Genomic DNA, 56,191 nt, shown 5'->3' with positions numbered 1-56,191 from the left:
ACTGACACCGTCAGCACGCTGGCCACTGTGGAAATCAGGATCGAGGCGGACACGCGATGCGGCGCGACCCCATAGTGCTGCGCCAGGATGTAGACATTGCCCGCCACTGGCAAGGCGGCAGCGGCGATCATTACCCCAGCCGCGTAGCCATCGACGGGAAACATGACAAGCGCGGCAAAGGCCACAGCGGCGGGGTGCAATACCAGTTTGGCGAACGACAGCCAGCCCGCGACAAACACCCGTTCCGCAGATTTCGTCGCCAATGACGCACCGATTGCAAACAGCGCACCGGGTGTCGCTGCGGCCCCAAGGATCGACAAGAACTGGTTGACAGGTGCAGGGATCGGCAGGGACAGGCCGGACACGATCAGCCCCAGCGTGATCGCGACGATCATCGGGTTTTTCAGCAACCCCAGCCCGACCGTGCGCAAGACGCCCCAGGACATGCGCCCATCGCGTGAACCGGTGATCAGGATCACGATCAGGCTGCCAAAGACGATCAGATCAACGGCCAGCACCATCATCACGGGACCGATGGCATTTTCGCCCAGCAAAAGCACCAGCATCGGGATGCCCAGAAAGCCCACGTTGCCGATCACGGCGCATTGTGCTTCGACGGCGGCCTCTTCGACGCCACGACTGCGCAACAGGGCCACGCCGGTCGCGACAAGATATATCGTCAGCGTTCCCCAGAGGTAGGCAAAGATGAATGGCCAGTCGATGATCGCGGCCAGTGACAGGTTCGCCGAGAAGCGGAACAACATCGCCGAGAGCGCAAAGTAGAAGACGAACTTGGTCAAATAAGCGGTCGCCTCGGGCGTGAAAAAGCCCGTGAGGCCCGCGCCATAGCCAAGGCCAATCAATGCGAAAAACGGCACTGTCTGAAGAAAGATGTCCCACATGCCAGTTGGTTAGCACGGCACTTGGGGCGCGACTATCCCGAACCGATCAAAACGCCCGCGGCGAATACCAGCGCCCCACCCAGCACCACCTGAAACGCCGCACGAAAGAACGGCGTTTGCATATAACGGTTCTGAATCCAGGCGATGGCCCACAATTCGACGAACACAACGATGATCGCGATAATGGTCGCGGTCCAGAAATCCGCGATCAGATAGGGCAGCGCGTGGCCCAGCCCGCCAACTGTCGTCATGATGCCCGACGCAAACCCGCGTTTCAGGGGCGACCCGCGCCCCGAGATTTGACCGTCATCAGACGCCGCTTCGGTAAAGCCCATGCTGATGCCAGCCCCAACCGATGCGGCAAGCCCCACAAGAAAGGTTGTCCATGTATCTTGCGTGGCAAACGCCACGGCAAAAATCGGTGCGAGGGTCGACACCGACCCGTCCATCAACCCCGCCAGACCGGGCTGCACCCACGTCAGGACGAACTGGCGATGGGCGGCGCTGGCTTCTTCGTCGCGGGCATCGCCATCGACATGCTGTTCCTCAAGCGCGCTGGCGGTTTGGGTATGGCCTGCCTCGGCTGCCGCCAAATCGCCCAACAGTTTGCGGGTATCGGCATCGCTCGTGGCGGCGGCAGCGGCGCGGTAAAAGCGTTCCGCGTCACGCTCCATCTGCGCGGCTTCTTCCCGGATACGGTCAATCCCAAGGTTTTCGATCAGCCAGACGGGGCGGCGGGCGTAGAAGCCCGACACATGCTCGCGCCGGATCAGCGGGATGACTTCGCCAAAGCGTTTGCTGTGCAGGTCGATCAAACGACGGCGATGCTCGTCTTCCTCGGACGCCATCCCGTCAAATACGGCTGCCGAAGCCGGAAACTCGGGCCGCAGCATCTCGGCGTAGCTGCGATAGATGCGCGCATCGTCCTCTTCGGATGAAATCGCAAGCGCAAGGATGTCTTGCTCGGACAGATCGCGAAAACGGCGGCGGGTTGAAATTCCGGGGATCATGGCTGCCTCATTTTTAGATTCATTCTAAAGTAACCCGGCAATATCAACCTGCAAGTTAAAAAAATGAACTGACCGGTTCACTTTTTCCTTGCGAAATGAACTGAATGGTTTAGCAATAACTGAACCGAATAGTTCACTTATGGAGAATCACATGAAAAGCGCCCTCTTTGCGGCTATTGCTGCCCTTACACTGTCCGCTGTCGCCCTTCCGGTTGCCGCTGACCCGTATTCCTTTCAGTTTCCCACGATGACCTTTGCTGATGAAATGACCACACCCCCCGCCTGCGATCCGGCCACTGCAACGCAGACCACCCCTTGCCCTTCGACGGGTCGCTAAGCCAAACGTCGTTACGGCATCACGCGCCATTCCGCTTGCCGAAACTGAACTCAACAGTTTATCCTTAGGCAATTCGGGAGGACGCGGATGCCGGACCGCAGCAATACCATCAAGAAGGGGCGCAAGTTCGATCAGGTGCTTACGGGCGCGACCGAGGTGTTTCTTGCCAGCGGGTTTGAAGGTGCAAGCGTCGATGACATCGCGCGTGCCGCTGGCGTATCCAAGGCCACGCTTTACAGCTACTTCCCTGACAAACGTCTGTTGTTCATGGAAGTCGCAAAGTGTGAATGCTGTCGCCAAGCCGACCTTGCGGTTGAGACAATCGACATGTCGGCGCCCGTAGCAAACGTGTTGCGCGCCGCCGCCGATCACATGATCGACTTTATCACTTCTGAATTCGGCCAGCGCATTTTCCGCATTTGCGTGGCTGAAAGTGATCGTTTCCCCGAACTGGGCCGCGAATTTTACAACAGCGGTCCGGCCCTGATCCGTGAAAGGCTGGTGGGCTATTTCGAACAGGCTGTCGCGCGGGGCGATTTGGTGATTGACGATTTGACCCTCGCCGCCGACCAGTTTCACGAGCTGTGCAAGGCCGATCTGTTCACGCGGTTGGTCTTTAACGTGTCCAGCAGTTTCACGGACGCCGAAAAGGACCGTATCGCACAGGGTGCCGTGACCACCTTTCTGGCCCGCTTTGGCGCCTAGGCAAGCGCGCCGATCTGCGACACGAAATTGCAGTTAGCCACGCAGTATGTTGGCAGGATTTCGAGATTCGAAGGCCCGCAAGACCTGCGGGCCAGCGCACCAGGATCATTCAGTAGAGAACGACAGATCGGATGCTTTCTCCTGCGTGCATCAGATCAAAACCCTTGTTGATATCCTCCAGCGGCATGGTGTGGGTGATCATCGGATCAATCTCGATCTTGCCCTCCATATACCAATCAACGATTTGCGGCACATCCGTGCGGCCGCGCGCGCCACCAAAGGCCGTGCCACGCCAGCTGCGCCCCGTGACCAGTTGGAACGGGCGTGTGCTGATCTCGGCACCGGCGGGGGCGACGCCGATGATGATGCTTTCGCCCCAGCCCTTGTGTGCGGATTCAAGTGCCGTGCGCATGACACCGACGTTGCCCGTCGCATCAAAGGTGTAATCCGCGCCGCCCTTTGTCAGGTTCACCAGATAGGCAACCAGATCGCCGTCCACGTCTGTGGGGTTCACGAAATCGGTCATGCCAAAACGGGTCGCCATTTCGACCTTGTCGGGGTTCAGGTCAACGCCGACGATCTGATCGGCACCGGCAAGACGCAGACCCTGCACCACGTTCAGGCCGATTCCGCCCAGTCCAAAGACAATCGCGCGGCTGCCAATTTCGACCTTGGCGGTGTTGATGACCGCGCCGATACCCGTCGTGACGCCGCAACCGATATAGCAAATCTTGTCAAACGGCGCATCCTCGCGCACCTTGGCCAGCGCGATTTCGGGCAGAACGGTGTAGTTCGAAAACGTCGAGCAACCCATGTAGTGCAAGATCGGATCACCATCGAGCGTGCTGAAACGGCTGGTGCCATCGGGCATCACCCCCTGCCCCTGGGTGCTGCGGATCGACTGGCACAGGTTCGTTTTCGGGTTCAGGCAGTATTCGCATTCACGGCATTCCGGCGTGTAAAGCGGAATCACATGATCGCCCTTTTTCAGGCTTTTCACGTCTGGACCCACGTCAACGACCACACCTGCGCCCTCATGGCCCAGAATCGCGGGAAACAGCCCTTCGGGATCAGCACCCGAAAGGGTAAATTCGTCCGTGTGGCAAATGCCTGTTGCCTTGATTTCAACCAGAACCTCGCCGGCGCGGGGGCCATCAAGGTTTACGTCCATGATTTCCAGCGGCTTGCCCGCTTGCGTGGCAACGGCAGCACGTGTGCGCATGTTTCTTTCCTCCCGTTTGATTGGCAGCAGGTTCCTTGAAACCACGGCCAAGTTCAACGCAGATTCTTGCCAATCGCGCTGGATAGGTCCAGAATACTGGTATGAAACGGTTTTTTCCATTTTTGCTGATGGCACTCGCGGCCTGCGAAGCGGCAGTGCTGGATGGTCGCGATCAGCGGATCATTCAGCCACAGATGCCGATTATCGGCGATGATACCTGTGGCGCGGCTCCGCATGCCGCACTGATCGGGCAGGACGCGACCGCACTCGAGCGGGTGTTGATTATGCGTGCTGTGCGCGTGATCCGCCCGGGCATGGCCGTGACAATGGATTACAGCGCCGCGCGGATCAATTTCGACATCTCGGAAAGTCAGCGCATTGAACGGATTTGGTGCGGTTAAAAGAAAACCCCCACGCATATGCGCAGGGGTTCCTTAGGCATTGCGAGGTCCTGACACCACGTACTGGGTGGGGGCTGTTGCCGCAGCATCAGGACCATTTCGCTTATTCCCAGCTAGAGTTTGAATCCGGCAAATTCTGGGCAAATGCGCGGCCATTTCGCGATCAACGCAGCCGCATGACAGCAATTACTTGATTTGCGCGCCATTGCGCGCAACTCTCTCGCTATGACAGTGCAAAACATCACGCCGTTCGGGGCCGCTATGCCCGAACAAATCGCGTTTCACCGCACCGAATTGGGGCCGATACTGGGGCTTTATGGCCGGATGGTCGCCGCTGGCGAATGGCGCGATTACGGGATTTCCTGCTTGCGCGATGTAGCCGTGTTTTCCGTCTTTCGCCGCACTGCCGAAAACCCGATCTACCGGATCGAAAAGCGCCCCCGCCTGCGTCTGAAACAGGGGCAATATGCGGTTGTGGGGATGGACGGGCAAATCCTGAAGCGCGGCAACGACCTGAAACAGGTGTTGCGGGTGCTGGAACGCAAGCTGATCCGCGCCGTGCAATGATTACAGGCGTTTGCGCGCCGTCACATCGCCGTCACCCTGCGCCCTGATCCGCAAGATGGCCGCCGCGACCGGTTCATAGGCCACTGCCATATGATGCGCGTTCGCGTGCAGCAGCGTATCACCATCCACCATCATCCCCACGTGCCCTTTCCAGAACAACAGGTCGCCCCGCTGCAATGGGGCATCTGGCGCGATATCGCGGCCAAGCGCGGCACACTGCATGTCGCTATCGCCCGGGCAGGGGATGTCGCAGGCGCGCAGGGCGGCCTGCACAAGACCGGAACAGTCGATCCCAAGCGTGCTGTTGCCACCCCAAAGATAGGGCGCGCCAAAGTGCATCTGCGCGACAGTCGCCGGATCGGTAAACGGTTGCGCCATTGGCCGCAGGTGCTTTTTCGGGATGAACCCTAGGGACGTTTCGAAAAACTTTGGCCGCTCGTCCAAAACCCGGACCTGCGCCCCGAACGGCAGATGCATCAGGTTCAGTGATTTAAAGCTGTCGACCTCGTATATGTGGGTCGCCGGGGTGGCGATGCGGTGGCTGACGTTAACCGGATCACCCAGCGCATAGCCCGGCACATAACCGACATAGCCATCACGCCCCGATTGCACAAAGCACCAGCCCTCGCGGTCCTCGAACACCGTGACGGGGGTGCCAAGCAGCAGTTGCCGGTCGCGCGCGCCCTGCGGGGCTGCGTGCAAATCCACCACCGGAAGCACCACGCTTTGCGGCCAGCCATCGACAAAGCAGGCGGCATCGACCTGGCCCTTGAGCGCGGTTGCAGCTACGCGATCATTTGCTGGGGTCAGACGCCGATCCATCACAGGCCCATGATATCCGGCAAGGCCTGCAACAGTGTCCGCGTCCCCTGCCCGACCCCGCCTTTGGGGCGGGCGGGCGCAGCGGTGGGTTGCCAGCCATAGATATCGAAATGGGTGTAGGGGGCGGCGCTGACGAACCGGCGCAGGAACAGGGCTGCAGTGGTCGCCCCGGCGAAACCGCCCTTGGGTGCGTTGTCCAGATCGGCCACGCCCGGTTCGATCATCGCTTCGTAGGGATCGTGAAAGGGCATCCGCCAGACCGGATCGGCAACCGCACGCGCTGCGGTTGTCAAGGCGTCGGCCAGGTCATCATCATCCGTAAAGAACGGCGCGATATCGGGGCCAACGGCCACCCGAGCGGCCCCTGTCAACGTCGCCATAGAGATGATCTGATCAGGGCTGTCTTCATCCGCATAGGCCAGCGCATCGGCCAGCACCAACCGCCCCTCGGCATCGGTGTTGTTGATTTCAACGGTTAACCCCTTACGGCTGGTCAGGATGTCCTGCGGGCGAAAGGCATTGCCGCCAATGCTATTTTCAACGGCCGGGATCAGCACGCGCAACTGCACTTTCAGGCCCAGCGCCATGATCATATGCGCAAGGCCCAGTACGGCTGCCGCCCCGCCCATGTCCTTTTTCATCAGGCCCATCGACGCGCCCGGCTTGATGTTCAGCCCGCCAGTATCAAAACACACGCCCTTGCCGACCAGCGTCAGTTTCGGCCCTGCCTTGCCGCAGCGCAGATCAATCAGGCGCGGGGCGCGGTCAGCGGCGCGTCCAACCGCATGGATCATCGGAAAATTGGCTGCAAGCAGGTCATCGCCCGTGGTGACGGCAACGGTCGCCCCGTGGGTTTGCGCCAGATCACGCGCGGCACCTTCAAGGTCGTCGGGCCCCATGTCACAGGCCGGCGTATTAATCAGATCACGGGTCAGACATTCGCCGGCAGCGATGATTTCAAGGCGTGCCGCGTCAACACCTTCGGGGGCGACAAGCAGCGCCGCCATCGGTTTTTGCGTGGCATATCGGTCAAAGCGATAGCTTTCGAGCAAATAGCCCAGCGCGGCCTCCTCAAGGGCGGCGGGCTTCAACCCCCGGGACAGGCGATAGGTGCCTTTTGGTAGCTTGCGCAAACCTGTGGCCGCAAGAAAACGCCCGCGTTTTTGTGCATCTGCGGTGCCCAACCCGATCACCGCCGCAGCCACGCCGCCATCGGCATTTGGCAAGACCAGACATTCGCCCGCACCGCCCTGAAACCCGTTGGCGCGCGCCCAGTTTGTCTGCGCGTTGGGCAATGTATCCAACGCATCATCGATGCCGTCAGGGTCGCAGGCGATCAACGGGATCGCGTCAGATCGAGGGGCGGCAAATTTCGGGGTGAACATGATCAAGGCTCCGGCACTGGTGCCGCGACTTTATCGGGTTGTGCCCCGCCCGCAAGGGGGCGCTGCGACAGGGATCATGCCCCCTGATCCTGCATATTTCCTACCTCGAACAAGGCAACGTCTGCGATACGGGTCAGGCGGGCTACGGTTGCGGCAACAGCCATATCATCGCTGTTGCGCACGGAAATCACAACATCGCGCGCCACTTTGGCAAGCAGCGGAAGGCCGATGCAATCGCCAAGGTCCACGACCGATCTGGCGCGTGTCGCCAGCCCCTCAAAGTCGCAGGCGTTGTGGAAGTCGCAAATCCGACGCATGTGCCGCGTCAGATCTTCGAGCTTGAGGCAAATCGCTTCCTCGGCGCCGATTTCGCCCAAGGCGTCAACCATCTGCGCAATCGGCACAGGATCGACCCGCAGCGTATCGCGCGGACGCAGCACATAGACCTGTGCACCGTTGGGCGCGTTGAGGGGCGGATCATGTATCATGCGGCGGTTCTAGCGGGTCATGGTTCCCAACCGGTTTATACGCGGCGCAAAAATTGCTCGAAATTCTGGAAAATCCAGCCTATTCATGCAGACAAATCAGGAAGACACATATGAAATTCGCCAAACCCCTGCCCGATTACCTTGTGAAACGCTATCACGGATGGAAGGCCACATCATTTAGCGACAACCGCAGCTGGTATCGCCATCTTGCCGAGATGGGCCAGCATCCGCGCGCAATGGTCGTTTCGTGTTGCGACAGCCGCGTGCACGTCACATCAATCTTTGGCGCGGATCAGGGTGAATTTTTCATCCACCGCAACATCGCCAACCTGATCCCGGAATATACGCCGGACGGGGATCATCACGGCACATCTGCAGCGATTGAATATGCCGTTGGCACACTCAAGGTGGCGCATCTGATCGTGCTGGGCCATTCCAACTGTGGTGGCGTGCAAGGCTGTTACGACATGTGCTCGGGTCACGCGCCGGAGCTGGAGAAATCGACCAGTTTCGTCGGGCGTTGGATGGATATTCTGCGCCCCGGGTTTGATCGCCTGGACAAGGGCGATGACGTCGCGCGGATTCGTCAGCTTGAAAAGGAATCCGTGCTGGTGTCGTTGGAAAACCTGATGACCTTTCCCTTTGTTCAGGCGGCGATAGATGACGGCATGTTGTCGCTGCATGGCATGTGGACGGATATCGGCGAAGGCGGTCTGGAAGCCTATGATCCCGTTTCTGACGGTTTTGTTCAGGTATAGCATTTACTTTCCTGTGAGGGATGCTAACTCACCCCAAGTCAACTTGGAGTGAGACATTGGCCGAAATTTTCGACCTTGCCGCAACAAACCTGCTGTCCCCCGTCATCCTGTTTTTCATACTTGGTCTGGCCGCCGCCTTGGCCCGATCTGATCTGTCGATCCCCGAAGCCGTAGCCAAGGGCCTGTCGCTCTATCTGCTGTTTGCAATCGGGTTCAAGGGCGGCGCAAGCGTTGCGGCGCACGGTGTCGATGCGCGCCTGCTGGCCAGCCTTGGCGCGGGGCTGCTCCTGTCGTTCGCATTACCCTTCGTCGCGTTCGGATTGCTGCGGGTGATGACGAACCTCAACCGGCTTGATGCGGCGGCGGTCGCGGCCCACTACGGGTCGATTTCGATTGTGACCTTTGTTGCCGCCTCATCGGTTCTTGAGGGGCGTATGATTGACGCCGAAGGCTATATGGTGGCCGTGGCCGCCGCGATGGAAGCGCCCGCGATCCTGTCGGCCCTTTGGCTGGTCGCACGGGGTGCCCCGGATGACGAGCGGATGGACGCAACCTTGCTGCGTGAAATCCTGCTGAACGGGTCCATCGTGTTGCTGGTCGGATCGTTCGCGATCGGTGCGATCACGGGGCAGGACGGGCTGGACGACATTTCCAGCTTTATCGTCGCACCCTTTCTCGGCGTGCTTTGCCTGTTCCTACTGGACATGGGTCTTGTGGCGGGGCGGGGCCTGCGCGCAGTGCGCGGCCAGCTGAGCTTTGGGACGGTGGCTTTCGCGATGCTGATGCCGCTGGTCGGATCAACGCTGGGTCTTGGCTTTGGGCTGCTGATCGGGCTGTCCGCGGGTGGCGTTGCGCTGCTGATGGTCCTATCGGCCTCCGCAAGTTATATCGCCGTGCCCGCCGCGATGCGCGTCGCCCTGCCCGAGGCGAACCCGTCGATCTATCTGACGCTTTCGCTGGGTGTTACATTCCCGTTCAACCTTACCATTGGCATTCCGCTTTATGTGGCGGTGGCCAGCGCAATCGTGGGGGTCAAATGATGGAAACGCACAAGGCAAAACGTGTCGCGATCATTATCGAAGCACCGATGGAGCGCCGATTGACCGATGCGCTGAATGACGTAGGCGTGCAGGGTTATTCCATCCTGCCCGTGCTGGGCGGATCGGGCCGATCGGGGCAGTGGTCGCGCGAGGGGCAAGTCGGCCGATCCGGCATGATGCAGGTTGTCTGCATTATCAGGCCGGAACGTCTGGATGATTTGCTTGAAGCGGCGTTCAAGGTGGTCGAGCGGCATATGGGTGTCGTGACGGTCAGCGATTGCGAAGTGCTGCGGGCCGAGCGGTTTTAACGCACGCCCCGCAGCGGGTCGCAACTATTGCAACACATATCCCGTGGGCCACGTCAGGCTGCTTTCCAGCGTGATTTCCTGTTCGCCGCCCGCGCCCAGATCAAACTGCCATTCCAGCACGCCGCGCCGCCCTTCGGGGTCTTCCACGGTGACGGGCAGGCTTGCGGTGTAATCGACCTCAAGATCGTCCTGATCGGAATAATAGGTGCGGTCGCGCAGGCGGATCGGCCAGCTTTCACCGGTCAGGTTTTCAACCGTGATCACGGCAGTTTCCGTTTGCTGGTTGCTGCGAGAAATGACGCCGATATCACCCTCGGTCCGGTTGGGCACGATGCGGGTCAGGCGGATCCCGTCGATCACACCAAAGCCGATTTTCGTGTCGTCACCAGCGGCGACCAGCGGCAGATCGGTAAAGCCAACAAGGCTGCCATCAGCGATTAGCAACGCCTCACCGGGAAGCAAAACCTCGCCCGTGGTGTTGGTGATCTCCGCGACCATATAGGCGCTGTCGTCGCGCAGCGGCGTGGCGGCGGCCCAGATTTCGGGCGTGACGGATTGGGTGTCCAGCGTCAGGCGCAGATCGTCCACACCGTCACGGATCGTGACTTCGCCGCCGTAGGTATAGGTGACGTTTGCACCCTGCATGTCGGTGGTCATGCCTATTTCTTCCATGATGACCATCGGTGCCATTTCCATAACCGGTTCGGACATACCACCAAACGCGCTGACGCTTTGATCCCGCTCGCGTTCCAACTCATCCTCGCTGATGATCCGGCGCGGGATCCCGTAAACTTCGCCCGCTTGGCTTTGTTCGCCCGGGCGGGCGGTCGAGAGGGTCAGCGCCACACCGTCCCAGTCTTCGCCGCTGTATTGCGTAACCAAAACGTTGCGATCAATTTCCAGCGTCGGTGTCTCTCCACGGGTCAGGCGCAGATCATAGGTCGGTCGCCAGTAAGCCTCGCCAACGATCGTGGAAATATCCAGCATGACAGGCCCGTCCGCATCGGTCTGCACCGTCACGGTCAGCACGGCACCTTGATCAACGGGCGCAGTCAGCGCGGCCAGGGCCTGACGTGCCTTTTCCAGCAGTTCGGCATCATCAGCGCGGGCGCGCAGGGCAGCCTGGGCCTCCACCTCGGCCTCAAGCGCGGCTTGGCGTGCCGCGAGGACCTCGGTGCCAACCAGTTGCGCCAGCGCGCGGATATCGTCGGGGGATGCGGCGGCAAGACCATCTTGATTGCCAAGCCCACGCAGGAACGCGACCTGTTCTTCGGCAGCGGCAACCGCCAAGCGAATCATTGAGATATTCGTGTCATGGTCACGCAAGACCTGCTCAAGGCGTTCAACTTCGGCCTCGGCGGCTTCGACTTCGGCGCTGGAGGTGTCATCGGTCACAGGCTGGCGACCAGTGGCGAGGGATACGGCCCCGATCCGCACATCGTCTGATGGGGTCACGCGCAGGTTCTCCGCCCGCGTGCGAACAGGCAGGTCGGGAACCAGAATTTCATGGGTGCCCGCGAGCAGATCAACGGTGACTTGGCGCACCACTGTCGCCCCTTCGGGGTAGATCGTTACGGCGGTGATATCTGCGGGGGCCTCAACACGGTCGGCCAACGCAGGGGTGGCAGCGATCAAGGCAACAAGGCTGGTAGCAAGAATGGGGCGCAACATGAGATACTCCTTAAGGTGCGTGTGCATGAAAGTATGACGCGCGCCAGAGTGCAATCCTTGGCAGTTGAGAAAAAATCAGCCTGCGGAAAGCCCCGTCTACTCAGGCACTGTCTGGTGCTTGGTATGGTCGCAAGTTTGGCACCCACCGCGGGACTGCAACTTTGTAGTGCAGGTATACGCTGCCAAAGCGCCGTTCAAGTGCGGGCTCTTCCGAGAAGATAAAATAGACGGTATTGAGACCAAAAAAGACAACCGCCCAACCCAGCAGGGCGAGGCTGTTCAATACAGTAGCCTCGGCGATGATGAAAACCATGACGGACGTCAGCATCGGGTTCCGGACATAGCGGTATGGGCCGCTGACCACGAGTTTTGTTGGCGGGTCCCAGGGCGCTGGCGTTCCTTTGCCCTGATCAACGAAAAGCCGCATGGTCGTGGCCGCCAGCGCAAGCGCTGGAACGGCCAGAATTACGGCAACGCTCCACGCTACGACGCCGCCGACAGGACCGCCGAACGGCCAGCCACCTGTGAGGTAGTGAATCAACAGCGGCACATAGACCAAAACAGTGCCCGGCAGGATCAAGACGGTTTTTGTGACTCTCCAAAACATTAAGTCAGTCTATCACATCGGGTCAGCGGCGACATCTTCGTTTCCGGCCATGCTTATGCGCGTGGTCGGAAACGATGAGGGTTGAGCTAGCCCTTTTTCAGCACTTTCACGCCCAGAAGTTCTGCAATCTGCACCGCGTTCAGGGCAGCACCCTTGCGCAGGTTGTCACTGACACACCAGAGGTTCAGGCCGTTGTCGATCGTGCTGTCCTGACGGATGCGGCTGACAAACGTGGCAAAGTCGCCGACGCATTCGATCGGGGTGACGTAGCCACCGTCCTCGCGCTTATCGATCACCATGATGCCGGGGGCTTCGCGCAGGATGTCGCGGGCTTCATCTTCGTCAAGAAATTCCTCGAATTCGATGTTGATGGATTCTGAATGGCCGACAAAGACCGGCACCCGCACACAGGTGGCCGTGACCTTGATCGCCGGATCGACGATCTTTTTGGTCTCGGCGACCATCTTCCATTCTTCCTTGGTATCGCCGCTGTCCATGAACACGTCGATATGCGGAATTACGTTAAAGGCGATCTGCTTGGGGTAGACGCTGGGCGCGACTTCCTGACCAGGGACATAAACGCCCTTGGTCTGGTTCCACAACTCGTCAATCGCTTCTTTGCCACTGCCCGACACGGACTGATAGGTCGACACCACGACGCGCTTGATCTTGGCGCGATCATGCAGGGGTTTGAGGGCCACAACCATCTGCGCGGTGGAGCAGTTGGGGTTGGCGATAATATTCTTTTTGGCATAGCCATGAATCGCATCGGCGTTCACTTCGGGCACGATCAGCGGCACATCCGGGTCATAGCGGTAAAGCGACGAGTTATCGATCACGACACAGCCCGCCTTGGCGGCCTTGGGGGCATAGACCTTGGTTGCGTCGGATCCGACAGCGAACAGGGCCATATCCCAACCTGTGAAATCAAAGGTATCAAGGTCTTGGGTTTTCAGGGTTTTGTCGCCATACGAAACTTCGGTGCCCAGCGATTTGCGGCTGGCCAGCACGGCAACCTCATCGGCGGGAAACTGGCGCTCGGCCAGAATGTTCAGCATTTCGCGGCCCACGTTACCTGTGGCACCGACAACGACGACTCTATAGCCCATCTTTATGGCTCCTTGGTTTAACCGCGTGCTGCATAGCGGCATTGGCGACCAAGGGGAAGGGGCGACTAGTCGGTGCGATCGGCGCTAAAGATATAGATCACCAGGCCCGCACAAATCAGCAGCCCATAGAACAGGAAAATCGTCTGATAGGCCGTGCCGGCCCCCGCGTCTGACGACACATCGTAAATGCGCCCGGTGACGAACTGCATCAAGCCGACACCGCCGATGCCAAAAAGGTTCATCAAGGTCACGCCCCGCCCCGTCAGATGTGTGGGAAAGAACGCGCGCCCATGCGCGATCAGCACCGGAAAGGACGCGCCAAAAAGGCCGATCACGCCCAGCAAAACGGCGGAATACCAAATAGACGTGCCGGGAATGGCAAACAGGGCGAAACAACCCAGCGCGCCAATGGCATTGCCGCCAAAAACCACCCATTTGCGGGTTTTCAGCAGGCGGTCCATCGGCCCGTAAAGGAAATTCCCCGCGACCATCGCCAGCCCCATGATCAGTGTGACCTGCCCGATACGGATCGCATCCGCGCCGAATACATCCGCCGCATATGGCCCCGCCCAAAGCCCGCGCAGACCAGCCGAAGGGGCATAATTGACGAACATCATCGGAAAAATCAGCCACAACGCCGGAATTTTCAGCAGATCAAGGACCGAGCCTTTTTGATCGTGCTGCACCTTTTCGGGGTCGCTGACCGTGACGTAGATCAGCGCTGCAACAACCAACGTCACGGCGGCCAATCCAAACAGGGTTTCGCGCCAGCCAAAAACCTCGGCCGCCCAAGCCATTGGTGCGGAACTTGCGATATTCCCAAGCGAGCCAAACCCGATCACGGCACCGGCCAGTGTCGCGAAAACAGCAACCGGATAGACCCGCGCAAAGATATAATAGGATGCCATCAGAACGGGCGAACAGCCGATGCCGATCAGCACCATCGCGATGGAAATATGCGCGGGCGTGGTTGCCAAGGCAAAGACCAGCGCGCCACCTGCACCGCCCAGCGCGAACAGACCCGCCGCGGTGCGCCGTGGCCCAATGCTATCGAGCGCGGCGCCGACCGGAATCTGCATCGCCGCAAACACCAGGAACCACAGGCCGGACGCCTGCGCGAGGTCTTCGGGGGTGGCCCCGATGTCTGCCTTCAACGCAGGCGCAAGAACCGCCAAGAAGGCGCGATAAAACTGGCTGAGCACATAGGCCAGCACAAGAACGACGATACCCAGACGCATTGTATTCCCCCTTGTGGCCAGCTTTGTCACTGGCGACGAAGGGGTGCAAGCTACATCGCGCGGCTGTGGCGGCCCTCGGGCATGACATAGCCGTCAAGTTCCTGCGCTGCGATCCGCGCGATCAGGCGCGCGCTTTCGGTGATGCGGATGACGTCACCGCGCGTTTCGACAAATTCGCCAAGTCGGTCGCGCAGGGCCTGGGTGCGTTCGCGCAGGGCGGTAATGGGTTCGTTGAATCTGTCGGACAGTTCAGCAAGGTCAAGTTCGAACCGGCACATGATCATCTCGATCATTGCGGCGCGCAATTGGTCTTCGTCGGTCATTGTATGGCCACGCTCGGTCGCAAGGTGGCCGTCCTCAATCGCCTTGGCGTATTTCGACGAGGCCGACAGGTTTTGCGCATAGCCTTGCGGATAACGCGATATGGCAGATGCCCCCATGCCGATCAGCACATCAGAGTTGTCATCTGTATACCCCTGAAAATTACGCCGCATGGTTTTGGTGCGGTCGGCATCGGCAAGGCTGTCGCCCTCGCGGGCGTAATGATCAATACCGATCTCGCGGTAGCCGTCCCATTTGAACAGACGGCGTGCGGTATCGAACAACTCCAAACGTTCTTCGGCGTCAGGCAGCGCATCAGCGGGAATCATGACCTGCCGTTTCGCCATCCACGGCACATGCGCATAACCATAAAGCGCAACGCGATCGGGCGTCAGTGACAGAACCTTTTGCACACTGTCGGTCATGCGCGATTTGGTCTGGTGCGGCAGGCCATACAAAACATCCATGTTCAGACTGTTGACCCCAGCCCGACGCAGCATGTCGACCACGTCATTGGTCAGGTCGAAACTTTGGATACGGCCGATTGATTCCTGTACCAGCGGGTCGAAATCCTGCACACCGATGCTGGCACGGGTCATGCCGATATCCATCAATGCATCAACGCGCGCCTGATCGACTTCGGTGGGGTCAATTTCGACCGAGAATTGCAAGTTGTCAGCCTCGGTACGCAATCCACGCAGCGAGTCGCCCAGTGCAAGTAGCATATGCGGTGGAAGCAACGTGGGCGTCCCGCCACCAAGGTGGACTTGGCTGATCACAACGTCCTGCGGCAGCTGCGCGTCGATCAGCGCGAGCTCGTCCTTGAGTTGTTGCAGATAAGGGACCAGCGGGCGGTCTGTCGTGGTGCCCTGGGTGCGGCACGCACAGAACCAGCACAGCCGACGGCAATAGGGAATATGCACATAAAGCGACACACGCGCCCCCGGTTTGATCGACCTGATCCACGCGGCGGTGGTTTCCGGTGTCACATCGTTGGCGAAATGGTTTGCCGGTGGATAACTTGTGTAACGCGGTGCCCTCGCGTCAAATAAACCCAGTTCGCGAAGCCGGCTAACAGAAGGCATTGCATTTCCTCTGAAAAAATGAGTTAAACTGGCCCGAGCTCGAACGCGAACAGGGGGCTTCGAAATGGCCAAACCAATGACCTCCGAGATCGAGTGTGGCGACTGCCCGATCAGGCATCGCGCCGTCTGCGCAAGATGCGAGACGGACGAGCTCGAAACGCTTGAAGAGATCAAATACTACCGCAACTATTCTGCGGGGCAGACGATCTGCTGGGCCGGTGACGACATGCCGTTTGTCGCCTCGGTTGTGCGCGGCGTGTCGTCCCTGAGTCAGACACTGGAAGACGGGCGCACGCAGATGGTCGGCCTGCTGCTGCCGTCCGATTTCATCGGCCGCCCGGGCCGGTCCCGTTCGCCCTATGATGTTGTCGCTGTGTCGGATGTAACGATGTGTTGTTTCCGCCGCAAACCCTTTGAAGACCTGCTGGGCACGACCCCCGCCATATCCGAACGTCTGCTTGAGATGACGATGGATGAACTGGACGCCGCACGCGAATGGATGCTGATCCTTGGCCGCAAGACAGCGCGCGAAAAGATCGCCAGCCTTCTGACGATCCTTGCGCGGCGCGAAGCCAGCATCGGCTTGGCCGCGCGTGGTGGCACCCTGTCGATTGATCTGCCTCTGACCCGCGAGGCGATGGCTGATTACCTTGGGTTGACGCTGGAAACCGTGAGCCGCCAGATTTCCGCCCTCAAGCGTGAAGGTATTATCGTTCTGGATGGTAAACGCCGCGTGCAAGTGCCCGACATCAGCCGCCTTGTCATGGAAACCGGCGACGATATGGATGGCGGGATGATCGCCTGACGCAGCGGTGCGCTGATCTGTTTGCATCGCCGCGCCGCGCATCAGTGCGCCATCAGCAGGGGCAGTTCGGCCCCTTCCAGCATATCCCGTGTCGCGCCGCCAAGGATTGCTTCGCGCATGCGTGAATGACCGTAAGCACCCATCACGATCAGATCTGCATCGCGATCGTTGGCAAATCGCGTCATGACTTCGGACACCCGCGGCAGGGTCCGTGACAGAATGGACACCTCAGCCTTGATCCCGTGGCGCGCCAGCATGACGCAGATCGCGCCACCCGGGTCAGACCGTTCAGGTGAGTGGCTGGGCGGATCGACCATCACCACGTCAACGCGGTCAGCCGCCTGCAATACCGGAAGCGCCTTGCGGATCGCCGCAAAGGCCTCGTCGCTTTCGTTCCAGGCCACGACCACCCGCTCGAACGGTCTGGAATAGTCCGAATCTGATGAGGGCGGGATCACCAGGATCGGTGCGCCGGTGCCAAACAACGACGCCTCGAGTGCGCTGACCTGCAAGGGTCCGCGCCCCTTGCCATAAGGCTGAGAGGCCACAACAAGGTCGCAGTAGCGCGACAGCCGCGAAATCATGCCATCAAGGCCCATGTTGGGCACGACGTTTGACTGCACGGCATAAGCCAGCCCCGCATTTTTCAGCGTGGCGCGCACCCATTTCGCCAGTTCCTCGGCCCTTTCGTGGGCCTCGGCAGCGCCGGATTCGATGACGATCGCCGCCGAACCCGCTGGCAGAGGCTCATAGCGCGCCGGATCAACACCGATGCAATAGACATCAAGGTGGGCGTCATTCTGGCGTGCAAGCCCCTGGGCGGCCTCCAGTGCGGATGCGTCCACGTCCTTGTCTGTCACGACGAGAGTGAGTGTCTTGTAGGCCATGATAGATTCCCTTTTTGCGGCTGAACCTTGCCCCAGACTGACAGGTCACGGCGCAGCCGCCCTTGATATCTATCAACTATCGGCTCGCGAAAACTTGACATGGATCAAGGCGACGCACCCCCTTGAAATGTGAAACCCACTACCATGAGACAAAACTGTTCACGAATCCGTGCGCGGTAAACGAAGGGAACGCATGTCATGTGGGATTGGATCAAGATTGCGCTTTTGGGGCTGATAACCCTTGGCGCAGCATTGGCGGCGAACTGGGCAAGGGACTTGGCTTACCAAGTGCACGCCCTGATCGTCATGGCCGTCGCGGCCGGGCTGTTCATCTGGTCAGTCAGAACTGCCGGGGACGACAAAGGCCCGGTGGAAACCGGCTATATGGATGGCGTCATCCGTGCCGGTGTTGTCGCAACAACATTTTGGGGGCTGGCAGGTTTTCTGGTCGGCGTCTGGATTGCGTTCCAGCTTGCCTTTCCGCAGCTAAACTTTGAATTCCTGCAAGGTTACGGCAACTTTGGCCGTCTGCGTCCGCTGCACACCTCGGCAGTGATTTTCGCCTTTGGCGGCAACGCCTTGATCGCAACGTCCTTTTACATCGTGCAACGCACCTGCGCGGCCCGCCTTTGGGGCGGAAACCTGCCCTGGTTCGTGTTCTGGGGCTACAACCTGTTTATCGTGCTGGCGGCAACGGGATACCTGATGGGGGCAACCCAGTCCAAGGAATACGCCGAACCCGAATGGTATGTTGACCTGTGGCTGACAATTGTCTGGGTTGCCTATTTGCTGGTCTTCATGGGCACGCTTCTCAAGCGCAAAGAGCCACACATCTACGTGGCAAACTGGTTCTTCCTGTCGTTCATCGTCACCGTTGCGATGCTCCACGTTATCAACAACCTCGCCATTCCGGTATCGGTCTTTGGGTCGCGTTCCGTAAGTGCGTTTGCGGGCGTGCAGGATGCCATGACGCAATGGTGGTATGGCCACAACGCCGTGGGCTTCTTCCTGACTGCCGGCTTCCTAGGGATGATGTATTACTTTGTGCCCAAGCAGGCCGAAAAGCCTGTGTTCAGCTACAAACTGTCGATCATCCACTTCTGGGCGCTGATCTTCCTTTATATCTGGGCTGGTCCACACCACCTGCACTACACAGCCTTGCCCGACTGGGCATCGACCCTTGGTATGGTCTTTTCCATCGTGCTTTGGATGCCAAGCTGGGGCGGGATGATCAACGGCCTGATGACGCTGAACGGCGCCTGGGACAAGATCCGCACCGATCCGATTATCCGGATGATGGTTATTTCGCTGGGGTTCTACGGGATGTCCACATTCGAGGGTCCGATGATGTCGATCCGCGCCGTGAATTCCCTGTCGCACTACACCGACTGGACCATTGGCCACGTGCACTCGGGCGCACTCGGCTGGAACGGGATGATCACCTTCTCGGCGCTTTACTTCCTGACGCCAAAACTGTGGAGCAAGCAGCGCCTTTACAGCCTGTCGCTGGTCAACTGGCACTTCTGGCTCGCCACGATCGGCATCATTCTCTACGCGGCCTCGATGTGGGTCACGGGGATCATGGAAGGCCTGATGTGGCGTGAAGTTGATGCGCAGGGTTTCCTTGTGAACTCCTTTGCCGACACCGTGTCTGCCAAGTTCCCGATGTATGTGGTTCGCGGTCTGGGCGGGGTTCTTTACCTCACCGGTGCGCTAATCATGGCCTATAACCTGTGGATGACCGCATTCGGCAAAAAGTCTGCCGCAATCGTCGCCGCACCAGCTGAATAAGGAGGAACGAACATGGCTTTCCTTGATCGTCACAAGGTTCTTGAAAAGAACGCGACCTTATTGCTGGCTGGTAGCCTTCTGGTCGTGACTGTCGGCGGTATCGTCGAAATCGCACCGCTGTTCTATCTGGAGAACACCATCGAGGAAGTGGAGGGCATGCGCCCCTACTCCCCGCTGGAGTTGACCGGACGCGAGATTTATATCCGCGAGGGGTGCTATGTCTGCCACAGCCAGATGATCCGCCCGATGCGCGACGAGGTCGAGCGGTATGGCCACTACTCGCTGGCAGCGGAGTCGATGTATGACCATCCGTTCCAATGGGGCTCCAAACGGACAGGGCCCGACCTTGCCCGCGTTGGTGGCCGCTATTCGGACGAGTGGCAGGTGGATCACCTGACCGATCCACAGTCGGTTGTGCCAGAATCGGTGATGCCGCCCTATGGCTACCTGACCGAAACGCTGATCGAGCCGACATACATCGAAGATTTGCTTGGGGCACATGCCGCAGTTGGCGTGCCCTACACCGAAGAGATGATCGCGTCAGCGCGTGCCGACTTTATGGTGCAGGTTGATCCGTTTGGTGACACCGACGGGTTGCTTGAACGCTATCCAAAAGCACAGGTGCGCAACTTTGATGGCCAGCCGGGCATCAGCGAGATGGATGCGCTTGTCGCTTACCTGCAAATGTTGGGCACGTTGGTCGATTTCTCGACCTTCACACCCGATGCAAGCCGCTAGGAGGGGATCGCATGGACTATAATATCCTGCGCGAGATTGCAGACAGTTGGGTGCTACTTGCCCTGTTCATCTTCTTCATAGGGGTCATATTTTTCGCCTTCCGTCCTGGCAGCCGCAAGGTGCACAACGACGCGGCAAACGTGCCTTTCCGGCACGAAGATCGCCCCGCTGACAGCATTTCCAGCGACCCGGAGGGTCAGTCATGAGCAAAAAACAAGACAACAACCAAGAAGAGCCCGATACCACCGGCCACAGCTGGGACGGGATCGAGGAATACAACAATCCCCTGCCACGGTGGTGGGTCTGGTGCCTTTACGCCACGATCGCCTGGGGCATCCTTTACACCATTGCCTACCCGGCGTGGCCCTTGATCAAGGGCGCAACGCCCGGTCTGCTGGGCTATTCCACCCGGGCCGAGGTGGCCGAGGATATCGCTGCCGTCGAAGCCGCAAACGCCGATCTGATGGCCAAGCTGGCCGATGTCGAGCTGGCGTCAATCTCTGACGACGCCGAGCTGTATGGCTTTGCCGTCAACGGTGGTGCCGCGATCTTCCGTGCCAATTGTTCGCAGTGTCACGGGTCCGGCGCAGCCGGCGCGACAGGCTATCCAAACCTGCTTGATGATGACTGGCTTTGGGGCGGCACGATCGAGGATATCGCCTATACGGTGGCCCACGGGATCCGCAACGAACAGTCACTTGATTCACGGTATTCGGAAATGACCGCTTTTGACGAGATCCTGACCGACGAAGAACTCGACGCAGTGGTCAATCACGTGCTGGCGATTTCAGGACAGGACTATGATGCCGCCGCGGCGGATCTGGGCGCGACCGTCTATTATGACAACTGCGCCGCCTGCCACGGTGACAACGGCGAAGGCGTAGACGCCCTTGGCGCGCCGACCCTGAATGACGCGATCTGGCTTTACGGTAGCGACAAGGACTCCATCACCGAAACAGTCCGTTACGCCCGCTTTGGCGTGATGCCCGCCTGGTCCGAGGAATTCCGTGTCGGGAGCGGCCTGAGCCAGGCGGAAATCAATGCGGTTGCCGCCTACGTCCATCAGCTTGGTGGCGGTGAATAATATCTCTGGCGGGGTCTTGCAGCGGCCTCGCCAGACATAGACCCTGCGGTCTGTTCGCGCTTAACGCAGGGTCCCCTCTGGGAGGAGGGTTTCACCCCCGGAATGCCTCGTGCTTTTCGGGGGTGAATTTTTCTGGGACATGTCCAGGCCGATCGGGGCCTTTCCCTGCGACATTATTTCTTGATCCACATCAAGGCAATTGTGCCCCCATTTGCCGCATATACATTACAGCGAACAGATGTTTTCAGGACAAACGACATGAGCTCATCCGAGACCCCGTCCCTTTACGCCGCCCGCGAGCCCGTCTTTCCGCGCAAGGTGAAAGGCAAATTCCGGTCGATGAAGTGGCTGATCATGCTGGTCACGCTGGGGATATATTACCTCACGCCGCTGATCCGCTGGGATCGTGGCCCGGTCCTGCCCGATCAGGCCGTGTTGATTGATCTTGCGAACCGCCGGTTCTTTTTCTTCTTTATCGAAATCTGGCCGCACGAGTTTTATTTCATCGCAGGTCTGCTGATTATGGCGGGTTTGGGCCTGTTTTTGTTTACGTCGGCGCTGGGCCGGGTCTGGTGTGGCTATGCCTGTCCGCAGACCGTCTGGACCGACCTGTTTATTGCCACCGAACGTTGGATCGAGGGTGACCGCAACGCGCGAGTGCGTCTGTGGAAATCCAAGTGGAATTTCAAGAAATGGCGGCTGCGGCTGACCAAATGGTTCGTCTGGATCCTGATCGGTATCGCCACGGGTGGGGCCTGGGTGTTCTATTTCACTGATGCCCCCACGCTGGCCGTTGATCTGGTCCGCGGGACGGCCCATCCGGTGGCTTATACGACGATGGCGATCCTGGGGCTGACGACGTTCTTCTTTGGTGGGATCGCCCGTGAACAGGTGTGTATCTACGCCTGCCCCTGGCCGCGCATTCAGGCCGCGATGATGGACGAGGACACCATCACAATCGGCTACCGCGAATGGCGTGGCGAGCCGCGCAAACATTCCGAAGCCGTCAAATCCGGCGAACCGATGGGCGACTGCATTGATTGCATGGCCTGCGTCAACGTCTGCCCGATGGGGATCGACATTCGCGACGGGCAGCAAATGGAGTGTATCACCTGTGGCCTCTGCATTGATGCCTGTGACGATATCATGGCCAAGACGGGCAAGCCGCGCGGCCTGGTCGACTACTTTGCGCTCAAGGATGAACCGGCCGAACGTGCGGGCGGTGGGCAAGTGCCGATCTGGAAGCACGTGTTCCGGCCTCGTACTATCCTGTATACCAGCCTCTGGGCACTTGTTGGCGTTGGTCTGATCATCGCGCTTTTGATGCGTTCAAGCATCGACATGACCGTTGCCCCAGTGCGTAACCCGCAATTCGTGACCCTGTCTGACGGCAGCATCCGCAACGCTTACGACATTCGCCTGCGCAACATGTATGGTGATAATCGCGCGTTTGAAATCACGGCAACGTCAGAGGCGGACCTGCAGGTCGAAATCGAAGGCGAAGAAGCAGGCGACACAACCGTCACAGTCCCCGTCGACGAAACGCGCCTTGTGCGGGTCTATGTCATGGCAGACCGCGACGCGCCTGCCGCAGCAGCGGAACGCACGGATCTGCGTTTCTGGGTGCAAGACCTTGAAAGTGGCGATCAGTCATTTCAGGATACGATCTTTAACGGAAAGGGAAACTGATGGCTGCTCCTATCACTGGCCGCAAAGTGTTCTTTGGGATGTCTGCCGCCTTTGGCGTCATCATCGCGGTGAACCTGTTTATGGCCTATTCGGCGGTGCGAACCTTTCCCGGGCTTGAGGTCAAGAACTCTTATGTCGCCAGCCAGAATTTTGACCGCGACCGCGCCGCCCAAGAGGCCTTGGGGTGGTCAATCCACGCCGAGGTGCATCAAGAAGAACTGCAGCTGGCAATTACGAATGATGTGGGTCAACCGGTTGAGGTGGCTGAACTGACCGGCACCTTTGGGCGCGCCACGAGCGTGCGCGATGATCAGATACCGGATTTCGTCTTTGATGGCACTTTGTATCGCGCGCCTGTCGCCACCTCGGCAGGCAACTGGAACCTGCGCTTTGAGGCCATGGCCAAGGATGGCACAATGTTCCGCCAGCGCGTCGTTGTTCTGGTCGAACGCTAGGAGCCTGCGATGACCACCAGCGAAAGCCCCAGCGCTGGCGCCTGCCCCGGATGCCTAGCCGCGCCGGTGATGAGCGAACGCGCCCGAAAACGGGCCCAAGCAATTGGCACAGAGATCCAGCTTTCCCTGCCCGCGATCCATTGCGCGGGCTGCATTTCAGGCGTCGAGCGCGGCTTGATGGCGCTGGACGGCGTCAATGATGTGCGCGTGAATCTGACCCGTAAACGCGCAACGGTGCATGTCGCTGACGGACTCGAAGCCGCAGATTTGACAGCGGCCCTCTCGGCCCTCGGGTTCGAGGCGCTGCCGCTGGACAGCGCAACCCTGTCAGCGGGCACAAGCGACCGCGCCGCGCGTGATTTACTGATGCGCCTTGGCGTTTCGGGCTTTGCGATGATGAATGTGATGCTGTTGTCGGTGGCCGTCTGGTCGGGCGCGACAGATGCGACGCGCGATCTGTTCCATTGGATATCGGCGATGATCGCCCTTCCGACCATCGCCTTTTCCGCGCAGCCCTTCTTTCGCAACGCTTGGTCCGCCTTGCAGGCCTACCGTTTGAACATGGATGTGCCGATTTCGCTGGCGATCTTGCTTGCGGCGGGCATGTCGTTGTTCGAAACGATGAACAGCGGCGAGAACGCCTATTTCGATGCAGCCCTGTCGCTGACGTTCTTTTTGCTAGCGGGGCGCTTTCTGGATCAAAAGATGCGCAGTGTCGCGCGGTCTGCCGCAGCCGAGCTGGCGGCGCTTGAATCGCCAACAGCCCTGCGTCTGGTCAATGGCGTTGCCGAAACCGTGCCACTGACGGCGATCGCGGTGGGCGATATCTTGATGGTCCGGCCCGGCGGGCGCGTTCCCGTTGATGGCACCGTGGTTGACGGCACAAGCGAACTGGACCGCGCATTCCTGACAGGCGAGACCGATCCCGTGGCTGTGGATGTTGGCACGTCCGTGCGCGCGGGCGAAGTGAACCTGACCGGCCCCTTGCATGTGCGCGCCGAGGCCGTGGGCAAGGACACCCTGCTGCACAGTCTTGCGGATATGGTATCGGTCGCCGAAGAAGCGAAATCCAAGTATAACTCGCTGGCTGATCGGGCCGCGCGCATCTATGCGCCGTTGGTGCATTTGCTGGCGCTGGCGGCCTTTGTGCTGTGGCTGTGGTTGACAGGCGGCGATGTGCGCCTTGCGCTCAACATCGCCGTGGCCGTGCTGATCATCACCTGCCCCTGCGCGCTTGGTCTTGCGGTGCCAGCGGTTTCAACCGTGGCATCGGGACGGATGTTCAAACATGGCTTATTGGTGAAACACGCCACCGCGCTTGAACGGCTGGCCGAGGTCGACGAGGTTATTTTTGACAAGACTGGCACGCTGACAAAGGGCACGCCGCAACTGCGCGATCCCGATATGATCCCCGAGCGTGCCTTTGCAATTGCCGCAGCACTTGCGGATGCATCGTCACATCCCCGGTCTGCAGCGATTGGCGCAGCAGCGCGCGGGCGCGGTCTGCCAGTGGTCACTGTCACCGGTATCGTCGAACACCCCGGCCTTGGGGTCGAGGGCAAGTTGAACGGCAAGGTCGTGCGCCTTGGCCGCGCGGCCTGGGTCAGTGACGACACAGAATCCGGCGCGACCCAGATTGGCATCGCGGGGGAAGCGCCTGTATCGCTTGCCTTTGCCGACACCCTGCGCGACGGCGCGCATGATCTGATTGCGGCGCTTAATGCGCGCGGGTTGCCCGTGACCTTGCTGTCGGGGGATGCGCGCGATCCCGTGCAACTATTGGCCGATGAACTGGGGATCACGGATTGGCATGCCGGCGTCTTGCCCACCGAAAAGGCAGCCATGCTGGAAGACCGCAAATCCGCAGGCAAGCGTGTCTTGATGGTCGGTGACGGGCTGAACGATACGGCTGCACTTGCGCTTGCGCATGTGTCCATCGCGCCTGCCTCGGCGCTCGAGGCCGCGCGCGTTGCCGCCGATGTGGTGCTGGTGTCGCCCGATCTGTCGCATATCACGGATGCGCTGCGTATCGGCCGTTCGGCGCGGCATCGCATCCTGGAAAACTTTGGCGTCGCCGCGCTTTATAACAGTATTGCCGTGCCGATCGCCTTTCTCGGATTTGCCACGCCACTTAGTGCGGCGATTGCCATGTCGACCAGCTCGATTATCGTATCACTCAATGCAATGCGGACCCGCTGATGAAAGTCTTGTCTTATCTTATCCCGATCAGCCTGTTCCTGGGCGGCATTGGATTGGTCGCGTTCTTTTGGACGCTGAAGTCAAACCAGTATGACGACCCAGAAGGCGACAGCGCGCGCATCCTGCGCACCGATTACGACGACGAACCGGCGCAGGACTAGCGGGTCACTCGGCGCTTTTACGCCCCAGCCTGATTTTCAAAAATGGACTAATCCGCAGGTTTGTCCCTGTTTCAGGCCGCGAGCGCGTGCGCAACACAGGCGTGTTCTGCGAAACCTTGCTGTGGCTTTCGCGCAGCACGATATAAAGACCGCTGGCGATGATAATGCCCGCGCCGATTGATGTGTTCCAGTTCATCGATTCCTCAAAGAACAGGTAACCATAAAACGTGGCCCACAGGATTTGCGAATACTGCATGGGCGCGACGATCACCGCCTCGCCCGCCTTGTAGGCGGCGATGATGATCAGCCCGCCAGCGGTGCCGAAAGTTGCCAGCAGCGCCAAAAGGCCAATGTGTTCGATCGGCATCGGGAGATAGACGAGCGGCAGCATCGCCCCCATCACGATAAAGTTCGCGGCCATCGGGTAGAGCATCAGCACGATCGGTCGTTCATCGGCACCGATCTTGCGCACGACCACCGATGCGAACGACCCGCCAAAGGCCGCGACCAGGGCAGCGATGTGGCCTAGGCTCAGGTCGGTTTGACCGGGGCGCAGGACAACCAGAACGCCAGCAAGCCCCACCAGCACCGCAAGACCACGGCGCAAGCGCACCTTTTCACCCAGAAGCGGGATCGCAAGGACGGTGATCAGCAAAGGCGAGGCAAACAGGATCGTATAGGTCTGCGCCAGTGGCAGCACCGAAAACGCATAAAACGCGCTAAAGCCCGTGATCAGCGTCGCAAGCGTGCGAAACACGGTCCACCACGGGTGCGCGGGCAACAAGGTTCCCGGTTGCGGGTCGCGCATGATCATGAACATCGCCAGCGGAAAGCTGAACAAACCACTAAAGAAAATGACTTGAATCGGTGAATAGACCCCGCCAAGCACTTTCACAGCCACATCACCCGTCGCATAGACGGCGAAAGCCATTAGCGCCAAAAGCGCACCTTTTGCGTTTTGCGACATTGCATGTCCTATCGGGTGTTGACGCAAACTGTTTCAGACAATCCACGCCCCGGGTCAATGCGCCCTAGAGGCTGGCGTTCAGCGCGCCAACAATCGCATCGCCCATTTCTGTCGTGGAGATCGGGGCTACGCCGTCTTCCCCAATAAGGTCAGCCGTGCGCAAACCGTCTGCCAACACCTTTTCGATCGCAGCTTCAAGGCGGTCCGCCTCGCCCCCTTGATCAAAGGAATAGCGCAGCGCCATCGCAAAGCTGAGGATACAGGCAATCGGGTTTGCCTTGCCCTGTCCGGTGATGTCAGGGGCAGAGCCGTGGACGGGTTCATACATCGCTTTAGGGCGGCCATTGGCCATTGGCGATCCAAGCGAGGCCGAAGGCAGCATGCCCAGCGAACCGGTCAGCATTGCCGCGCAATCGGACAGGATGTCGCCAAACAGGTTATCCGTATAAATTACGTCGAACTGCTTGGGCGCGCGCACCAGCTGCATCGCGCCGTTGTCAGCATACATGTGCGACAGTTCAACTTCGGGGTAGTCCGCGTGAACTTCAGTCACAACATCGCGCCACAAGATACCGCTTTCCATGACGTTGGCCTTTTCCATCGAACACAGGCGTTTGTCGCGCTTCATCGCCAGTTCAAAAGCAGCGCGCGCACCACGTTCAATCTCTGCCTCGGTATAGCGCTGGGTGTTGATGCCAACGCGCATGTTGTCCTCGATGTGAATGCCACGGGGTTCGCCGAAATAAACGCCCGAGGTCAGTTCGCGCACGATCATGATATCAAGACCAGCGACGATGTCTTTCTTCAGCGAGGAAAAGTCGGCCAAGGCGTCAAAACACTGCGCCGGACGCAGGTTTGCGAACAGGTCCATTTCCTTGCGCAAACGCAGCAACCCACGCTCGGGCTTGACGGAAAAATCAAGGTTGTCGTAGGCGGGGCCACCGACAGCGCCCAGCAAAACAGCATCAACATCCTGGGCTTTTGCCATCGTGTCGTCGTGCAGCGGCACGCCGTGTTTGTCATAGGCTGCGCCGCCAACAAGGTCTTCAGACACATCGAACTTCATGTCCCGCTTGTCGCCATACCAGGTGATGATTTTCTTCACTTCGGTCATGACTTCGGGGCCGATGCCGTCACCGGCAAGAATAAGAAGGGACGGGTTCGACATGCTGGAATCCTTTGGCTGAATGCGTCGGCTTGCCCTAGCCTGTCAGGCCCGCAGGATCAAGTGACCAAGGGGCGCAACCCCGTTGCAAGCAAGTCCCAGACGCGGCGCACACGCGGGGTTTGGCGCATCGCCTCGTGGGCGACCAACCAGATCGGCAAGGGAGGCAACGGAAAGCCAAGGTCGATTTGAATCACATCGGGATCGTTCATCCCAAGTGACATCTGCGCAAAGCCGATTCCGCAACCGCTACGCACCAGATTCCAGTAGGCCACATTGTCATCGCAACGCACCTTGAACCAATCGCGATCAACGGGGAATCCGGCTGCGCGAAAACCGTCGATGATCGCCGGGCTCGTATCAAACCCGACAAAATCATGCGCCATGATATCGCCGCGCCCAGTCGGCACGCCGCGGCGCGCAACATAGGATTTCGACGCGAAAATCCCCAGCGGAATGTCCCCAAGGTGCTGCGCGACCAGGTCAAGCTGCTCCGGGCGATACATGCGCACGGCGATATCTGCCTCGCGGAACAGCAGGTTGCGGCTATCGTCGCTCGGGGCCAGCTCAATCGCGATGTCGGGTTCGCGGGTCCGGATATCGGCGATGATTGCAGGCAGGTGATAGAGCGACGTCGCGACGCTGGCGGTGATGCGCACAGTGCCGGCCAGTTTTACCTCGCGCCCCGCCGCCGTCAGCGTGATTTGCATCATTGCGTCGCGCATGGCGTTGGCGGGGGCAACCAACGCCGCGCCGGTTTCGGTTAGGGCAAAACCGCGTGCTTGCCGGTGAAACAGGGTCGCGCCCAGCTGGGTTTCCATCGCCCTGATCTGGCGGCCAAGAGTCGGCTGGCTGGCATTGAGGCTGCGTGCGGCGGCGGACAGGCTGCCGGTTTCTGCGACCGCAAGGAAGGCCTGCACAAGGGACCAGTCGAGGGTGTTCAAGGAATTTGTCATTCATAAATGAATACATGATCTGCGATTTTTAACAATTTCTATTCGCATTAGCATGGCGCATCTTGACACCACACCCCGACAAAAGGATCAGGCCATGACACAGACCGTATTGATTTTGGGCGCAAACGGAAAAATCGGCAGCCATACGGCTGCTGCATTTTGGAACGCGGGCTGGACCGTGCGCCACTATGATCGTTCCACCGATATGACGCAGGCCGCGATGGGCGCCGATGTGATCGTCAATGGGTTGAATCCGCCCGCCTATCACGATTGGGAAAACACCATTCCGGCGATCACCCAGCAGGTTATCGCCGCCGCAAAGGCCAGCGGCGCGACCGTCATCATCCCCGGTAACGTCTATAATTTCGGTGCCGCTGGCGGTGAATTGTCCGAGGATACGCCGCAGGCTCCCACGACCCGCAAGGGCCGCGTGCGGGTTGAGATGGAGGCGACCTACCGCGCCTCGGGCGTCCGGACGATCATCTTGCGTGCGGGCAGCTTCATTGATCCCAATCGCAACGGCGATGCGATGGCCATGATGCTATTGCGCGATCCGCGCAAAGCCAGGGTCGGGGCGATGGGCGCACCCGATATCATTCACGCCTATTGCTACCTGCCCGATTGGGCGCGCGCGGCTGTGGCCTTGGCCGAACGGCGCGACACCCTTGTCGCGTTTGCGGATATCCCGTTTCCGGGGCATGCATTTTCCGTCGCCGAATTCAAAGCCGTTCTGGAACAGGCGACCGGGCGCAGCTACAAGATTTCGCCGTTTCCCTGGTGGTTAATGACCGTTTTGTCACCCCTGTGGGAGCTTGCCCGCGAGTTGCGCGAAATGCGCTACCTGTGGGACATGTCGCATTGGATCGGGTCCGAAAAATTCACCCGTCTACTGCCGGACTTCAGGCCAACGGACACGCGCACGGTGATGTTGTCGGGCTTACCCGCCGACATCCACCCAGACAAGGCGGTGCGCGCCAGCGGCCAATCCGTCGCTGCCCAGTAGGCTTTCATCGCCCGGGGCGGGCCAGTAGACGCCTGCCCCGATGATCTGCCAATCGGCGGACGGGATCACATAGCTGACCCGCAGGTTCCCCGGCCCGTCACTGCGCCAATCGACCGTATCAAGGGCGGGATCGCCGCGGTGGGCGGGATCGGCGGCGGCGACCGCACCAAGGCTTGCCGGTTTCGGATCTTGCACACGGGGGTCGTTTAGCAACTCTGACATGGTGTCGCGAAACCCCTCGCCATCGACAGGATCAAGGTTCGCATTGCCGATGATGGCAAAACGCCCCTCGGGCGGCGGGCCCCAGGTGCCATCCAGAAACTGCATCCAAAACCGCGTTTCGTCCCGATTGCGCAGACCATTGCGATCTTCGGGGCCGTCAAAGACGGGCGCGGTCGCACTATAGGCAAGCAGGGTGATCGGCGGCCCGTTGGCTGGGCGGATCGGAACGACCCAATGGGCGGTTTCAGACAGGCGCTGCACCGCGCGCACCTGATCCGCCATCGGCGGGAGAGTGGCACCGGGAATGTCGCGCCACAGCAAATCGGAAAAGTTACGCACGCCGTCCGTATCGATGGGAAACCGCGACAGGACCGCCATGCCGCCATCGCCCGCAAATCGCCCATAGCCCTGATTGTCACGGGCATCGCCCAGCCGTCCGTCACCGTCATGGTCCAATCCGGTGGCCAGCCCTGTGTTGGGCAGGCGGGCGAATACGTAGGGCATAGGGTGGCCCGCGTCGGCAATCGCCCGGGAAAAGGCGGCAAGCGCCGCTCCGCCATAGTCATAGTCGAAATCTGTCAGCAGCAGGATATCCGGCGCGGTCTGCCTGATCACGGCGATGATCGCTGCAATCTGCGGATCTTCGCCCTTGTCGATATCGCGCAGCAGCAAACCCGGTCCATCGCGGCTAAGTGGGGCGGCATAGGTTGCGATGCGGTAGGGTTCAGTAAACGCTGGCAGCGCAAGCCAACACAAAATCAGGCTGGCAATGCACCTTCGGCTTTGGCTATGGCATAGGCGCGCGCGCGCTGATCGGCGATCATCTGCGCCACCCGCATCATCGCAATCCCGCGCATCAACAAACTGGCCGGCAAGAACGCCCATGCAGTCATCGTCCAAATCAGGGTGTGATCATTGGCCAGGCTGATGGGGTTGAACATGTCAGAGGCCAATTTCACGAATGCTGGGATAATGAATGGCAGCAGGAATCCTAATATAAGGTTAATCTGTCCGTCACGGTTCAGGCGGTCCACCACATCACCGCCCGCTGTGGGGTCAAACGTGGGCAGATTGGTCCAGACGTTGAAGCCACCCAACTGGCGCGGCCAGCCTGTGCCGCGCAAGATCAGCACGAAAATGGCAAGCGACAGGATAGACACAAGATAGGACAGACCCGCCGCCGTGCGCACGGAATCGATCAGTGCGGCATCGGCATCTTCGGGCATCATCAGCACCACAAGGCGCACCGGCGAATAGGGGAAATCGATCAGTTCGCCGATACGTGATCCGATGGCCTCGAAGAACAACGTGATCGTCGTGGGGTTGGCTTCTCCGCGCGCGATCACGGTCAGTGCGAAAACGGTGGCGTATAGCGCGAAAAAGCGCACGCGATTGAACGGCGGCGCGTCACGAAATTCCACAAGGCTGGGATAGGCCGAGTTATATTCGACAATCGTAAAGGCGGCGGCAAGAAGCCCGACGAGCACGACAATCTGTGTCGTATCGATTGATGTATTAACCAATAGCACCGACGGCGTCGCAATCAGCAACACTACAAGAATCGCGCGCAAGATCGCGCCTGCCAGCCGTGAAATCACTGCCCTACTACCCTCAATCCGGTCGGGGGCGATGCTTTGCCGCTCCCTTTTCCCAGTATGAACCCGCGCGTTTGTGGCGGGATGCCTCATATTTGCCATATTTGTGCCCAGATTCATTTCGCTTCACAAGCCTCTGGTAAGACTAGCGAAATATCTGAGGCGGTTTTGCGGCAGAGGTGGTGCGACTTTGCAACCATTGTGCAGCAGAACTATGGCCCACGCCAAATGTGGCGGTTGCACACCCGCATCTAGCTAAATGTAGCGGGCGCCCTCAAATCCGGTGGGTAGATGGTGTATGCAGGCCACAGCTTGCGGCCTGCACGGGTTATGCGATCAGACCCAAGGGCGCGCGGCGCTTGCCTCGGCCTCGAATGAATCAATCGACGCAGCCTTTTCCATCGTCAGGCCGATATCATCGAGACCGTTCATCAGGCAGTGTTTCTTGAAGCTGTCGACTTCGAAGGTAAAGGTTTCACCATCCGATGACGTCACGGTTTGCGCCTCAAGGTCGACTTCGATCCGCGCGTTCGCGCCTTTTTCGGCGTCCTTCATCAGAATGTCGCGCTGATCTTCCGGCAGAACGATGGGCAGGATGCCGTTCTTGAAACAGTTGTTATAGAAAATATCGGCAAAGCTGGTCGAAATCACGCAGCGGATGCCAAAATCAGCGATGGCCCAGGGCGCATGTTCGCGCGATGATCCGCAGCCAAAATTATCACCCGCCACCAGAATTGACGCCTCGCGATAGGCAGGCTTGTTCAACACGAAATCAGGGATTTCGTTGCCCTGACGATCAAAGCGCATCTCGTCAAACAGGTTCACGCCAAGGCCGGACCGTTTGATTGTCTTCAGGAACACCTTGGGGATGATCATATCGGTATCGATATTCACAAGGGGCATCGGCGCGGCAATGCCGCTGAGTTTGTCGAATTTTTCCATTCGTCGGATCCTTTCGCACGTGGTGGGGGCACCCACCCTACGGGGTAATATGTTAACGCGCGGAGGTCGAAAAATTAACCTATATGACCGCCGCGGTAAGGGATGGAAACCGTATGGAAAGCGTATGGAATCCATATGGGTGGGGTATGGCTACATCAGCTCGCGCACGTCAGTCAGGTGTCCGGTAATCGCCGCTGCTGCCGCCATGCCGGGTGATACAAGATGTGTGCGGCCCTTATAGCCCTGCCGCCCTTCGAAGTTCCGGTTCGACGTCGATGCGCAGCGTTCGCCTTCGGACAACTGATCCGGGTTCATCGCCAGACACATGGAACAGCCCGCCATGCGCCATTCAAAACCCGCCTCCTTGAAGATATCGGCAAGCCCTTCTTCTTCGGCCTGAGCGCGCACAAGGCCAGAACCGGGCACGACCATCGCGCGCATCCCGTCTTTGATTTTCTTGCCTTTCAGGATGGCCGCAGCAGCGCGCAGATCTTCGATACGCCCATTCGTGCAAGACCCGATGAATACCGTGTCGATTTCGATATCGGTCAGTTTCTGACCGGCCTTCAGGCCCATGTAATCGATCGAGCGTTTCGCCGCATCAACCTTGCCGCCCTTGAAAGACGCGGGGTCGGGCACCGTCGCGGTAATCGGCAGAACATCCTCGGGCGAGGTGCCCCATGTGACCGATGGCGCGATATCTTCGCCGCGCAGGGTCACGACCTTGTCCCAATGGGCGTCATCGTCGGAGTAAAGCGTTTCCCACCATGCCTTTGCGGCCTCCCACTGGGCCCCCTTGGGCGCATGGGGGCGGCCCTTGCAATAGGCGAACGTCTTGTCGTCCGGTGCGATCAGGCCAGCGCGCGCGCCGCCTTCGATCGCCATGTTGCAGACGGTCATGCGCCCTTCCATCGACAGATCGCGGATCGCTTCACCGCAGTATTCGATCACGTAGCCGGTGCCGCCGGCGGTGCCGGTTTCGCCGATCACGGACATGGTGATATCCTTGGCTGTGACACCGGGGGCCAGTTTGCCGGTGATCTCGACTTTCATGTTCTTCGACTTTTTCTGGATCAGCGTTTGCGTGGCCAGCACGTGTTCGACCTCGGATGTGCCGATACCGTGAGCCAACGCGCCGAATGCGCCGTGGGTCGCGGTGTGGCTATCGCCGCAGACCACGGTCATGCCCGGCAGGGTCCAGCCCTGTTCGGGGCCGACGATATGCACGATCCCCTGACGCACGTCGGACACGGGGTAATAGTGGATGCCGAAATCCTTGGCATTCTTGTCGAGCGCTTCGACCTGAATGCGCGAATCCTCGGTCATGGTTTCGGCGTTGGCACGGTCCAGCGTGGTGGGCACGTTGTGATCGGGCACGGCGATGGTTTTATCAGGTGCGCGCACGCCGCGGCCGGTCATGCGCAGCCCCTCGAATGCCTGCGGGCTGGTTACTTCGTGCACCAGATGGCGGTCGATATAAAGCAGGCAGGTGCCGTCCTCGGCCTCGTGTGCCACATGGGCATCCCAGATTTTATCATAGAGCGTTTTGGGGGACATGGTCCTCTCCCGAATAAGATGTGCGGAGTCAGTTGTTCTTGGCGCGGGGTGCGCGGGCACGGTTAGGTGCGGGCAAGCACCGTGTGGGTGGCACCGTGAAAGCGCTCGCGCAGGCGTGTGCGGTCGCAGATGTCAAAAATCACTATCATTGGGGTGGAATACACCCGCAGGCGGATCGCTGCAAGCGCGGTGCGCTGGCGACGTGATCAAAGCGCTGTCATGGATGTGCTTGCCCGTCATATCCGCGCCATGCACAATGCCTGCAACCAAGGGGCGCGCATGGAACCAGAAGAGCAACAAGACCTCGTCGAGCAGGCGGGCGAGATTTTCGAAGTCGGTCAGGGGCTGCTTGGGCAGGCACAGGCATTTCTGGAAACGCTGCTGCGCCCGTGGAATGCCTATCAGCTCGCAATTGCGCTGGCCGTGTTTGTCGTGGCCCACGTTTTATCGCGGATCGTGCAACCCCGCCTGCACGACTGGATGCGCACGCGCGAGGGCTGGCCCAAATGGCGCTTGCGGATTTTGCTGGTCGTGCACAAGCGGATGCGGATGATCTTTTTCGTCGCGCTGATCTGGATCACGGTGGCCGTGATGCGCGAAGTCACATGGCCCAGCCGGTCGTATCTGCTGGCAGGGATCGCGAATCTTGCGCTGGCCTGGCTGATCGTCACCTTTGCGACCCGTCTGATCGCCAACCCGTTCTTGCGCACCGTGGTGCGCTATGGCGCCTGGACCTGGGTGACGCTGCGCATTCTTGGTGTCACGGATCAGGCCGAACAACTGCTGGACAGCATCGCCGTCGAGATTGGCGAATTCCGCCTGTCGGTCTGGCTTGTGCTGCAGGCCGCGTTCATTCTGGGCGTTTTCTTTTTCGTTGCGCGGTTCATTTCCCGCACCTCGGCGGCACGTATTCAAGCGAACGAAGACATCAGCCCATCGATGCGCGTGCTGGTGGTCAAGTTCATACAAATCGCCCTATACGGTGTGGCCTTTTTCGTCGGGCTCAAGGCGGTTGGCTTTGATCTGACCGGCCTTGCGGTGCTGTCGGGTGCGATTGGTATCGGGCTTGGTTTTGGTTTGCAAAAGGTCGTGTCCAACCTTGTGTCGGGCATCATCATCCTACTGGATAAATCCATCAAGCCCGGTGACGTGATTACCGTGGGCGAAACATTTGGATGGATCAACAGCCTTGGGGCGCGTTACGTCAGCATCACCACACGGGACGGGCGCGAGTATCTGATCCCGAACGAAGACTTGATCACCACGCAGGTGGTCAACTGGTCCCATTCCAACGATTTTGTCCGGCTCGATATCTTTTTTGGCACTGCCTATGGCGACAACCCGCATGACGTTCGGCGTATTGCGATTGATGCGGCCAAAAGCGTTGATCGCGTACTGACGTTCCAGCCCCCCGTTTGTCATATCGTCGGGTTTGGTGACAGCAGTGTGGATTACATCTTGCGGTTCTGGATCAAAGACCCGACGGGCGGGCTGACCAACATTCGCGGCAATGTCTACCTTGCGCTGTGGGATGCGTTTGCCGAACACAACATCTCTATCCCGTTCCCGCAGCGCGAAGTGAAGGTGCTGGAAGGGTCGGAGTTGGGAACCAAGGTGATCGACTAGAGCCGAAGCCATGACGTTTGTCGTTGAATACTGGCAACATTGACCCAAGTTCTGCCGTTGCCGAAAGAAATACCGTGACACGGCCTTGGGACAAAGCCACCCTCAAAAGGATGGGCTATTTTCGCGCATCTAGGGGGAAGTAGGGGAAAATCACATGAAAACGCTAACTTGCTATGCTGCGCTTTGCGCAGCACTCGCGATGTCGGGTGCCGTTCAGGCGCAAACCGCATTTGAAGACCCGCTTTATCAAGGGCGGGTTCTTGAATTCAGCTTGGGCCTTTTTGCCCCTTTCAACAGTTTGCAGGATACGCTGACGACGCCGAATGGCGGCGGCGCACAGGTCCAGAGCACTGATCAGCTTGACTTTGGTCCTGGTGGTCGGCTTGACGCCGCCTATAGCCAGCCGTGGGGCAGCAACTCGCGTCTTATCGTCAATCTGACGGGCGCGACCGCGACCGGTGATGAAACAATCACCATCGGAGGGGCCATCGAAACTTTTCCCGGCAGTTACGATGATGGTTACAACCTCCCTGCCGGGTGGGACATTGATCCCGAGGTCAAGACCGAAACGTTGATGCTGGCTGTGGGCCGTGAATGGATGCTGGACGATCAGTGGCGTGTCAGTGCAGGCCTGAAGGCCGGACAGGCCTCGCAGGATTTGATGACAAACATCCTCGACCCGGGCGGCGTGGTTGTTTCGACGCAAACGACCCAGTCCAACAACCAGATGATCGGTGTTTTTGGCGGCATCAGCCACTATGCCGCGATCGACGCCAACCTGGGATTACGCCTGTCGGGCACGGTGGGCGTGATGCAAAACGATTTCGACTATCAGTATACAAGTGTCAGGCCCGGCGGGATTGTGGACCAAGATATAACAGCGTCAGAGAGCGGGACCGCAATATCGACCCAGCTGTCTGTGCGGCTGGAACGGAGTCTGTCCAAAGGTGGCATGCTCACTTTTGAGCTCGGTTTTGAAAACCTGCAGGGCATCGGCAACGGCGTCGACACTTTTCTTGATGTTGCCGGAACTGCAACAACGGCCCAAATTGGCAGCGACAGCATTGGCGGCGGTTATCTTAGCGTCGGGTATGCCTTTCAGTTCTAATGCCGTTGTGGCGTGATCATGCTAGAGACCCTAGAAACAAGGCACTTGTAGAGCAATGATGCCGTGATTTAGGCGCTGTATTCCAGCAGCACGGCGGTATCGTCGGTATTGATATCCGTTGCTGTCGTGTCCCTGAGGAGGACCGATTGTGGCGCGACGATCCCGCCAAGGGCGGCGTCAGGGTGATCAGCGTGTCAGCACCGTCCTGCGTGGCGGCAATGTCAAATACGTTGTCCTGCGCGTCCAAGGTCGCCTGATCTGCCGCGCTGAGGGTCGCAGCCTTGGGGATCACCACCGCAAGCTGGTCTTCGGTAGGGTCAAAGTTGTTTACCGTCACGTCAGAGGCAGTGTCGTTGTTGCTGAATTCCTGGCAATAGTGCTTCCTGAACGAAAACAGGTTACTGAAGAAAATTACAACTTCAGGATTGCTCCAAAATATCAGAGTGCCGACCAAGAGTTTGCGCTAGGGCTACACGGCGCTCTCCACGCCCAAGGCCTGGGAGAAAAACGGCTCGGGGCTATCGACTTCGACAAGTTTCTTGCCCTGAATTTCCCAAAACCGCGTGCCTGTTTCGCGCACGAAGGTGCGATCATGGCTGACAAGCAGGCAACTGACCTCGTGCTTTTCCAGCTCGGATTGCAGCGCCTCCTGGCCATCGATGTCGATGTGGTTGGTCGGTTCATCAAGCAGGTAAAAGTTTGGGTTGGTCAAGCGCAGCACCACCATCGCCAGTCGCGATTTCTGCCCGCCTGACAGGGTCGCGGTTTTTGCGTTCTGGTGGTCGATGCCAAAGCCCGCCCCCGCCAGAAGTGCACGCGCACGCTGGTCGCCTACGTCAAACCGCGAGGTGATCGCCTGCATCGGTGTGTCGTCGGGATCAAGCTGGGTGACGCCCTGATCGGAATAGCCCATCACGACGGTAGGCACGGCGCGAATCCCGTCAACGTCGTCGGTAATCGCGCGTTGCACCATATCGACCAACCGCGTCTTGCCAGTGCCGTTCGGCCCCAGCAACACGATCCGGTCACCGCGGTTGATCCAGACCTTGCCGGTCTTGAACAGCACGCGCCCATCGGGGGTTGTCACCGCGACGTCATCAAAGGCAATCAATGCCTTGGCGTGGGTGTCGGCATTGGTGAGCCGGATCGCACCTGCGTTGCGTTCCTTGTGGGCGGGGCGTGCCGCTTCCTCCAGCTTGTCGGCGCGGTCTTTCAATTGCCGGGTCTTGTTGACCAGCAGGTCCGAGCCCGAGTTGATACCGATATTCTTTAGCTTGGCCGCCTGACGGCGCAACTGGCTGGCCTGTTTCATATCGTTGTCAAAACGGCGGGCATCGGCGGCGTCCGCCACGTCCAGCGCATCGCGCGCAGCACTATAGGGCAGCGCAAAGACCCGCGAATGCGCGGCGCGCAGGAAAAGCGTGTGCGTAGTCACGGCATCAAGAAACGCCCGGTCATGGCTGGCGATCAGCATTGGCATATCGCGCGGCAACCCTGCAAGATAATCCTGCAACTGGCCGATACGCGTCAGATCAAGGTGGTTGGTCGGTTCGTCCATCAAAAGCGCGTCAGGTTCGGTCACCATTTCGCGCGCAAGCAGAGCCATGCGTTGCCACCCACCCGACAGCGCGCCCAAGGGGCGGTCACGCAGGTCATGGGGAATCGTCAGGTCATCCAGCACGATATCCACGCGCCAGCTTTCGTAATCCACCTGGTCGGGCGGCATCGCATCCAGCACGGCGTCGTATAGCGTGAGGTCACGCAGGTTTTCCGGCACGACCTGTTGCATGAAACCCACGCGCAAACCGCGCGCGGTGGTGATATCACCGGTGGTCGGGTCGGTCAGGCCCGCGATGCAATGCAGCAGCGTGGTCTTGCCGCCACCGTTGGCAGCGACTAGGCCCATGCGACAGCCTTTGGGCAGGGTCAGCTCAAGACCGGTGAAAAGCGGATCGGCCAGCGTAACGCCGATATTTTTAAGGGTGATCAGGGACATATTCTTCTCGGTTCAGGAAAATCGCGGCGCGGTGCCGCCAGAAAAGGCTGACCAAGGACGTGAGAAAATGTGACCCTGTCGTCAGCCCTGCACGGTGTTTTGCAGGGCAAAGACGGGGCCGCGCGTGCGATCGTGATAGCGTTTCATTGCGACGACCCCTCCTGATGTTGATGCGCGGGTGTGCGCAAACTCTAGCAAGGGCGTGAAACCGCCGCAAGTTCCGCAGTCTGTTCATTGAATTGTCATCTGCGGCTTGTTAGGTTTGGACAAGCCCAGCGCCGGGGCGATTGGACGGCGCGCTTTAGGAGGACAATGATCTGTCTCTTACCACACAGGCGGCCCATGCCGCTGCACGCGAGGCTGGCACAATGACAGCCCCGAAAACTGCAACCGCAGACACTGTGCTTGCTGCGATCCTGAAATCCCTTGACGATGACAAAGCCGAAGACGTTGTGCAGATCGATCTACGCGGCAAGTCCGAGATTGGCGACTATATGGTTGTGGCCTCGGGGCGATCGACCCGCCAGGTTTCGGCGATGGCCGAAAAGCTGACCGACCGGCTCAAGGCGGAATATGGTGTCATTTCCAAGGTCGAAGGCAAGGATATCGGCGATTGGGTGCTGATTGATGCGGGCGATGTGATTGTCCACATTTTCCGCCCCGAAGTGCGCGAATTCTACCAGCTTGAAAAGATGTGGCAGCCCGCAAGCGCTGACGCGGCGACGAAAGCCAACTAATGCGCGTGCATATCTGCGCTGTGGGTCGGCTGCGCGCCGGCCCCGAGCGCACGTTGATCGACGACTACCTGACGCGGTTTGACCGCACGGGGCGCGCACTGGGGCTTGGGCCTGCCAATCTTATCGAAGTGGAAGACAAGAAAGGCGGTGGTAGGGTCGCCGAGGCCGCCTTGCTGTCCAAAGCGATGCCGGATGGCGCGCTGATCTGTGTGCTGGATGAGCGTGGCAAGCTGCAATCCTCGCCCGACTTTGCGCAGACGCTTGCCGGATGGCGCGATCAGGGGCGCGGTGACGTTGCCTTTGTGATCGGTGGCGCGGATGGCATTGACCCGAACCTGCGCAAATCCGCCGATGCCGCCCTGTCGTTTGGCAAGATGGTCTGGCCGCATATGTTGGCCCGTGTCATGCTGACAGAACAATTGTATCGTGCCGCGTCGATCCTTGCTGGCGCGCCTTATCATCGCGTCTAGAGGATCGCGTGCCGTTGGGGTATGACGACCCCTGAAGCAAGCGGAGAGCACCATGACCACACCCAAACCTGTCGTTTTGTGTATTCTGGATGGTTGGGGAAAACGCGCTGACACGACGGCAAACGCCCCGGCCCTTGCCGACACCCCGCATTTTGACCGGATCATGCGCGACTGCCCCAATGCGCAACTGCTGACCCACGGCCATGATGCCGGCCTGCCCGCTGGCCAGATGGGCAACTCCGAGGTTGGTCACACCAATATCGGCGCGGGCCGCGTGGTCGCGATGGATCTTGGCCAGATTGATCTGGCGATCGAGGACGGCACCTTTTTCGACAATGCGGCGATCCTGAAATTTATCGACACGCTGAAGGGCACAGGCGGGCGGGCGCATCTGATGGGTGTTGTGTCGGATGGTGGCGTGCACGGCCATGTGCTGCATTTGATTGCCGCCGCAAACATGATTGCCGATGCGGGCGTGCCAGTGGTGATCCACGCGATTACGGACGGGCGCGATGTGGCGCCGGTTTCCGCCGAACGGTTTGTCGCCCAGCTTTCGGAGTCCCTGCCACAGGGCGTGACAATCGCGACCCTGTCTGGGCGTTATTATGCATTAGATCGCGATAACCGCTGGGACCGTGTCGAAAAGGCCTATCGCGCGATGGTTGATGGCGCCGGATTGACCGCCGAGAGTGCCGCTGATGCGATCACGGCTGCCCGCGCCCGCGACGAAAATGACGAATTTATCCTGCCGACCGTCTTGGGCGGGTATGCCGGAGTTGCCAAAGGCGACGGGTTGTTCTGTCTGAATTTCCGTGCCGACCGTGCCCGCGAGATCTTGGCGGCAATGGCCCAGCCTGATTTTGACGGGTTTGACCGTGGCACCAAACCACCGTTTGCGACCCTTTTGGGCATGGTCGAATACTCGGACGCGCATAGCGAATGGCTTGATGCCAGCTTTCCCAAACGCGTTATCAAGAACACGCTGGGCGCATGGGTCGCCAGCAAGGGATTGCGCCAGTTTCGCGTTGCCGAAACGGAAAAATATCCGCATGTCACGTTCTTTCTGAACGGCGGCAAGGAAATCCCCGAGGTGGGCGAGGATCGCTATCTTGCCCCTTCGCCCAAGGTGGCAACCTATGATCTGCAACCCGAGATGTCAGCTGCCGAGGTCACGGATGCCTTTGTTGGCGCGATCAATGATGGCTACGACCTGATCGTGTGCAACTATGCCAACCCCGATATGGTGGGGCATACCGGTGATTTGCAGGCGGCGATGGAAGCCTGCGAGGCGGTTGATACCGGCCTTGGGCGCGTGCTGGCGGCGCTTGAAAAAGCGGGCGGCGCGATGATCGTCACCGCCGATCACGGCAACTGCGAGGTGATGATAGACCCCGAAACGGGCGGGCCGCACACCGCGCATACGACGAACCCTGTGCCGGTGATCCTGGTTGGCGGGCCAAAGGGCGCAGGGTTGCGAAACGGTCGCCTGGCCGATCTGGCCCCGACCCTGTTGCAGTTGATGAACATCGAAAAGCCCGGCGAAATGACCGGTGAAAGTTTGATCAAGTGATCCTGCGCGCTGCATTTTTTGTTTGCCTTGTTGGCAGCGCTGCTTTGGCACAAACGGACCCGTCCGCGGCGGCAATCGCGGCTGCGGATCGCCTTGAGGAAGCAGGCGCGGCGCTGGCTGCCGCCGATGGCCGAAGTGACCGTATCGCTGCCCTGACCCAAACCGTGCAGGCCTATGAAGATGGATTGGTGACCCTGCGCGACGGGTTGCGCCGCGCCGCGATCCGTCAACGCACCCTTGAGGACGATCTGGCGGCGCGCAGTGACGAAGTGGCGCGCCTGTTGGGTGTGTTGCAAACGATGGGGCGCGCGCCTGCGCCGCTGTTGTTGCTGCATCCATCGGGGCCAACCGGAACGGCCCGCGCCGGCATGATGTTGTCGGATGTGACGCCGGGCTTGCAGGCCGAAGTGGACATCCTTCGCAGCCAGCTTGACGAGGTCGCGGCCCTGCGCGACCTGCAAAACCGCGCCGCAGATTTATTGGGCAAAGGCCTGGCAGGCGCGCAAGAAGCCCGCACCAAACTGAGCGCCGCAATTTCAGACCGCACCGACCTGCCACAACGCTATACCGAGGACGCGGTGCAAACGGCCCTGCTGGTAGCCAGCACGGAAACGCTCGATGCTTTTGCGTCTGGCCTGTTGCGTGCCGTTGATGGGGGCGCGGCACCCCTTGATGCGACAGTGGCGGGGGGGTTGGCACTGCCGGTGCAGGGCACGCTGTTACGCGGATATGAACAGGCTGATGCCGCCGGGATCACCCGCCCCGGTGTTTTGATCGCGGCGCGCCCGCGTGCTCTTGTGACCACACCCGGCGCGGCCACGGTGCGCTATCGCGGACCGCTGCTTGATTATGGCAATGTCACGATACTGGAACCGGCCGCAGACGTGCTGTGGGTCTTTGCTGGCATGGCGGAAGTGTTCGGCGAGGTCGGTCAGGTCTTGCCCGCGGGGTCGCCCGTTGGCCTGATGGGGGGTGAAACACCCGCAGTTGACACAATTTTGAGCGAAACAGCGCAAGGTGTGACAGGAAGTCAAACACAGACCCTTTATCTTGAGGTCAGAGAAGGGCAAAGTCCCGTAGATCCCGCGACGTGGTTCGCGGTTGAATGAGGTAGGAAAATTCATGAAGAAATTTTTTATGGCCGCAGCTGTAGGCACGATCGCAGGCGCGATTGCCACAACGCAGATCGCCGGGCCGCTGATCGCCCAAGAGGCCACCCGCAACGCCAGTGTCTATGAACAGCTTGACCTGTTCGGTGACATCTTTGAACGCATCCGCGCGCAATATGTCGAAGAAGTTGACGAAGCGGCGCTGATCGAAGCGGCGATTGACGGCATGTTGACGTCGCTTGATCCGCATTCCAGCTATCTGTCGCCCGAAGACGCCGCCGACATGCGCGTGCAGACACGCGGCGAATTTGGTGGTCTTGGGATTGAAGTCACGCAGGAAGAAGGGTTCGTCAAGGTCGTGTCGCCGATTGACGGCACCCCTGCAGATGCAGCCGGGATCATGTCAGGCGATTTCATCACCGCCGTGGACGGTGCCAGCGTTCTGGGTCTGACCCTTGATGACGCAGTTGACCTGATGCGCGGGCCTGTGGGTTCGGAAATCGTGATCACTGTCGTGCGCGAGGGCGAAATCGAACCGTTTGATGTGTCCATTATCCGCGACACCATCAAACTGACGGCTGTGCGCACGCGCACCGAGGGCGACACGGTTGTCCTGCGCATCACCACGTTCAGTGACCAGACCTATGACAGCATGCGCGAACTTTTGGCCGAACAGGTGGAAGAGGCCGGTGGCATCGACAACGTCAACGGTCTTGTTCTTGATCTGCGCAATAACCCGGGCGGTTTGCTGCGCCAAGCGATCCTTGTGTCAGATGCATTCCTTGAGGCTGGCGAAATCGTTTCGACCCGCAGCCGCAACCCCCAGGACGGTGAGCGCTACAACGCCAATGCGGGCGATCTGGCCGAAGGGTTGCCGATTGTCGTGCTGATCAACGGTGGCTCTGCCTCGGCGTCGGAAATCGTCGCAGGTGCGTTGCAGGATCACCGCCGTGCGATTGTCGTTGGCACCAACTCGTTTGGCAAAGGGTCCGTGCAGACGGTCATGCCGTTGCGTGGTGACGGGGCAATGCGCCTGACCACGGCACGGTATTACACGCCTTCGGGCCGGTCCATTCAGGCGCTGGGTATTTCGCCCGATATCATCGTTGAACAACCCCGCCGCGTCGAAGAAAGCACCGAGGAAGAAGAACAAGGCGTCTTCCGCTCCGAAGCCGATTTGCGCGGCGCGCTGTCCAACGACAGCCTGAGCGAGGACGAAATCCGCCAGATCGAAGCGGACCGTGCGCGCGCCGAAGACGCCGCTACGCTGCGCGAGGAAGATTACCAACTGGCCTATGCGATTGATATCCTCAAGGGTTTGTCGGCCCTTGGTCCCAACGCCGAGTAACCAAGGGGCAGGCGCATGACACCCGACGAGATCGCGCGCCTGCCTTACCGTCCCTGCGTGGGGGTGATGTTGGTGAACAGTGCCGGACATGCTTTTGTCGGCCAGCGCAATGACCGCGACCACGATGCCTGGCAGATGCCCCAGGGTGGCGTCGACAAGGGTGAAAACCCACGCGACGCGGCCCTGCGCGAATTGTGGGAAGAAACCGGCGTCACGGCCGATCTCGTGCAGGTGGAGGCCGAAAGCGCAGATTGGATTCCCTATGATCTGCCCCACGAGATCGTGCCCAAGATTTGGAAGGGCCGCTATCGTGGACAAAAGCAAAAGTGGTTCTTGGTGCGGTTCACTGGAACAGATGACCAGATCAATATCGCAACGCAGCATCCGGAGTTTTCGCGCTGGAAATGGATGCCACCGAGCGAAATGTTGACCAGCATCGTCCCGTTCAAAAGGGCGGTTTACGCGCAGGTCCTGAAAGAATTTGGAGGTTTGGTATGAAAAAGATACTGTTTGGCGTCCTGCTGAGTGTCGCGCTGCCGTTGCAGGCCGTGGCCTTATCTTGCGTGCAGGCTGATGTGGCCGGATCCTTTGACGCCGCGTCGCAGGCCGAGGCGCGCTATACCGTCCTTTGGGGCAACTTTTCCTTTACCCAAGATACCGTCGCCGCGCCGACACGCGAGGGGGAAGCCCCCGATCCCTTTGCCGTGCGTTTTAGCGGCAAGGGGTTGTCGGCAAGCGGGTTCGTCGACATCAAACCGCGCGATATCACCGTTGCGATCAGCTGTGCCGGGCCGTGGTGCGGTGCTTTCGCACCGGAAACCAATGCGCTGGCCTATGTCGAACGCACCGCCGATGGCGATTTTTTGCGCGTCGGCCCCTGCCCGCAATGGGTTTTCGAGAATCCGAGCCGCGCAGACATCGCCAAGGTCGAAGCCTGTATGCGCGGCGATGCCTGCGAACCATCCGGTCAGCAATGAAGCTTGCGCCCGTGGGGATTTCCCCGCAAGACTGCGCCGATGAAAAATGCAAAAATTGATACGCGGGCCATCGGCCTTGACGTAAGTCTGACCTTCGCCAAATGGCTGACGGGAACCGAGAACCTTCATTACGGGGATTGGACGGGGCTGGAGGTTTGCGCTGCAAATGCTGGCCCCGCGCAAGAAGCCTATACAGAGCGTCTGTTCGGATTTCTGCCAAAGGGCAAGCTGCGCATATTGGATATTGGCGGCGGTGCGGGTGTCACGGCGGGTAAGTTGATCGCGCTGGGCCACGACGTTGAAATCGTCATTCCATCCGCCTTTCTGGCTGAACGCTGCCGCGCCAATGCCCCCGCCGCTGTCGTTCACGAGATGATGTTTGAAGATTTCGTCAGCGATTCCAAATTCGATATTTGCCTCTTTTCCGAGAGTTTTCAGTATATCCCGCTGTCCGAAGGCATGCCCAAGTGCCTGACACTACTAAAGCCCCAAGGCCGTATCATCATCGCGGATTGCTTTCGCGACACAGGGTTTCGCGCCGATCCGGTGCGCGCCACAGTGGGCAGCGGGCACGGCATTACCTACTTTCGCAACGCCGTGGCTGACTTGGGCCTGACCATTGAGCGCGAGGAAGACGTGACCGAGGCCGTGGCCCCATCTGTCGAAATTGAACAGGGCCTGTTCAACATCTTTGGCCACGCAATTGCGCGCGTGGACGAAGAATTGACCACGAAAAGACCCAAGACACGGTGGATCATCGCCCGTGTGCTGCGCATGTTGATCAAAGAGCGCAAACGCGCCCGCCTGCAACAACGCCTGATGGAGCAAAGCCGCAATCGCGAGAGGTTTGCGGCCAGCAATATCTACCTGATGATGATCCTAGCGCAGCCGCATCAGTAGCGACAATGACGCGTAGCCATCGGGCACCAAGCCCTGACTGCGCTGATAGCTGCGGATCGCATCAATCGTCAGCGGCCCGATGCGCCCGTCAATCCCTTGGGTGCTGTGCCCGGCGGCTGTCAGCCTGCGCTGCAATTCCTGCCGTTCCCCGAACACCAGCGCACGATCGCCGCGCGGCCAACTGGCCTGAATTGCGCCTCCGCCAGCGATCCGGTCGGACAGGTGGCCGACACCGATCACATAGGCATCGGCCGTGTTGTAACGCTCGATCACGCTAAAATTGTGAAAGATCAGGAACGCCGCGCCTTGCGCCCCAGCAGGCAGCAGCACCGAAGCATCGCCGTAGTCGCGCACCACGCGCCCGTTTAGTCCGGTCACGCCCATGCGCGCCCATTCGCTGGGCAGGCGCTGAATGCGTCGGTTGGCCTGGGTGTAGTCGAACCCGTTGGGCAGGCGCACTTCGACGCCCCAGGGCTGGCCACTGATCCAGCCGAAATTCGCCAGATAGGATGCCGTGGACGCCAGCGCATCGGCGGGGTCATCAGACCAGATATCGCGTTTGCCGTCGCCGGTGAAATCCACCGCATAGGCCAGATAGGACGTGGGAATAAACTGCGTGTGGCCCATCGCGCCCGCCCAGCTTCCTGTCATGTCTGACGGCGCCACATCGCCACTTTGAATAATCTTGAGCGCAGCAATCAGTTGCTGCTCAAAAAACCGCCCGCGCCGCCCGTCATATGCGAGGGTTGCAAGTGCTTCGATCAGCGGTTCATCACCGCGAAACGCGCCAAACGAGCTTTCCAGCCCCCAAACGGCGACAACGACTTCCTTCTCCACGCCATAGCGCGCCTCGATTGCATTCAGCAGCCCTTCGTTCTGGCGCAGCGCCGCCTGGCCGTTGCGCACGCGCAAGTCGGATGCGGCGCTATCAAGGTATTCCCAGATCGTCTTGGTGAATTCCGATTGGTTGCGGTCGCGCTGGATAACGTCGGCGTTGTAGCGCACCCCGCGAAAGGCCGCGTCAAATGCCTGCGTGGAAATGCCCTGTGCCGACGCGCGGACACGAAAATCGCTGATCCAGCGCTGAAGCCCACGATTATTGGACGCGCCCTGAACAGTGATCGCGTGCAACTCCGGCCGCAGTTCGGGGCGAAGTGAACGTTCTGGCGGGCCGGGATTGGCCTGCGCGACACCTGCAACCACGAATGTCGCAAGGACGGCGAAACGCATTAACACACTCATGAAGCTTACCCGTTTCAATGACGTTTGCGCGCAATGCTACCGCCATTGTTTCCAATCGGGAAGCAATCAACCAGGGCGGGGCGCGGTTATCCGCCCATCACTTGCGGCTGCGTTTGACCTTGCGCGCGGTCTTGGCCGCCTTTTTGCGCGCCGCCCCCTGTTTGCGCCGCGGGGGTTTACCGCCACGTCCCGTGCCTTTGGTCACTGTGCGCCCATCAAGGCGGAGCAAATCCACGACCAGCCCACCGGTATCGGGCACAGCTTCGGTCAGGGCCACGGTGACGGGCTGCCCCAAACGAATGACCACGCCGGTGTCGGCCCCTGTCAGGGTCTGGCTGTCAGGATCGTGGCGGAAATATTCGGCCCCCAGATTGCGCATCGGCACCAGCGCATCCGCGCCGGTTTCATCTAGGCGCACAAATACGCCAAAACGGGCGATCCCGCTGATCCGCCCCTCCATTTCCGCGCCCACATGGTCGGACAGATAGGCGGCAAGGTAGCGATCCGTGGTATCGCGTTCGGCCATCATCGAGCGGCGCTCGGTATCGCTGATGAGCTGGGCGGTATCATCAAGGCGGTCGATATCTTCGGGTTGTAGGCCGTCCTTGCCCCAGCCGTGCGCGGTGATCAGCGCGCGATGCACGATCAGATCGCTGTAACGGCGGATCGGCGATGTGAAATGCGCGTAGTTGCGCAGGGCCAGCCCGAAATGCCCGAAGTTTTCAGCGTTGTAATAGGCCTGCGTCATTGACCGCAGGGTCGCCATGTTGATCAATTCGTCGTCTGGCGTGCCCTCGGCCTGTTCCAGCAGACGGTTCAGATGCGCCGTTTGCAGCACCTGCCCCTTGGCCAGCGTCAACCCGCTTGCGGCGGCGGTTTCGCGCAGGGCGTCCAGTTTTTCGGGGCTCGGTTCTTCGTGAACGCGGAACAGCAGCTGGGTTTCCCTGGCGATCAGGGTTTCGGCGGCAGCGACATTGGCCAGCACCATGAATTCCTCGATCAGGCGGTGGGCATCAAGGCGTTCCTTGAAATTCACGGCCGTGACATGACCTTCCTCATTGATCACGATTTGACGTTCAGGCAGGTCCAGTTCAAGCGGCTGGCGTTCGACGCGGGCCTTGCGCAGGCTTTCGTAGCAGGCGTAAAGCGGGCGGATGATATCATCCATCAGCGGCGCGACCTTGTCGTTTGGCGCGCCATCCATGCCCGCCTGCACTTCCTCGTAGTTCAGCGATGCAACCGAGCGCATGAGGCCACGATGAAAGCTGTGATCGATCTTGTGACCCGCCGCGTTGACCCGCATGCGCACCGCAACACAGGCGCGCGGCACGTTCTCGTGCAGGGAACACAAATCACCAGACAACCGGTCCGGAAGCATCGGCACAACGCGATCGGGGAAATAGGTGGAATTGCCACGCTTGCGCGCCTCGCGGTCAAGCGCGGACCCGGTCGTGACATAATGCGCCACATCGGCAATCGCGACCCAAAGGATATGTCCATTAGGGTTCTTTGGGTCATCATCTGGCTGCACAAGGCAGGCATCATCACGGTCACGCGCATCCCACGGGTCGATGGTGATCAGCGGCAGGTCTTGCAGGTCTTCCCGGCCGTCCAGACCGGCCGTTTTTGCGGCGTCCGCTTCGGCCACGACATCATCGGGGAAATGATCGGGTATCCCATGCTGGTGAATCGCGATCAGCGACACGGCGCGCGGTGCGGTCGGATCACCAAGCCGCGCCACGATACGCGCCTTTGGCAGACCCATGCGCCCCTTTGGTCCGGCCTGCTCGGCCTCGACCAATTCGCCGTCCTTGGCACCGTTCATCAAATCGGCAGCCACGCTCCATTCCTTGTCAGACCCTTTGTCGATGGGCAGCACACGGCCGCCGTCAGACCCGCGCCGGAACACACCCAGAATACGCAGGGGGTTGGTGCCAATGCGGCGGATCAGGCGGGCAGTATAGTCAAAACCTTCGCCCTGCTCCTTGGTCAACCGTGCGAGAATCTGATCGCCCTTGCCCAGCGCCGGGTCGCCCTTGGCAGCGATGAAGGCAATCACCGGCACATCACCCTTGCCGAACCATTCAACGGGCCGCGCGATCAGGTCGCCATCGGCGTCCGGCCCGACAATTTCGAGAACCGAAACCGGCGGAAGCCGATCAGGGTCGCGATAGGTCTTCTTGCGTTTCTCAAGGTGGCCCTCGTCTTCAAGCTCGCGCAGGATCCGCTTGAGGTCGATGCGCGCGGCGCCTTTGATCCCGAACGCCCTCGCGATGTCACGCTTGGCCGATTGGGTCGGATTTTCGGAAATCCATTGCAGGATTTCGTCTCTGGATGGGATGCGTTTCATGTCTCACCACCTACCACGGCACTTGCGCCTTGCCAGCTTCATCTTGCCAAAAATACCTCCGCCGGAGGCAAATTCATAAAAAGAACGCGCCGCAGGCGCTCAATCTGGTCAAGGCTGGCTGAAATAGGCCTGCAGGATGCGGGTGTAGATCGCCTTGAGGGTTGCGATATCGGTGACCGGCACACGCTCATCCACTTGATGCATTCGCTTACCGACAAGGCCACATTCGACCACGGCGCAGTGGTCTTTGACAAACCGCGCGTCCGATGTGCCGCCGGTCGTGGACAAGTCAGGGGTGTTTCCCGTTTCGGCGCGCACCGCGTCGCTGATCAGCGTCGAAAGCGCGCCGGGGGGCGTCAGGAACGCCTCTCCTGATACTCTCACATCCTGGGTGATCTGGACGCCAAATTCGGCCTGCACCGCGTCGATTTCAGACTGCACCCAGGCCGTAAGGCTATCGCCCGTGTGCCTGTCATTGAACCGGATATTCACGCTGGCACGCGCCTGGGCGGGGATCACATTGTTGGCGGGATTTCCAGTGTCGATCGTGACGATCGCAAGGGTCGATGGGTCGAAATGGTTGGTGCCGTCGTCAAGCGTCTTGCCGGCCAACCGGTCCATCAGCCGCACCATCGCAGGCAGCGGGTTCAGCGCGCGCTGCGGGTAGGCCGCATGTCCCTGCTTGCCTGCCACTGTGATATGCGCGGTCATGGACCCGCGCCGCCCGATCTTGATCATGTCACCCACTGTTTCGACGCAGGTAGGTTCCCCAACGATACAGGCTCGCATGGTTTCGCCCTGCGCCTCCATCCAGTCAAGCAGCGCGGTTGTGCCGTCGAGCGCCGGGCCTTCTTCGTCACCGGTGATGGCAAGGATGATTGCGCCGTCCGGTGGCGAGGCGCGCACGAAATCCACGGCGGCGGCAGCAAATGCGGCGACGCCCGATTTCATATCCGTCGCACCGCGCCCGTAAAGGAAGCCGTCGACGATATCCGCGCCGAACGGATCGTGGGTCCAGGCCGCGGCGTCCCCGATTGGCACAACATCGGTATGGCCATTAAAGCCAAAGCTACGCGCGGCCCCCTTGGCACCCCAGCGGGCGAACAGGTTGCACACCTCGCCGCGATCAACGCGGGTGCAGGTAAATCCGGCATCCGATAACAGGTCAGCCAGCACCGTCAGCGCGCCGCCCTCGGCGGGTGTGACCGACGCGCAGCGCACCAGACGTGCCGTAAGGTCAACCGGGTCTATGGGTTTGGTCATGATCCGCTCCTGTGTTGCACCCAGAGGTAGCGCGCGCCACGGCGTGATGCAAACACCCCTGTGGCGGGCTTGCGACACCTTTTCATGTGACATCAAGAAAGCGCCATAAAATACTCACACAAAAGGACAATTCGGCCTAATGTGAAGCCAATAATTGACCCGAGGCAGGGCAGACATCAAAGAGACCCAAGATGGTCCGTGGCGAGCAGTTGAAGCCACAAGATATAGGTTAACGTGCAAGGCAAGCACGAATCCGTCTGAACTGTCTCCAACACATGGGTTGGGGCAAAATGGTTGCGGCAAGCGAACTGACATACGACACAAGCGCCACTGCGATGCAGATGGCGAACTCGATTTTCGGCAATGGCGTCACGGTCACGAGTGCGAGCTATTCGGGTTCCAGCTATTCCTCGGCGATCTATTCGAACGGTGATTCACTCGCCCCGGGCGTGACGCCGGGCGATACGGGCGTGATTTTCTCCACGGGTCGGGCGACGAATTTCACCAATTCTTCGGGCCAGTCGAACCAAGATACCAATACCAGCACCAATACCGGCGGCGCGAACAATGACGCCGATTTCAATGCGGTGGCAGGCACCAACACATATGATGCCTCGTATATGGTGGTGGATTTCATCCCAACCGATGACGTGATGACGATGCAGTTCGTCTTTAGTTCTGAAGAATACCCAGAGTATTCGAATTCGATTTACAACGATATGGTTGGTGTCTGGATCAACGGAACGCACGTGCCGCTGTCGATTGCGAACACCAACCAGACGGCCATTGGTGCGGTCAATCAGACCAACAACGTCAACCTTTATAACGACAACACGTCCGACCAGTTCAACACCGAGATGGACGGTTTTACCGTCACCATGACGCTGACGATTCCGGTGAATGTTGGCGTGACAAATACGATCAAGATCGGCATCGCCGATGTGTCGGACAGCAGCTATGACTCGAACCTTCTGATCGCGGCAGATTCCGTGCAGACCCAACTGGTGGCCGAACAAGACCTTGTCACCATGCAGGACAGTGTAACCAAGAACGTTGATGTGCTGGACAACGATATCAACAACACGAGCGGCACCTTGCAGATCACCCACATCAACGGCAATGCCGTGACGGTGGGTCAGACAATCACCTTGCCGACCGGCCAAACAGTCACACTGCTGGCCGATGGCACGTTCGACATCACGACGGACAGCGACTTTGAAACCACGAGCTTTACCTACCAAGTCGAAAGCACGGATGGGTCCGGCACGGTTCTGGAAACGGATGTCGGGTTTGTCACCGTTGAAACGATCCCTTGCTTTGTGGCGGGCACCCTGATCCGCACGCCCGACGGCGACAAACCTGTCGAACAGTTGCAGGCCGACGATATGGTTATCACCCATGATGACGGGGCGCAGCCGGTGCGCTGGGCCGGGCAACGCACTGTGCCTGCCATCGGCAACATGGCCCCCATTCGCATCCGCGAGAATACCTTTGGCGAACATGGCACCTTGATGCTTTCGCCCCAGCACCGCGTGCTGATCCGCGACACGATGGCCGAGCTGCTGTTTGGCGAAGGCGAAGTTCTGGTTGCCGCCAAGGATCTGGTCAATGACCGGTCCGTGCGCACGATTGAAGGCGGCGACGTGACCTATGTGCACCTGTTGTTCGACAAGCATCAGGTCGTCTATTCCGAAGGTCTCGCGACTGAGAGTTTCCTGCCCGGCCCGCAAACGACCAAGGCATTCGAACAGGATATCATCGACGAGATTTGCGCCGTCTTTCCCGAATTGAACGCCCTGACCGGCGAAGGCTATAGCCCTGCCGCGCGGCGCACCCTGCGCCACTACGAGGCGCGGTTGCTGCTATCACAGGCGGCGGCGTAACAATGCGGGCGCGCCGAACATGAGTTGGATCGGGCTTCGCGACGGCAGCGAGGGCGTGCTGAACCCGGCAGGGCTTGGCCAGCCCAATCTTGCCAATGCGCCTGACCCCGACACGCTATTGACCAGCGGCACGTTATTCATTGAGTGCAGCTATGAACCGGGGCCGCTTCCGGTAAATATCCTGCGCCTGTTTGCCCGTGATCCCTGGCCTTCGGGTTTGACGCTATGCCTTGATACAGACGGGACACTGCGCCTGCTGATGCGGCACGGCGCGCGCCATTTGTCGCGCGATCTTGCGACCGATTTGCAGGTCAGCGAAAGCGTTTTGCAGATTTCATATACGTGGGATTGTCCTGCACGACGTGGCACGCTGACGCTTTATGTGCCGGATCGTGGCACACTGTTTCAAACCGATGTCAGCGCGCCTTTTCCGTTAACATTGCGCGATGCAACACGTCTGATGGCTGATCATACGCTGTGCAAAGCCGACCCAAGCCTGCACTTTGCCGCCGTGTCAGACAGTGTTGAACCCGCAGGGCCGATGCCCGCGATTGGTGCGCGGGGCAGCATTAAAACACCCTCGGGTGAAACCCCGATCGACACATTGCGCCCAGGTGAATTTGTCAGCACGGCCCAAGGTGACGTGGCACAGGTGCGCTGGGTGGGATCGCAGGTGTTGCCTGCCCGCGGGCGGTTTGCACCCTGTCTGTTGCGCGCGCCTTATCATGGTGCCTCGGCCGATCTGTTGCTTGGGCGCGACCAGCGAATTTGTCTGTCAGGATCAGATGTTGAATACCTGTTTGGCGAAGAATGCGTGTCGGCAGCCATGCGCCATATGATCGACCATCGGGCGGTCCTGGCAATTGATCCTGCGCCGCAAACGGTGCGGTATTATCACGTGCTGTTGGATCGCCATGCCGTCATTATTGTCAACGGTGCACCGCTTGAAAGCTTTGATGTCAGCGCGCTTCTTGCCGATCCGGGCGTGCTGCCCCATTCGGTCTTGCGAGACTTGCCGCCGGAATTGCGGCCCCTTCAATCGGATCTTGCCTTGCCCGTCTTGCGTGGCTTTGAGGCACTGACCCTCACTGAATTGGCGACGGCCCAGGGCTAGTTATTGCCTCGCCCGTCGGAATTGGCGTAAGGCAAGGTGACTTCGGGGGGAAGAAGCAATGCGGTTTCCAATTGTCTTAATCGGCTTCATGGCGGGTTTTGCGTCAATGGTTACGGCGCAGGACTTGCGGGTCGCAACAGTCACGCGCGCCCCATTTTCGATGATAGACGGCGGGCATGACGTTGGATTTTCCGTCGACCTCTGGGCGAGCATCATGAACGACCTTGGGCGAAGCTATGACTTTGTCCGTGCCGACAGTTTTTCCGAAATGATTGCTATGGTGATAGATGGCGAGGTCGATGCCGCCATTGCCAATATTTCGATCACCGCCGAGCGCGAAGCGATGATGGATTTTAGCCAACCGATTTTTGCCGCCGGTCTGCAAATCATGATCCCTGCCGGGGCGGGCGGTGCATCGCTCTGGTCGGTGCTGTTTTCACGCGATCTGCTATTGGGTGTTCTGGCGGCGTTTGGCGTGCTGTTTGCGGCAGGCATGATGATGTGGCGGTTTGAGCGTAATCATCAGCCCTATTTCGACGGAGGCGCGCGCAAGATGGCCTTTCCGGCGTTTTGGTGGGCGTTGAACCTTGTGGTAAACGGCAGCTTTGAAGAACGCGCGCCACGTTCGCCACTGGGGCGCTTGTTTGGCGTCATCCTGGTCGTGGCCTCGCTGTTCGGTGTGTCGATCTTTGTCGCAAAAATCACCGCAACGCTGACCGTCGCGGCAATTCAGACAAATGTGTCAGGCGTGAATGACCTTTATGACAAGCGCGTTGGCACGATTGGCGACTCTACTGCTGCCGGCTTTCTGGAGGGGCGCGACTTGCGTGCGTTGACCTTTGATGATCTGGACACATTGATCGCGGCCTTCGAAGACGGCACGCTTGACGCGGTCGTGTTTGACGCCCCCATTCTGGCCTATTACGTGACAACGGACGGGGCTGACACAGGCCGTTTGGTGGGGTCCGTCTTCGTGCCCGAAAGCTATGGGATCGCACTGCCTACGGGCAGCCCCCTGGCCGAGGAAATCAACCAGTCGCTGCTGCGCCTGCGCGAAAACGGCACATACGAGGCAATCAAGCTGAAATGGTTTGGCCCTGCGGGCGGCTAGGCGGGTTCGTCATCACCAAAAAACGGCGTCATCTGCGCGACGATCACGCTGTTTTCGGCCAGCGCGCGCGCCATCAGATCTTTTTCCTCGTCAGCGATGTCATGTCCCTCGGCAAGGCGTTCATCAAGCGTGCCATAGCCGGACACATCCAAGGGGTTCATATCGGCCTGTTTAAGGATCGCAACGGTTTCGCGCACGGCCTCGGCCTCGTCCACGCCGCTGGCATAGATCATCAACGCCGCGCCGGTCGCATCCTTGGGCAGGCCATCACCGTCTTTGCGGCCCACTTCGACCAGCAAGGTAAAGACCTGCTGGCGCGAGGGTTTCTTTTTCTGCGGGGCGTCCGACATCTGCTGCCTTTCATGGACGGTGAGTTTTTAACCCACCTAACGGGCCGACGGGTAAGGTGGGTTGTGAACCCACCCACCTGATTAGTCGCGCAACAATTCGTTGATGCCGGTTTTGGAACGGGTGCGTTCATCGACCCGTTTCACGATCACCGCGCAATAGAGGTTGATCCCGTTTTTCGACGGCATGGACCCGGCAACCACCACCGAATAGGGCGGCACTTCGCCATAAAAGACTTCACCGCTTTCACGATCCACGATCTTGGTCGATTGGCCGATAAACACGCCCATCCCAAGAACCGAGCCTTCGCGGATGATGCACCCTTCGACCACTTCCGAGCGCGCACCGATAAAGCAGTTGTCCTCGATGATCGTCGGGCCGGCCTGCATTGGTTCCAGCACACCGCCAATCCCGACCCCGCCGGACAGGTGCACGTTCTTGCCGATCTGTGCGCAGCTTCCGACCGTGGCCCAACCATCAACCATTGATCCTTCATCGACATATGCGCCGATGTTAACAAACGACGGCATAAGCACCACATTCTTGCCGATAAAGGCGGACCGCCGCACGATGCTGCCCGGAACCGCGCGAAAACCCGCAGCGCGCCACTGATTGTCGCCCCAATTGTCAAATTTCGACGGCACCTTGTCCCACCATGTGGATGCGCCGTTGCCACCGGGAATGGTCTCCATGTCGTTCAGGCGGAACGACAGCAGAACCGCCTTTTTCGCCCATTGGTTCACATGCCAGTCGCCGTTCTCACGCCGTTCGGCCACGCGCAGTTTGCCGCTGTCCAGCGCATTCAGGGTGTCTTCGATGGCGTCGCGCACCGCGCCGGTCGTCGTAG

55 protein-coding genes (2 of these 55 only partly in view) are annotated in these 56,191 nt (G+C 59.6%); 30 read left to right on the top strand and 25 right to left on the bottom strand.

The annotated features are described in order from the left end of the window. Both FTO60_RS00540 and mbfA read right to left on the bottom strand, forming a co-directional pair. Nucleotides 1-902 carry the 5' portion of an AEC family transporter gene (locus tag FTO60_RS00540; RefSeq protein WP_148054134.1) on the bottom strand. Its footprint begins 28 nt before the window's first position, so only the first 902 of its 930 coding nucleotides appear in the window; it begins with the start codon at nucleotides 900-902; its stop codon lies off the left edge, out of view. A gap of 32 nt (nucleotides 903-934) precedes the next feature. Next, entirely contained in the window at nucleotides 935-1,912 is a 978-nt protein-coding gene (gene mbfA, locus FTO60_RS00535; RefSeq protein ID WP_148054133.1) for an iron exporter MbfA, read from the bottom strand. Between the two features lie 151 nt (nucleotides 1,913-2,063). Here mbfA and FTO60_RS00530 point away from each other — a divergent pair, with 151 nt between their 5' ends. Together FTO60_RS00530 and FTO60_RS00525 are read left to right on the top strand one after the other, a co-directional pair. Then, nucleotides 2,064-2,249, top strand: a complete 186-nt coding sequence (locus tag FTO60_RS00530) for a hypothetical protein (protein WP_148054132.1) — start codon at nucleotides 2,064-2,066, stop codon at nucleotides 2,247-2,249. An 87-nt stretch (nucleotides 2,250-2,336) separates the two neighbouring features. Then, nucleotides 2,337-2,954 carry a TetR/AcrR family transcriptional regulator gene (locus FTO60_RS00525; protein ID WP_148054131.1) on the top strand — a complete coding sequence of 206 codons (618 nt, stop codon included), beginning with the start codon at nucleotides 2,337-2,339 and terminating at the stop codon, nucleotides 2,952-2,954. 109 nt (nucleotides 2,955-3,063) lie between these two features. Here FTO60_RS00525 and FTO60_RS00520 read toward each other — a convergent pair whose 3' ends face one another. Then, a complete protein-coding gene (locus FTO60_RS00520; RefSeq protein WP_148054130.1) occupies nucleotides 3,064-4,176 on the bottom strand; it encodes an S-(hydroxymethyl)glutathione dehydrogenase/class III alcohol dehydrogenase in 1,113 nt (370 codons plus the stop codon). Between the two features lie 101 nt (nucleotides 4,177-4,277). Here FTO60_RS00520 and FTO60_RS00515 point away from each other — a divergent pair, with 101 nt between their 5' ends. Together FTO60_RS00515 and FTO60_RS00510 are read left to right on the top strand one after the other, a co-directional pair. After that, the gene (locus FTO60_RS00515; protein ID WP_148054129.1) at nucleotides 4,278-4,577 is read left to right on the top strand and encodes an I78 family peptidase inhibitor; all 300 of its coding nucleotides are present in this window, start codon (nucleotides 4,278-4,280) and stop codon (nucleotides 4,575-4,577) included. Nucleotides 4,578-4,802: 225 nt separating this feature from the next. Further along, nucleotides 4,803-5,144 carry a DUF2794 domain-containing protein gene (locus FTO60_RS00510; protein ID WP_148054128.1) on the top strand — a complete coding sequence of 114 codons (342 nt, stop codon included), beginning with the start codon at nucleotides 4,803-4,805 and terminating at the stop codon, nucleotides 5,142-5,144. Here the strand turns inward: FTO60_RS00510 and FTO60_RS00505 are convergent, their stop codons facing one another. The 3 genes from FTO60_RS00505 to FTO60_RS00495 all read right to left on the bottom strand — a co-directional run bounded on the left by FTO60_RS00505 (nucleotide 5,145) and on the right by FTO60_RS00495 (nucleotide 7,839). After that, nucleotides 5,145-5,969 carry a C40 family peptidase gene (locus FTO60_RS00505; protein ID WP_172623767.1) on the bottom strand — a complete coding sequence of 275 codons (825 nt, stop codon included), beginning with the start codon at nucleotides 5,967-5,969 and terminating at the stop codon, nucleotides 5,145-5,147. Next, complete coding sequence (locus FTO60_RS00500) at nucleotides 5,966-7,351, bottom strand: M17 family metallopeptidase (RefSeq protein WP_148054126.1); 1,386 nt, start codon at nucleotides 7,349-7,351, stop codon at nucleotides 5,966-5,968. Before FTO60_RS00500 ends, FTO60_RS00505 begins: the two co-directional genes overlap by 4 nt. Nucleotides 7,352-7,425: 74 nt before the next feature. Further along, complete coding sequence (locus FTO60_RS00495) at nucleotides 7,426-7,839, bottom strand: hypothetical protein (protein WP_148054125.1); 414 nt, start codon at nucleotides 7,837-7,839, stop codon at nucleotides 7,426-7,428. A 110-nt stretch (nucleotides 7,840-7,949) separates the two neighbouring features. Between FTO60_RS00495 and FTO60_RS00490 the strand changes: the two genes are divergently transcribed. Genes FTO60_RS00490 through FTO60_RS00480 form a run of 3 tightly spaced genes read left to right on the top strand, consistent with a single transcriptional unit; the run spans nucleotide 7,950 to nucleotide 9,945 of the window. Beyond that, the gene (locus tag FTO60_RS00490) at nucleotides 7,950-8,597 is read left to right on the top strand and encodes a carbonic anhydrase (protein WP_148054124.1); all 648 of its coding nucleotides are present in this window, start codon (nucleotides 7,950-7,952) and stop codon (nucleotides 8,595-8,597) included. A 56-nt stretch (nucleotides 8,598-8,653) separates the two neighbouring features. Further along, nucleotides 8,654-9,637 (top strand): sodium-dependent bicarbonate transport family permease, encoded by a 984-nt coding sequence (locus FTO60_RS00485; RefSeq protein ID WP_148054123.1) that lies wholly within the window; start codon nucleotides 8,654-8,656, stop codon nucleotides 9,635-9,637. Further along, complete coding sequence (locus FTO60_RS00480) at nucleotides 9,637-9,945, top strand: transcriptional regulator (RefSeq protein WP_148056994.1); 309 nt, start codon at nucleotides 9,637-9,639, stop codon at nucleotides 9,943-9,945. The genes FTO60_RS00485 and FTO60_RS00480 overlap by 1 nt, the downstream gene beginning before the upstream one ends. Nucleotides 9,946-9,969: 24 nt before the next feature. Here FTO60_RS00480 and FTO60_RS00475 read toward each other — a convergent pair whose 3' ends face one another. The 5 genes from FTO60_RS00475 to hemN all read right to left on the bottom strand — a co-directional run bounded on the left by FTO60_RS00475 (nucleotide 9,970) and on the right by hemN (nucleotide 15,976). Next, on the bottom strand, nucleotides 9,970-11,616 hold the full coding sequence (locus FTO60_RS00475) for a DUF4139 domain-containing protein (RefSeq protein ID WP_148054122.1): 1,647 nt from the start codon (nucleotides 11,614-11,616) through the stop codon (nucleotides 9,970-9,972). Nucleotides 11,617-11,716: 100 nt separating this feature from the next. Beyond that, a complete protein-coding gene (locus tag FTO60_RS00470) occupies nucleotides 11,717-12,196 on the bottom strand; it encodes an isoprenylcysteine carboxylmethyltransferase family protein (protein ID WP_172623766.1) in 480 nt (159 codons plus the stop codon). A 113-nt stretch (nucleotides 12,197-12,309) separates the two neighbouring features. After that, entirely contained in the window at nucleotides 12,310-13,332 is a 1,023-nt protein-coding gene (locus FTO60_RS00465) for an aspartate-semialdehyde dehydrogenase (protein ID WP_148054120.1), read from the bottom strand. Nucleotides 13,333-13,397: 65 nt separating this feature from the next. Further along, nucleotides 13,398-14,570: an MFS transporter gene (locus FTO60_RS00460; protein ID WP_148054119.1), complete on the bottom strand. Its 1,173-nt coding sequence runs from the start codon at nucleotides 14,568-14,570 to the stop codon at nucleotides 13,398-13,400. 50 nt (nucleotides 14,571-14,620) lie between these two features. Beyond that, nucleotides 14,621-15,976, bottom strand: a complete 1,356-nt coding sequence (hemN, locus tag FTO60_RS00455; RefSeq protein ID WP_148054118.1) for an oxygen-independent coproporphyrinogen III oxidase — start codon at nucleotides 15,974-15,976, stop codon at nucleotides 14,621-14,623. A 64-nt stretch (nucleotides 15,977-16,040) separates the two neighbouring features. Between hemN and fnrL the strand changes: the two genes are divergently transcribed. Then, nucleotides 16,041-16,781, top strand: coding sequence for a transcriptional regulator FnrL (fnrL, locus tag FTO60_RS00450; RefSeq protein ID WP_148054117.1), 741 nt, complete (start codon nucleotides 16,041-16,043; stop codon nucleotides 16,779-16,781). Nucleotides 16,782-16,822: 41 nt separating this feature from the next. Here fnrL and FTO60_RS00445 read toward each other — a convergent pair whose 3' ends face one another. Beyond that, on the bottom strand, nucleotides 16,823-17,668 hold the full coding sequence (locus FTO60_RS00445; RefSeq protein ID WP_148054116.1) for a universal stress protein: 846 nt from the start codon (nucleotides 17,666-17,668) through the stop codon (nucleotides 16,823-16,825). Between the two features lie 198 nt (nucleotides 17,669-17,866). Between FTO60_RS00445 and ccoN the strand changes: the two genes are divergently transcribed. The 8 genes from ccoN (at nucleotide 17,867) to ccoS (ending at nucleotide 25,785) form a co-directional block, all read left to right on the top strand. Beyond that, nucleotides 17,867-19,459 carry a cytochrome-c oxidase, cbb3-type subunit I gene (gene ccoN, locus FTO60_RS00440; protein WP_148054115.1) on the top strand — a complete coding sequence of 531 codons (1,593 nt, stop codon included), beginning with the start codon at nucleotides 17,867-17,869 and terminating at the stop codon, nucleotides 19,457-19,459. A 12-nt stretch (nucleotides 19,460-19,471) separates the two neighbouring features. Further along, nucleotides 19,472-20,197, top strand: coding sequence for a cytochrome-c oxidase, cbb3-type subunit II (ccoO, locus tag FTO60_RS00435; protein ID WP_148054114.1), 726 nt, complete (start codon nucleotides 19,472-19,474; stop codon nucleotides 20,195-20,197). 11 nt (nucleotides 20,198-20,208) lie between these two features. Further along, nucleotides 20,209-20,403 (top strand): cbb3-type cytochrome c oxidase subunit 3, encoded by a 195-nt coding sequence (locus tag FTO60_RS00430; protein WP_148054113.1) that lies wholly within the window; start codon nucleotides 20,209-20,211, stop codon nucleotides 20,401-20,403. Further along, complete coding sequence (gene ccoP, locus FTO60_RS00425) at nucleotides 20,400-21,281, top strand: cytochrome-c oxidase, cbb3-type subunit III (protein ID WP_148054112.1); 882 nt, start codon at nucleotides 20,400-20,402, stop codon at nucleotides 21,279-21,281. The genes FTO60_RS00430 and ccoP overlap by 4 nt, the downstream gene beginning before the upstream one ends. A gap of 258 nt (nucleotides 21,282-21,539) precedes the next feature. Continuing rightward, entirely contained in the window at nucleotides 21,540-22,970 is a 1,431-nt protein-coding gene (ccoG, locus tag FTO60_RS00420; protein WP_148054111.1) for a cytochrome c oxidase accessory protein CcoG, read from the top strand. Further along, nucleotides 22,970-23,425, top strand: coding sequence for a FixH family protein (locus tag FTO60_RS00415; RefSeq protein WP_148054110.1), 456 nt, complete (start codon nucleotides 22,970-22,972; stop codon nucleotides 23,423-23,425). Before ccoG ends, FTO60_RS00415 begins: the two co-directional genes overlap by 1 nt. A 9-nt stretch (nucleotides 23,426-23,434) precedes the next feature. After that, the gene (locus FTO60_RS00410; RefSeq protein WP_148054109.1) at nucleotides 23,435-25,624 is read left to right on the top strand and encodes a heavy metal translocating P-type ATPase; all 2,190 of its coding nucleotides are present in this window, start codon (nucleotides 23,435-23,437) and stop codon (nucleotides 25,622-25,624) included. Beyond that, the gene (ccoS, locus tag FTO60_RS00405; protein ID WP_148054108.1) at nucleotides 25,624-25,785 is read left to right on the top strand and encodes a cbb3-type cytochrome oxidase assembly protein CcoS; all 162 of its coding nucleotides are present in this window, start codon (nucleotides 25,624-25,626) and stop codon (nucleotides 25,783-25,785) included. Before FTO60_RS00410 ends, ccoS begins: the two co-directional genes overlap by 1 nt. A gap of 4 nt (nucleotides 25,786-25,789) precedes the next feature. On the opposite strand, the gene FTO60_RS00400 is transcribed toward ccoS, so the two are convergent. From FTO60_RS00400 to FTO60_RS00390, 3 genes are all read right to left on the bottom strand, one after another. Next, complete coding sequence (locus tag FTO60_RS00400) at nucleotides 25,790-26,752, bottom strand: DMT family transporter (RefSeq protein ID WP_148054107.1); 963 nt, start codon at nucleotides 26,750-26,752, stop codon at nucleotides 25,790-25,792. A gap of 64 nt (nucleotides 26,753-26,816) precedes the next feature. Next, on the bottom strand, nucleotides 26,817-27,920 hold the full coding sequence (gene leuB, locus FTO60_RS00395) for a 3-isopropylmalate dehydrogenase (RefSeq protein WP_148054106.1): 1,104 nt from the start codon (nucleotides 27,918-27,920) through the stop codon (nucleotides 26,817-26,819). 56 nt (nucleotides 27,921-27,976) lie between these two features. Next, nucleotides 27,977-28,873, bottom strand: a complete 897-nt coding sequence (locus tag FTO60_RS00390) for a LysR family transcriptional regulator (RefSeq protein WP_148054105.1) — start codon at nucleotides 28,871-28,873, stop codon at nucleotides 27,977-27,979. 94 nt (nucleotides 28,874-28,967) lie between these two features. On the opposite strand from FTO60_RS00390, the gene FTO60_RS00385 reads away from it, so the two are divergent. Continuing rightward, complete coding sequence (locus tag FTO60_RS00385) at nucleotides 28,968-29,876, top strand: sugar nucleotide-binding protein (protein ID WP_148054104.1); 909 nt, start codon at nucleotides 28,968-28,970, stop codon at nucleotides 29,874-29,876. On the opposite strand, the gene FTO60_RS00380 is transcribed toward FTO60_RS00385, so the two are convergent. From FTO60_RS00380 to leuC, 4 genes are all read right to left on the bottom strand, one after another. Then, a complete protein-coding gene (locus FTO60_RS00380; protein WP_254696844.1) occupies nucleotides 29,811-30,854 on the bottom strand; it encodes an endonuclease/exonuclease/phosphatase family protein in 1,044 nt (347 codons plus the stop codon). The two genes, FTO60_RS00385 and FTO60_RS00380, sit on opposite strands and share 66 nt — an antisense overlap. A gap of 2 nt (nucleotides 30,855-30,856) precedes the next feature. Continuing rightward, nucleotides 30,857-31,669 carry a hypothetical protein gene (locus FTO60_RS00375; protein ID WP_254696843.1) on the bottom strand — a complete coding sequence of 271 codons (813 nt, stop codon included), beginning with the start codon at nucleotides 31,667-31,669 and terminating at the stop codon, nucleotides 30,857-30,859. 360 nt (nucleotides 31,670-32,029) lie between these two features. Beyond that, nucleotides 32,030-32,635 carry a 3-isopropylmalate dehydratase small subunit gene (leuD, locus tag FTO60_RS00370; protein WP_148054102.1) on the bottom strand — a complete coding sequence of 202 codons (606 nt, stop codon included), beginning with the start codon at nucleotides 32,633-32,635 and terminating at the stop codon, nucleotides 32,030-32,032. Nucleotides 32,636-32,785: 150 nt separating this feature from the next. Then, a complete protein-coding gene (leuC, locus tag FTO60_RS00365; RefSeq protein ID WP_148054101.1) occupies nucleotides 32,786-34,192 on the bottom strand; it encodes a 3-isopropylmalate dehydratase large subunit in 1,407 nt (468 codons plus the stop codon). A gap of 279 nt (nucleotides 34,193-34,471) precedes the next feature. On the opposite strand from leuC, the gene FTO60_RS00360 reads away from it, so the two are divergent. Further along, nucleotides 34,472-35,818, top strand: a complete 1,347-nt coding sequence (locus tag FTO60_RS00360; protein ID WP_148054100.1) for a mechanosensitive ion channel family protein — start codon at nucleotides 34,472-34,474, stop codon at nucleotides 35,816-35,818. Nucleotides 35,819-35,972: 154 nt separating this feature from the next. Next, entirely contained in the window at nucleotides 35,973-36,926 is a 954-nt protein-coding gene (locus FTO60_RS00355; protein ID WP_148054099.1) for a hypothetical protein, read from the top strand. Nucleotides 36,927-37,395: 469 nt separating this feature from the next. On the opposite strand, the gene FTO60_RS00350 is transcribed toward FTO60_RS00355, so the two are convergent. Beyond that, the gene (locus tag FTO60_RS00350) at nucleotides 37,396-38,922 is read right to left on the bottom strand and encodes an ABC-F family ATP-binding cassette domain-containing protein (protein WP_148054098.1); all 1,527 of its coding nucleotides are present in this window, start codon (nucleotides 38,920-38,922) and stop codon (nucleotides 37,396-37,398) included. A gap of 368 nt (nucleotides 38,923-39,290) precedes the next feature. On the opposite strand from FTO60_RS00350, the gene rsfS reads away from it, so the two are divergent. Genes rsfS through FTO60_RS00310 form a run of 8 tightly spaced genes read left to right on the top strand, consistent with a single transcriptional unit; the run spans nucleotide 39,291 to nucleotide 46,033 of the window. Then, nucleotides 39,291-39,659, top strand: coding sequence for a ribosome silencing factor (gene rsfS / locus FTO60_RS00345; protein ID WP_148054097.1), 369 nt, complete (start codon nucleotides 39,291-39,293; stop codon nucleotides 39,657-39,659). After that, complete coding sequence (gene rlmH, locus FTO60_RS00340) at nucleotides 39,659-40,129, top strand: 23S rRNA (pseudouridine(1915)-N(3))-methyltransferase RlmH (protein ID WP_148054096.1); 471 nt, start codon at nucleotides 39,659-39,661, stop codon at nucleotides 40,127-40,129. The genes rsfS and rlmH overlap by 1 nt, the downstream gene beginning before the upstream one ends. A gap of 52 nt (nucleotides 40,130-40,181) precedes the next feature. Then, nucleotides 40,182-41,699, top strand: coding sequence for a 2,3-bisphosphoglycerate-independent phosphoglycerate mutase (gpmI, locus tag FTO60_RS00335; RefSeq protein WP_148054095.1), 1,518 nt, complete (start codon nucleotides 40,182-40,184; stop codon nucleotides 41,697-41,699). A gap of 44 nt (nucleotides 41,700-41,743) precedes the next feature. Next, the gene (locus FTO60_RS00330) at nucleotides 41,744-42,808 is read left to right on the top strand and encodes a murein hydrolase activator EnvC (protein WP_254696842.1); all 1,065 of its coding nucleotides are present in this window, start codon (nucleotides 41,744-41,746) and stop codon (nucleotides 42,806-42,808) included. Nucleotides 42,809-42,821: 13 nt separating this feature from the next. Next, nucleotides 42,822-44,156, top strand: a complete 1,335-nt coding sequence (locus FTO60_RS00325) for a S41 family peptidase (protein WP_148054094.1) — start codon at nucleotides 42,822-42,824, stop codon at nucleotides 44,154-44,156. A gap of 15 nt (nucleotides 44,157-44,171) precedes the next feature. Then, nucleotides 44,172-44,654: an RNA pyrophosphohydrolase gene (locus tag FTO60_RS00320; protein ID WP_148054093.1), complete on the top strand. Its 483-nt coding sequence runs from the start codon at nucleotides 44,172-44,174 to the stop codon at nucleotides 44,652-44,654. Beyond that, nucleotides 44,651-45,133 carry a hypothetical protein gene (locus tag FTO60_RS00315; RefSeq protein WP_148054092.1) on the top strand — a complete coding sequence of 161 codons (483 nt, stop codon included), beginning with the start codon at nucleotides 44,651-44,653 and terminating at the stop codon, nucleotides 45,131-45,133. Before FTO60_RS00320 ends, FTO60_RS00315 begins: the two co-directional genes overlap by 4 nt. Before the next feature lie 39 nt (nucleotides 45,134-45,172). After that, complete coding sequence (locus FTO60_RS00310; protein ID WP_148054091.1) at nucleotides 45,173-46,033, top strand: bifunctional 2-polyprenyl-6-hydroxyphenol methylase/3-demethylubiquinol 3-O-methyltransferase UbiG; 861 nt, start codon at nucleotides 45,173-45,175, stop codon at nucleotides 46,031-46,033. Here the strand turns inward: FTO60_RS00310 and FTO60_RS00305 are convergent. The 3 genes from FTO60_RS00305 to dapE all read right to left on the bottom strand — a co-directional run bounded on the left by FTO60_RS00305 (nucleotide 46,013) and on the right by dapE (nucleotide 50,888). Further along, entirely contained in the window at nucleotides 46,013-47,263 is a 1,251-nt protein-coding gene (locus FTO60_RS00305; protein WP_148054090.1) for a lytic murein transglycosylase, read from the bottom strand. The genes FTO60_RS00310 and FTO60_RS00305 overlap by 21 nt on opposite strands. A gap of 109 nt (nucleotides 47,264-47,372) precedes the next feature. After that, the gene (gene rnr, locus FTO60_RS00300; protein WP_148054089.1) at nucleotides 47,373-49,625 is read right to left on the bottom strand and encodes a ribonuclease R; all 2,253 of its coding nucleotides are present in this window, start codon (nucleotides 49,623-49,625) and stop codon (nucleotides 47,373-47,375) included. 108 nt (nucleotides 49,626-49,733) lie between these two features. Beyond that, nucleotides 49,734-50,888 (bottom strand): succinyl-diaminopimelate desuccinylase, encoded by a 1,155-nt coding sequence (gene dapE, locus FTO60_RS00295; protein WP_148054088.1) that lies wholly within the window; start codon nucleotides 50,886-50,888, stop codon nucleotides 49,734-49,736. 290 nt (nucleotides 50,889-51,178) lie between these two features. Here dapE and FTO60_RS00290 point away from each other — a divergent pair, with 290 nt between their 5' ends. Genes FTO60_RS00290 through FTO60_RS00280 form a run of 3 tightly spaced genes read left to right on the top strand, consistent with a single transcriptional unit; the run spans nucleotide 51,179 to nucleotide 54,996 of the window. Continuing rightward, nucleotides 51,179-52,771 carry a Hint domain-containing protein gene (locus tag FTO60_RS00290; RefSeq protein WP_148056991.1) on the top strand — a complete coding sequence of 531 codons (1,593 nt, stop codon included), beginning with the start codon at nucleotides 51,179-51,181 and terminating at the stop codon, nucleotides 52,769-52,771. Between the two features lie 19 nt (nucleotides 52,772-52,790). Beyond that, nucleotides 52,791-53,885: a Hint domain-containing protein gene (locus FTO60_RS00285; protein ID WP_148054087.1), complete on the top strand. Its 1,095-nt coding sequence runs from the start codon at nucleotides 52,791-52,793 to the stop codon at nucleotides 53,883-53,885. Between the two features lie 58 nt (nucleotides 53,886-53,943). Then, nucleotides 53,944-54,996: a transporter substrate-binding domain-containing protein gene (locus tag FTO60_RS00280; RefSeq protein ID WP_148054086.1), complete on the top strand. Its 1,053-nt coding sequence runs from the start codon at nucleotides 53,944-53,946 to the stop codon at nucleotides 54,994-54,996. On the opposite strand, the gene FTO60_RS00275 is transcribed toward FTO60_RS00280, so the two are convergent. After that, nucleotides 54,993-55,346 (bottom strand): hypothetical protein, encoded by a 354-nt coding sequence (locus FTO60_RS00275; protein ID WP_148054085.1) that lies wholly within the window; start codon nucleotides 55,344-55,346, stop codon nucleotides 54,993-54,995. The genes FTO60_RS00280 and FTO60_RS00275 overlap by 4 nt on opposite strands. 81 nt (nucleotides 55,347-55,427) lie before the next feature. After that, nucleotides 55,428-56,191, bottom strand: the 3' portion of a protein-coding gene (gene dapD, locus FTO60_RS00270; protein ID WP_148054084.1) for a 2,3,4,5-tetrahydropyridine-2,6-dicarboxylate N-succinyltransferase. Its footprint extends 64 nt past the window's final position; only the last 764 of its 828 coding nucleotides appear in the window; its start codon lies beyond the right edge, outside the window; it ends in the stop codon at nucleotides 55,428-55,430.

This window comes from Octadecabacter sp. SW4 (assembly GCF_008065155.1).
Classification (GTDB): Bacteria; Pseudomonadota; Alphaproteobacteria; order Rhodobacterales; family Rhodobacteraceae; genus SW4.
The sequence above is the reverse complement of the archived record's forward strand: the minus strand, read 5'-3'. Positions and strand labels throughout refer to the sequence as shown.

Excerpts from the sequence above, each read along its gene's own strand:
- mbfA (WP_148054133.1), bottom strand. The coding sequence starts at position 1,912 with ATGATCCCCGGAATTTCAACCCGCCGCCGTTTTCGCGATCTGTCCGAG.
- FTO60_RS00530 (WP_148054132.1), top strand. The coding sequence starts at position 2,064 with ATGAAAAGCGCCCTCTTTGCGGCTATTGCTGCCCTTACACTGTCCGCT.
- FTO60_RS00525 (WP_148054131.1), top strand. The coding sequence starts at position 2,337 with ATGCCGGACCGCAGCAATACCATCAAGAAGGGGCGCAAGTTCGATCAG.
- FTO60_RS00520 (WP_148054130.1), bottom strand. The coding sequence starts at position 4,176 with ATGCGCACACGTGCTGCCGTTGCCACGCAAGCGGGCAAGCCGCTGGAA.
- FTO60_RS00515 (WP_148054129.1), top strand. The coding sequence starts at position 4,278 with ATGAAACGGTTTTTTCCATTTTTGCTGATGGCACTCGCGGCCTGCGAA.
- FTO60_RS00510 (WP_148054128.1), top strand. The coding sequence starts at position 4,803 with ATGACAGTGCAAAACATCACGCCGTTCGGGGCCGCTATGCCCGAACAA.
- FTO60_RS00500 (WP_148054126.1), bottom strand. The coding sequence starts at position 7,351 with ATGTTCACCCCGAAATTTGCCGCCCCTCGATCTGACGCGATCCCGTTG.
- FTO60_RS00495 (WP_148054125.1), bottom strand. The coding sequence starts at position 7,839 with ATGATACATGATCCGCCCCTCAACGCGCCCAACGGTGCACAGGTCTAT.
- FTO60_RS00490 (WP_148054124.1), top strand. The coding sequence starts at position 7,950 with ATGAAATTCGCCAAACCCCTGCCCGATTACCTTGTGAAACGCTATCAC.
- FTO60_RS00480 (WP_148056994.1), top strand. The coding sequence starts at position 9,637 with ATGGAAACGCACAAGGCAAAACGTGTCGCGATCATTATCGAAGCACCG.
- FTO60_RS00475 (WP_148054122.1), bottom strand. The coding sequence starts at position 11,616 with ATGTTGCGCCCCATTCTTGCTACCAGCCTTGTTGCCTTGATCGCTGCC.
- FTO60_RS00465 (WP_148054120.1), bottom strand. The coding sequence starts at position 13,332 with ATGGGCTATAGAGTCGTCGTTGTCGGTGCCACAGGTAACGTGGGCCGC.
- FTO60_RS00460 (WP_148054119.1), bottom strand. The coding sequence starts at position 14,570 with ATGCGTCTGGGTATCGTCGTTCTTGTGCTGGCCTATGTGCTCAGCCAG.
- hemN (WP_148054118.1), bottom strand. The coding sequence starts at position 15,976 with ATGCCTTCTGTTAGCCGGCTTCGCGAACTGGGTTTATTTGACGCGAGG.
- fnrL (WP_148054117.1), top strand. The coding sequence starts at position 16,041 with ATGGCCAAACCAATGACCTCCGAGATCGAGTGTGGCGACTGCCCGATC.
- FTO60_RS00445 (WP_148054116.1), bottom strand. The coding sequence starts at position 17,668 with ATGGCCTACAAGACACTCACTCTCGTCGTGACAGACAAGGACGTGGAC.
- ccoN (WP_148054115.1), top strand. The coding sequence starts at position 17,867 with ATGTGGGATTGGATCAAGATTGCGCTTTTGGGGCTGATAACCCTTGGC.
- ccoO (WP_148054114.1), top strand. The coding sequence starts at position 19,472 with ATGGCTTTCCTTGATCGTCACAAGGTTCTTGAAAAGAACGCGACCTTA.
- FTO60_RS00430 (WP_148054113.1), top strand. The coding sequence starts at position 20,209 with ATGGACTATAATATCCTGCGCGAGATTGCAGACAGTTGGGTGCTACTT.
- ccoP (WP_148054112.1), top strand. The coding sequence starts at position 20,400 with ATGAGCAAAAAACAAGACAACAACCAAGAAGAGCCCGATACCACCGGC.
- ccoG (WP_148054111.1), top strand. The coding sequence starts at position 21,540 with ATGAGCTCATCCGAGACCCCGTCCCTTTACGCCGCCCGCGAGCCCGTC.
- FTO60_RS00415 (WP_148054110.1), top strand. The coding sequence starts at position 22,970 with ATGGCTGCTCCTATCACTGGCCGCAAAGTGTTCTTTGGGATGTCTGCC.
- FTO60_RS00410 (WP_148054109.1), top strand. The coding sequence starts at position 23,435 with ATGACCACCAGCGAAAGCCCCAGCGCTGGCGCCTGCCCCGGATGCCTA.
- ccoS (WP_148054108.1), top strand. The coding sequence starts at position 25,624 with ATGAAAGTCTTGTCTTATCTTATCCCGATCAGCCTGTTCCTGGGCGGC.
- FTO60_RS00400 (WP_148054107.1), bottom strand. The coding sequence starts at position 26,752 with ATGTCGCAAAACGCAAAAGGTGCGCTTTTGGCGCTAATGGCTTTCGCC.
- leuB (WP_148054106.1), bottom strand. The coding sequence starts at position 27,920 with ATGTCGAACCCGTCCCTTCTTATTCTTGCCGGTGACGGCATCGGCCCC.
- FTO60_RS00390 (WP_148054105.1), bottom strand. The coding sequence starts at position 28,873 with ATGACAAATTCCTTGAACACCCTCGACTGGTCCCTTGTGCAGGCCTTC.
- FTO60_RS00385 (WP_148054104.1), top strand. The coding sequence starts at position 28,968 with ATGACACAGACCGTATTGATTTTGGGCGCAAACGGAAAAATCGGCAGC.
- leuD (WP_148054102.1), bottom strand. The coding sequence starts at position 32,635 with ATGGAAAAATTCGACAAACTCAGCGGCATTGCCGCGCCGATGCCCCTT.
- leuC (WP_148054101.1), bottom strand. The coding sequence starts at position 34,192 with ATGTCCCCCAAAACGCTCTATGATAAAATCTGGGATGCCCATGTGGCA.
- FTO60_RS00360 (WP_148054100.1), top strand. The coding sequence starts at position 34,472 with ATGGAACCAGAAGAGCAACAAGACCTCGTCGAGCAGGCGGGCGAGATT.
- FTO60_RS00355 (WP_148054099.1), top strand. The coding sequence starts at position 35,973 with ATGAAAACGCTAACTTGCTATGCTGCGCTTTGCGCAGCACTCGCGATG.
- FTO60_RS00350 (WP_148054098.1), bottom strand. The coding sequence starts at position 38,922 with ATGTCCCTGATCACCCTTAAAAATATCGGCGTTACGCTGGCCGATCCG.
- rsfS (WP_148054097.1), top strand. The coding sequence starts at position 39,291 with ATGACAGCCCCGAAAACTGCAACCGCAGACACTGTGCTTGCTGCGATC.
- rlmH (WP_148054096.1), top strand. The coding sequence starts at position 39,659 with ATGCGCGTGCATATCTGCGCTGTGGGTCGGCTGCGCGCCGGCCCCGAG.
- gpmI (WP_148054095.1), top strand. The coding sequence starts at position 40,182 with ATGACCACACCCAAACCTGTCGTTTTGTGTATTCTGGATGGTTGGGGA.
- FTO60_RS00325 (WP_148054094.1), top strand. The coding sequence starts at position 42,822 with ATGAAGAAATTTTTTATGGCCGCAGCTGTAGGCACGATCGCAGGCGCG.
- FTO60_RS00320 (WP_148054093.1), top strand. The coding sequence starts at position 44,172 with ATGACACCCGACGAGATCGCGCGCCTGCCTTACCGTCCCTGCGTGGGG.
- FTO60_RS00315 (WP_148054092.1), top strand. The coding sequence starts at position 44,651 with ATGAAAAAGATACTGTTTGGCGTCCTGCTGAGTGTCGCGCTGCCGTTG.
- FTO60_RS00310 (WP_148054091.1), top strand. The coding sequence starts at position 45,173 with ATGAAAAATGCAAAAATTGATACGCGGGCCATCGGCCTTGACGTAAGT.
- FTO60_RS00305 (WP_148054090.1), bottom strand. The coding sequence starts at position 47,263 with ATGCGTTTCGCCGTCCTTGCGACATTCGTGGTTGCAGGTGTCGCGCAG.
- rnr (WP_148054089.1), bottom strand. The coding sequence starts at position 49,625 with ATGAAACGCATCCCATCCAGAGACGAAATCCTGCAATGGATTTCCGAA.
- dapE (WP_148054088.1), bottom strand. The coding sequence starts at position 50,888 with ATGACCAAACCCATAGACCCGGTTGACCTTACGGCACGTCTGGTGCGC.
- FTO60_RS00290 (WP_148056991.1), top strand. The coding sequence starts at position 51,179 with ATGGTTGCGGCAAGCGAACTGACATACGACACAAGCGCCACTGCGATG.
- FTO60_RS00285 (WP_148054087.1), top strand. The coding sequence starts at position 52,791 with ATGAGTTGGATCGGGCTTCGCGACGGCAGCGAGGGCGTGCTGAACCCG.
- FTO60_RS00280 (WP_148054086.1), top strand. The coding sequence starts at position 53,944 with ATGCGGTTTCCAATTGTCTTAATCGGCTTCATGGCGGGTTTTGCGTCA.
- FTO60_RS00275 (WP_148054085.1), bottom strand. The coding sequence starts at position 55,346 with ATGTCGGACGCCCCGCAGAAAAAGAAACCCTCGCGCCAGCAGGTCTTT.